Genomic DNA, 57,671 nt, shown 5'->3' on the forward strand with positions numbered 1-57,671 from the left:
TTTGGATATAGAGATTTGATGGTGATCGGGATTTGCCACTTTGGGACAGGTAGTTGTCCGATTCACCGCTAATCGTCGCCGAACACCACGGCGTGTTCCGGTTTGGGCAACCTGCTAGATGACTTAAAGAAGTCTCCAGTGTTTGGATCATCGTTGCGCGATCAGGCCGCACGATGCCGGGCGCTCCAGGTCAGCCAGGTTGAAGCCACGAATGGTATCAATCTGGTTGCAGTTGCTGCCGGTGGTCACGTCACAGCGAGCGATGCCGAACTGAGAGCCGCTGAACTGATCGAGCGTGTCGGTAGACACGATCATCCGGGATGCTTCAGTCTGGGCAAGGATGTTGGCATCACCCGCCGCTGGGTTCAGTGGGGCGCCGGCCGGTACCGCGAATACGGTCAGCAGATCGTTTGCATCGGCGTTAGGCAGAACACTGCCGTCAATCTCAACCAGCGAGCAGGCATCACCGCCAACTTCTTCCTGGAGCAGCGCCTGTGCCAGCGGGTGATTCAGTGCATCGGCAAACCGTTCGCGCTCACCCTCGATAGCAGATTGAGCCGCCACGACCGACCGGGGGATGCCGGCGGCGTCCAGAAACTTCATCGCATCCAGAATGCCGGAGCCTGCCCCGAGATTCGGGCGGAATGAAGCCTCAACCACTGGGTTTCCGGATACGGCAATCATGGCCTCAAGCTGAGCGTTGGTAAGGCCTGGGCGCTCGCTCAGGACGTTCGCAATGACACCAGCCACAATGGGCGTGGAAAAACTGGTGCCACTCACAGTGGTTGGATTGCCGTCGGGCGTAATGGATGTGACTGTCGAGCCTTGTGCGACGGTATCCACGTTCAGACCGGTGTTGGTGAAGTTAGACAAGATGCCGCGAGTGTCGTGGGCGGCCACTGTGATTATGTTGTCGCAGTTGGCGGGAGACTGCTGTTCTGAATCGGCTCGATCATTGCCGGCTGACACCACCACAGTAATTCCTTTGTTAACTGCGTGATTGATGGCCGTTTGAAAGGCGTTTGAACATTCCCCGGGGCTACCAAGCGACATATTGATCACCTTAACTGGCTCGCTGATTGGATCGACGCCGCTTACGGGCTCACCACTAAGCCAATAGATGCCGTCGATAATATCTGGCTCGAGACCTACGTTGCCACAAAACATAGATCTTGCAGCCACAAGCTCTACGTTTGCCGTGACTCCGCTCATCCCCAAGGCGTTATCGACGTTCGCGGCAATCAGGTGCGAAACGTGATGGCCATGTTGCGAGATTTCTACTTCGCCGTTGTACGAACAATCGACATCTTCATTGAAGAATAGGGGCCCTTTGGGGTTTCGGGTTGGCTCCTCGCTGATAAGGTTGACTCCCTCTGCATACTGCAAATCAACGGACGATTCAAAACCTCCATCAATCACACCCACGCGGATAGTCCGATCAAAGCTCAGGCGCTCCAGAGCGGGCTCAAGGCGAAGTCCGTGCTCCTGGGTCGGGTCGAACCACTCCTGATTGGCGTACAGCGGGTCGTTGTACTTCAGGGGGCCGCGGGCTTGAGATTGGGCAAAGGTGTCCATGGCGGATTGCGCAGAGACGTTGCCCTGGTCGCCCGGCTGGGTGATAGGTGGTGTGGTCACGATACCGGCTTTTTCAACCGAAATCGTGGCAGGGTCGGCCAGCAGCTCAGCCATGATGGCATCCGCTTCGCTTGCAGGTACCCGGCGATTCTCTCGCTCGATGGTGTCGTTGATGCCTTCACGCAGGATCATCAGTACCACGGTGTCGGACTGGCCGCCCGGCAACACTGCCGGAGCAACGGCCTTGGCGTTGTCGTCCGAGGCTTGAGGGCTCATCAGGGACATGGCGTGCGTATGACCAGCGGTGCCAAGTGTGGCTGCCAAGATCAGGGAGCCCAAAAGGTGCTTGCTATTAATGTAGTTCATGGTGCTCTCCTGTTTATTGGGCTGATACGGCAACAGCGGTGGCCGGGCGCGCAAAGGTGAATACAGCGTTGAGGAAGTCCAGGTTGCCGTCAAAGGTGAACGTACCGTCCTCATTGGCTTGGCCAAACGCATTGGCACCGAAGCGTGTGTAGCGGTTCAGGTTGTTGTCGAAAACAAGCGGGTAGGTCTCGTTCAGATTCTCAGGGAACACGACGTCCAGGCGGTTCAGGATGCTGCTGAAGCTGTCCAGAATCGCCTCGCCGGCGCTGCCAAGCCCGAGCACCCGACCGTTGATGGTGTTGAGCAGGTTGCGCAGACTGGTTTCGGTAACTTCGCCTCGCTCATAACCGCGCAAGGCCTCCGTGATCTGGGCAATGTCTCCGGCAAGATCGGTTGTCAGCTCCGCCAGCGTGGTGTTGATGGTGTCCCGCATGGCTTGTTGCTCGTTTGCGTCAATGAGGTTGGCCAGGTATTCCAGCTCCAGAACGACATTGGCCAGACGCAGATCGTCCGCCAGCACCGCTTCCGGGCCGCTCAAGGCTTGCAAGCCGCGAATCTCCGCCAGTGTGGGGGCGGCGCTGGTGTTGGTGGCATTCAGGGTGATGATGTTGCGAATGGTTTGGCCGTTGCTCACGGTGGTGATTTCAAACCGACTGTTTTCGTCGTTTTCCAGCTGACCAATGCTGAAGGTCACATCACTGTTACCGGAGGTATTCGCGGTGTCGTCAAACGTCACGGTGACCTGGTTGGAGCCGCGCACCTGCTTGACGTCTGTGACGCTGCCTTCGAGTGATTGGTTAACTGTCATGCCTTCCGCGCTGGACAGCGTAACCACATTGTTTCGCATGTCCGGCTCAGGTGTTCCGCCGTCGCCGCCACCACCGCCACCACAGGCGGTTAGAGACAGTGTTGCGATGGCCGCGAGTATGGTGTTGGCTTTGATTTTGGAACCCTTCATGGCATGAATCCTTTTCAAATAAAACTATCGTATAGAGTTATAGATGTTGACTTTATCGCGATAAGGATACGGTTGTAATCGTTCCAAAGTCGATCCTCAGCGCATCCTGAACGCTTTGTTTTAGATCCTGGCATTGAGGAGATTGACAAGGTCTGAGGTTCATTTGCCAAGGCAGTCGTGATTGAAGCTGACATACCATCATGTATAAGGCATAGTATTCGCTAAATGATAAGTATAAAAGAGGTCTACAATGTTCCGTTTGCCAGTACTCCTGTTTTTTTCGATGTTTTTGGTAGCGTGTGGTGGCGATGGCAGTTCAACGCCTTCTGAGGTTGAGCCCGCGGCACCTGAGTTTGGGTCACCTTCTGACTCTGCGCCGGGTGACACTCAACCGACGTTAGGGCCGTTAGTCGAGGGGCGCTTTTTTGCAACCGACACACGCGACACGGATCGCGATGGTATTGAAGGTCTCGATCCAATAATCTCAGATGCTCCGCCCACTTGCGCCCGCCCGGGTTTTAATTTTGATGCCGGTCCTGATTGCACGGATGTTGGCACCGAAGCCTATTACAGTCTATCGGGTGACACATGGATTGATGCTCAGGTGTTTGTGCCGCCTCATCGGGAAGGCGAAATGCTCCCGGTGATCCTCCACAGTCACGGGTGGGGCGGGAGCAAGAAGTCTGAATTGGATCCAATTCCTGACTGCGAAGACATCCAATCCTACGATTGTCCGATTGGTGGCGGGTCGGGACTCTTGGCCATGTTTGGGCAACTGGATGCGCTGCTGAGTGATCTTTACAGAAAAGGTTATGTCATTGTGTCTTTCAGTCAGCGTGGCTGGGGTGAAAGCGAAGGCGACATCATGGTAATGAACTCCTATCATGAAACCCGTGATGCGCAAGCGGTCATAGACTGGATTGCCAGGCAAGGGCAGCAGGGGCAGCTGCCTATTGCCGTTGACAGTAGCGGCAACTTCACCCTTGGATTGATGGGCGGTTCTTACGGCGGAGGATTTCAGTTGCCCCTTGCTGCGATTGACCCCCGCGTTGATACCATTGTCCCGGTGGGTACTTGGCATTCTTTAGAGCAAGCGATTCTGCCCAATGGGGGAGTAAAGGGCGGTTGGGGCAACTTGCTGTGCCTTCTTTCGACTGGCCGATCAAGGCATCCTTTTCTTGAAAATGCTTGCTTTGCGTTGACAGCACCTTTTATTAGACAAGCGGCTGTGCTGGAGCCGTCAGGTAATTTATTGGAGTTTGTCAGGCAGAACGGCCTCAGCTTACTGGCGGACTTGGAGCTCGCGCAAGCACCGTTTCTTGAGGGTATGGAGCCATTCACTCTTCGTCCGATTGATGCCTTACTGATACAGGGCACTCGAGATGTTCTCTTCAACATGCAGGCATCTGCCGATAATTACCGCTATCTGAAGATGGCAGGTGGGGATGTGAGAATGATGACCAATCAGTCGGGCCATATGAACCCGTTGGCAAACCAGGCTGATGGCTCGACGAGTTGCGGCGCCGTGGATATGTTCAGTTCGATTCGCCGCTGGCTCGATGTGAAGTTGCGAGGTGCCAATGAGTCCGTGCTTGATGAAGTGCCGAAGATATGTCTGTCGTTAGACGATGAGCGAGGTGTCATAGTGGACACCATTCCCGGTGAGTCTGTGGCAGCCGATCAGCTTATATCAGTGGACCAGGTTTGGCGGCCATTTGAGATAAGGATTGGAAATCTTCGAGGTGCTCAGGAGTGTCAAACGGTTTATGAGGTTCCCGCAGATACCACGCAGGTGTTGGCAGGCATCCCGAGGCTCCGAGATTTTAGTGTGCAAGGAGGGATCATTGGTGGAGGAGGGGCTGCATACCTAGGTTTATGCCTTGAACGTGGCGGGCAAACATTTTTGATTGACGATATGTTGACGACCTTTGCACCCCAGTTTCAATCATTCTCGGAGCTCGTTGGGGTAGGCGAGGTTCTGAAGGCCGGGGATCGCGTCGGTGTCATGGCATTCAAGGCGCAAGAGCAGATGAACTTTCTGACAACGGCGACGCTTGGGCAGGTAACCGAGTTATTGGTGGACACGGTCGTACCCGGAACGGGTATTGATGATACGCTGTTGGGAGACTTGCTGAATCCGCTGCAGGGAATTCTGTCCGCGGTTAATACCAATGCCTATACCGTTCGAGGAGAGGTGAAGTTGCCGGTATTCCCCGCGGGCCTGGTGAGCTACCAGATTGGTTCCGAGCCGCCTTTTCTAGAAGCCGAAGGCGCGTTTAATCAGTTTCGATTGCAGTGAAGGCGTACCCAGGACGGCGCGCTGCAGACATCCGTCAGCGGCGCGCAGTCTCGAAGTGATGTGCTCACCGTTGTGTCTCGGGTGCCAACGGTACGGGCTTCTGTTGTGACGTCAACAGCGCTGAAAAAACGAACTCGTATATACCGGGCGAACGGCTTTCGCGTGCTCCGGCAATATTCAGGATGTGGATGTTTTTGGCCGTTATGAATTGATTGATCAGGGTGGCAGCCCGCGCTACCCTGATTTCATTCATGTCGATCAGACAATATGGTTTCTTTAATTTTATACAAAAAGCAAGCGTCGCTTCCGTTCCGCCTTCCGGCACACCCCGAAAAAAAATAACGGTCCCGTCACTGTCAACGACGTTCGTTTTCGTGCGTTGACGATAGCCCCCAGTGATCTCTCTGAGTGGATAACGTGAAGCCAAAGGCCCGTCTTCTGCGAGTCGACCTTTAGGGCAGGCTCCACCGACTGCAATACCGAGGGTCATCCCAGCATCAAGCGCGGCGCGGTCCGCTCCTGTCTGACCTCCCGACACAATCTGATGGAGTAGAGTGGGCATTGCATGGTCCTCTTTGTATGGGCTTGAGGGGGGCCGTCATCCGTTCGGATGCCTTACCTGGGATTCGATTCTCAAGCCTTCTTGCTTTCGTTCCACTCAAAGCGGTTTTGGCACCTCAGATTAACTCTTTTTCGTTGTGAGATTGATTTAAACCACCTCGATTTGACCATTTTTTCCAGAAAGGGGCGGAAAAAACACCCCCTTTCTGTGAAACATCGCCTTTGACATCTGGGAATATTGGTTTTGACAGGATCCAATGATCGATCCAATCCGTCACCAGATGACAATAATTTTTGAGCCCCGTACTCGATAAGTCGCCATTGGCATCCTACTCATAACCGTCAACAAAATGACAATTTTATCACTTCAAAAATGACGTCTATCGCATCATCATCCGGCCTTATTTTATAGAATTTCAAAGTCGACGGAATAATGGTGAAAATAGCAAATGAAACGCGTCATAAAAATGTCAAAGGCATGGATTGCCTCGTTTTTACTAGGAGTTCTTCTCACCGGCTGTGGCGGAGGCGGTTCCGATGCCGGGAGTGATGCAAATACCTCGGGCTCAAATACCTCCGGTAATGTAGGCTCAGGTCCTTCGGGTGAGCAGCCTGAGCCGGTTCGTGCAGCTGTCCTGAGTTGGTCAGCACCCTCTACCCGGGTCAACGGCGACGGTATTGCCATGGGCGAGCTCGACAAGTATGTAATCCGTTATGGTCAGGACGTTGAAAATCTGTCTGGTGAGGTGATCATTGGCGAGGCCGACGTCTACCCGGAGATGAGCTACACGGTGGACAATCTGGATTCCGGTACCTGGTACTTCACGATCCAGGTGCAAGATAAGCAGGGTCTGGTCAGCGAGCCCTCAGCGCCTGTCAGCAAGACCATTCGGTCCTGAGGGGCGTGAGCAAGTCACGGCATCGGGTCGGCAATGGGCAGTTTCAGGATGAAAGTGGTGCCTTCGCCTGCGGTGGATTCAACAGAGATGTCGCCCCGATGTTTTTCAACAACGGTTTTCACGAACGACAGGCCCAGCCCGGTGCCGTGGGTGCCTGCCAGCTCACTGCGTTTCTGCCGGTGGTAGCGATCGAACAGCATCGGCAGTTCTGCCTGATCTATCCCGCTACCCTCATCGGCGATGGCGAGGCATGCCAGGTGGCCAGCGCGGTATACCTGAACCGTGATCGCAGATCCCGGCGGGCTGTATTGAACGGCATTGGTCATCAGGTTGATGACTGCCCGTTCCAGCAATTCCGCATTCCCCTTCAGCCAGAGGTCTTCGGTGCCGATCACCTGCAGGCTGATCTGCTTTTCCTGTGCCTGCTCACACACACTGTCCCGTGCGTTTTCTACGATAGCCAGAAACTCACACTCGTAGAACCGGGTTTCCGTCAGCTGCTCGGCCCGCGCCAGCTGCACAAATTCTTCCGCCAGATGGTAGCTGCGCCGGGCCAGTCTGCCCAGTTGTTCAAGCTGGCGCTCATCAATATGGCTAGGGTCTCGTTTCAGTTGCTCAATCAATGCCAACTGAGACACCAGCGGAGAGCGAACATCGTGAGAAATAAAGTCGATGGCTTCCCGGTGCTGCCGCTGCTGCTCCCGAAGCTCGGAAATGTCTGAGATGTTGGCGATGATTCCGAATTGATTGCTGTCTGGCAATGCGAACGGTGCCAGGTGAATCAGGAAGTCCTTGTTGTGAATTTTGAGGTCAACGGTTCGGCTTTGCCGAAGGGTCAACGTCTCAGACACGGTTTCATACCAGGGCGCCGCGTCCCTTGGGTCATGGCCTTCCAGCAGGCGCGTCAGGGGTAATCCGCTTAGGCTCGGCATGGGCTCCCGGAACCAGGCTTCAATGTGCCGGTTGGCGAAGCGGATAACACCCAGCTCATCCGTTACGATTATGCCGTCTGGCATGCGCTCGAAGCTATGGCTGATGAATGACTGCATCTGGCTGAGTCGCTCGGTGGCGGTTCGGACTTTTTCAATGCGCCGGGACAGGTTCTCCTGGGCGCCCGGCTCAAGGGCGGGCGCGCTTGGGTCTTCCAGTTTAAGGTTCTGCAAGTACAGCTGGATAACTTCCCGGCTCAGGTCATCCGGGAGGGTGAGCCCGAGCAGGTACCCGCTGCCGCCGCGAATAAGGCGTATCCAGCTCTGGTTACCATGATGACTCCATTGCCCGACTTGGATGTTGGTCGGGACATCGGCCAGTGTCATGCCTTTGACTGCCAGCAGGTCTCTGCCTTCCGCCAGCAGCCAACCCTGGGGCTGGAGTAGCGCGCTCAGGTGTTCAAGAAGTTGGTGAGGGTGCCTGTGTGAGGGGTCTGGCAAGGCAAGTTGCGGTGTTCTGGCCAAGTCATCCAGTTGACGGTTCAGGAAGCGGTTGGCCATCGCAAGCCGAAGACCGCTGGCCACCGGCAGAGCAATCATGGGCAACAATAGGGCATTGGCGGCTGACAGGTGGTAATGCAAGCTGCGTAGGACCACAAAGTAGGTGATCAACACCAGGACAAAACCTATGCTACAGGCGAGGACGGTCGCTGCGGGCTTGAGTCTCGGCAGGGAGTTGGCCAGGCCAAGGAGGATCACCAGTGTCAGTGCAATGGAGGCCCAGCCAGGTGCGGAGGAGATCAGTGTGTCTTGGCGACTGGCGGAATAAACGTTGGCGTGGAACTCAACGCCACTCATGGGCCTGCCCAGGCCGGAAAACGGTGTACTAAGAATATCGCCAAAACCGACCGCCGTGGCTCCTATGAAGACGGTCTTGCCAGCGAAGGTCTCCGGGGGCACGGCGCCGTTCAGCACATCGACGTAGGAATGGGCAGGGATTGTATCTGCTCCGCCGGCCAGTGGCACAAAGCGGAATTCGCTGCGGACGTTGGTATAGGCAGGCGCATCCGGTGCGTGGCCACTGGGGTTGACCCGATCCTGTGCCGCCAGTGCCAGCGCGGGCCAGCGATGATTGCCCAGGCTGTTGTAAAGGTACAGGCCGCGGGCCACGCCATCGTCTTCCAGCTCAACATGCACGTGCCCGAGTGCAGAAGCTGTCTTCTCCAGCAGCGGTGCGGGCAGTTGTTCGGCCATCCGTTGTGTTGGTGTTGCCGGTGAGTAGTGTATGGGCAGCACAACCCGGCCATGGCGCTCCAAGGCGTCTGCAAGGGCCTGGTCGCTGGGGGAGGGTTCAGGAAACAGGATGTCCAGCACAATGACTTCCGCGCCGGCATCGGCAAGCTGGTCAATCAGCCGGGCATGGAGGTTTCGGTCCCAGGGCCAGCGCCCGAGCGCGTTCAGGCTGTGTTCATCGATGCCCACCAGAGCCAGGCGGTCATCAACGGGCGCGGACCAGGTGGTGATGGCTTTGTCGTAAAGCCAGAAATTGATGCGCTCTTCCAGGGTGGTTATCTGGAGTAATAGCAGGATGCCTGTGAGCAGCAAGCCCAGAGACCAGGGTGTCGTCTTTAAGGTTAACCAATCCCTTCTCATGGGCCGTGCGGTTCGTTCTTGTTGTGGAGGTATTTAATCCAGGTAAAGCTCCCTCCCCGGGCCCCATCGGCTTGCCAGCGGACCATCAGAAAGAGCTTTGACGCGCACAAAATACCTTCTTCCGGGAATCAGACGCAAGGCCGCTGTGGTATCTGCCACGTTTGCTTCCTTGATAATGTTGTTGAATCCGGGCTCTTCCGCTAGTTGGAGGCGATAGTCTTTTGCGGTATCCACCTTCTCCCAGAACACGCGCACCTGGTTGTCCAGGTAGTTGATGCTGATGATTCGTACCGGCGGCAAAGTGCCGTTCACAACCAGTGACCGGGGCTGGGACGCGGCCACGGAGTTACCACCGGCCTCGCTGACCACTCGCCAGTAGTACTGGCCGGGGCTTAGGGGTCGGGAGGGGAGGGCTCGGTTGTCTGGCGCCCATTCACTGGAGGTAATCAGCCGTCGGAATTCTTCATCTTCTGCGATTTCAACCCGAGCAACTTCGTTGGTACCGTTCAGGCGCCATTGGAACTCTGGCATGTCGTCATTCACGCTCTCACCGGGTTCTGGCGAAAGCAGATCAGGTGTTCGTGCCTGCAGGTCAACTTCGATCGACGTGATGGCCGGCATTCCGGTGATGCCCTGACGATCCAGTGCGGCCAGGTGGAGTTCGTAGCGCCCGTTGTCCAGTTGGCTAATGTCAAAGCGATGGCCAGGCATTTCCCGACTTTGTAGCCAGGTGCCGCCATCCTCTTCGAAGATATCGACGCGATACCGGTTGGCGCCGTCCTGCTGCCAGCTGAGTTCAGCCGGTAGCTGTGTGAGAATCGGGGTGATGGGGTTGAGCACCGGGGCCGGTGGTAGCTGGCGGATGTTCATGGGGGTGGCGCTCGCGGTGGACACGCTGGCGCCATAGCCTGCAGGAATCCGGCGTACCTGGCCCGGGGGGCCGAAATCAACCACGCCCTCGGTTACCTGAACGCTGCTGCCAGAGGCGGATGTCTGCATGGAAAACACGGTACCTCGAACAGCGGCGACCGCTGATGGGGTTTCGATTTCGAACCGGGTACCATCTTCCAGCACCGGCTTTACTCGGATATGCACCTCGCCCCGTTGCAGGCGAACACGGGTATCTGCCATTCCGGCTTTGCCGTATTGGGTGAGGCGGTTGAAAATGAGTCTGGAATTGGGCGCCATACGCAGTTCGGAGCCATCAGCCAGGACGATAGTCGCGGTGCCGGCAGAGGAGATCACTTCATCGCCCACCCGGATGACAGAATTTTCGGTCAGTGACGTTTTCTGGCCGGTGGTGCCCGATACGTGAATAACATTACCGCTGGCGGAGCTAACCCTGGCGGGCTCGGGCTGGCGCTTCAACCAGGCCAGAGGAATGCGAATTTGTTCCCCGGCAGACAGCCTGGCGTTACCGGGCAGGTTATTGTATTGCAGGACCTGGCCAATGGTTACCCGGTCTATCAGCAAGGACTGGCCGATGTCGCTGAGTGTCTCACCGGAGCGGAGCGTATACACCCATTCCTGGGCGCTTTCCGATTGCTGAGCGGGCGAGGCGGAAGAAGAGCCTCGGGCAACCGATATCTCGGCGGCAGCCACGCCGGGCAGCAGGCTGGTTACAATCAACAGGAGCAAACCTGTGACGCTTTGGCGTTTTCGGTCAAGCATTGGTTGCACTGTCTTCCCGGGGCTCGTCAGCTTCAGTGGCTTTGATCGCTTCCAGGCGATAGCCGCGCTGGTAAATGGTCTTGATGCGGAATCCGTTCTCCGGATTTACACCCAGCCGGCGGCGTAATCGGCTCATGTGGGTATCAACGGTCCGGGTGTTGATATCCCGGGCAAGGCCCCACACGCGTTCCAGCAGCATCTCGCGGGTCAGGAGCCGGCCCTGGTTCTGAAACAGGAACAGGGTGAGGTCGAAGTCCTTGTCGGTCAGGGTAAGCGGTTCACCGTGCAGCAGGATGGCTCGTTGCCGGGTGTTGACTTCAAACGGACCGTAAACCAGCACTTCTTTGTCACTGTCAGGGTTGCTGCGGCGGGCCAGGGCATTGATCCTGGCGGTGAGCTCGGCCGCCCGGGCCGGTTTAGACAGGTAGTCGTCGGCGCCGGCATCCAGCGCCCGGACGATGTCGGCCTCGCTGTCCCGCTGGGTCAGGAAAATGGCCGGAATGGGCCAGTCCAGCTGGGCGCGCACATTCTCCAGCACGTCGATACCGGTCATGTCTGGAATTTGCCAGTCCAGGATAATCAGGTCATAACTTCGGTGCAGAACGGCACCGAGAAAGGCCTGGCCGGTGGGGAAGCTGTCACAGTGATGACCTTTCTCGGAGAGAATGGCTTGAATGTGTTGCGCTTGTTCATGTTCGTCTTCCAGCAGAGCAATGCGCATTAAGCTTGGCCCTCAATGGTGTTGCCGATTTCGTGGTCTTGGCACAGAGCGGAGTAGAAATCCCCTGAAATATAGGCCAAGTATCCCAAAAAATGAGGCTGCGTTCAGTAGTGATATGTAGAATTCCGTAACTACAGTTCAGGTTTGCCGTTGGCGTCATTCACTGTTTGTCGGCAGGCCGGGAAATTACTGCAGCCCCAGAACCAGCCTTTTTTGCTTTGGCGCCTCACCAGGGGTGAAAAACAATGGGGGCAGGGCACGGGCTTCTGCCCAGTTCCGTCTGCTGGTGCACTGTCTTCCAGAGGGCGCGTGCCTTTACATTTTGGGTAGCGGGTGCAGGCAAAAAAACGTCCGAATTTTCCTTCCCGCTCGATCATGGGCGCCCGGCACTTTGGGCAATGCACAGACGTTTCGCTGGCAGGAGTTCCGGTCGCATCGGGCGCCCGATGAATGAATTCGCGGATCTCCTGCTTTAGCGACTCCAGAAATGCCCTGGGGTCGTCCTCGCCGCGGCGGATGCTCTCCAGTGTTGCTTCCCAGACCGCTGTACGGTCCGGGGTACGGATAGTGTCCGGCAGCGCCGCAATCAGCGCCTTGCCTTTGTCGGTGGCGCGGATGAATCGCTTTTCCCGGTACAGGTAATCTCGCCGGAACAGTGTGTCGATAATGGCGGCGCGGGTGGCTTCCGTGCCCAGGCCATCGGTCTCCCTCAGGGTTTTACGCAGTTCCGGGGCCGCCACGAAACGAGCGATGTTGGTCATCGCCGACAGCAAGGTGGCATCGGTAAAGTGCTGGGGTGGCTGAGTATTGCGTTCGGTTACCGTGGTGTTGCTGCAGGTGACCGGCTCACGACTCCCCAGCCTTGGCAGCGGTGGTTTTTCCGGCTCGTTGTTGTTCTCCCGAAGTTTCAGCTCCAAGGCTTTCCAGCCGGGGGTGAGTATCGCCGTCTCGGTGGCCCGGAATCTGTGTTCCTGAACCTGCACCGTCAGTTTTCCCTCACGGTGAATTGCATCCTGGGCGAACTGCATCAGATAGTAGCGGCTGATCAGGTTATAGATCTTTTCCTCGGCGGCCGTCAGCTTGCCATTCGGGGTAGGGCGGACGGTTGGAATGATCGCGTGGTGGGCGTCCACCTGTTTGTCGTTCCAGGCCGCAGAGCGCCGGTTGCTGTCCAGTTGCCCTGTGAGCGCTTCCAGCTCGCCGGATACCCGGCTAATAGCGCGAATCACCTGCTCCCGTTGATGAAAATGTTCCTCGGGCAGGTAACGGTTGTCGGACCGGGGGTAGGTGATCAACTGGTGCCGTTCATACAGATTCTGGGCGGTGTCCAGCACGTCTTTGGCACCCATCCGGAACAGTCGCCCGGCTTCTATCTGCAGTGCCGACAGGGACAGCGGCAGGGGCGGTGGCTCGGGCCGGTCTCTGAAGCGGGATTCTGCGATGGTGCCAGGCCGACCGTTCACGTCACGGGCAATTTGCTCGGCCACGTCCCTGCTGAGCAGGCGTTTCTCTTCGTCCAGATGGTCTTCATAGGCTTCATCCGGCAGCCAGCGGGCGGTAAACGGGCGTTGGTCCGCGTCCTCTTCGGAGGCTTGGAATTGACCTTCAATTCGGTACCAGGGCTTGGGCTCGAAGTTCTCGATGGTGTTATCCCGCTCCACAACCAGGCCGAGCACCGGTGTTTGTACTCGGCCAACCGAGTAAACGCCGTCCTGACCCTGTTGCTGGTAGCTCAGGGTGTAGAACCGGGTGAGGTTGATCCCATACAACCAGTCGGCCCTTTGTCGGGCCAGGGCAGAATGGGATAGCCGGCGGAATTCCTTGTTGTCTCTGGGTGCCTGAATGGAGCGCGCAACGGCGCTGGGAGTCAGGTCGTTAATCAGTACCCGTTTTACCGGAACGGTGGTACCAACGTAGCGCAGTACTTCATCCACCAGTAGCTGGCCTTCACGGTCCGGGTCGCCAGCGTGGGTGATCACGTCGGCCTGTCGAATCAGGGATTCGAGCACCTTGAGTTGCTGTTTTACGCTGTCTTTGGGGGTGAGCTGCCATTGTTCGGGGAACATGGGCAGGTCTTCCTGGCGCCACTTTTTCCATGCCGGGTTGTAGCGGGCGGGCTCGGCCGGTTCCAGCAGATGGCCGATGCACCAGCTGACGGTGGCGGCTTCCTGGCCGTTTCCGCAACGGATCCAGCCCTGGCCTTTCTGGTGCGGGCCTGGGAGGGCGGCGGCGATGGCTCTGGCCAGGCTGGGTTTTTCGGCGATGTACAGGTGCATGGTGTTGGTGGTTCGCTAAGTGGCATCGGAATGTGTCTGTTTGGGGCTTTTGTGTCAAGGGCTTCGGGCTTATCGTTTGTTGTGTAGTAGACTGGTTGTGTTGGGGGAGGCGGCTGTGGTGGAAGCTTTCCCAAAAGACGCCGTGAACCCGTCCATGGGGGCTTGGTGTTGCCATCCCTGGCAACACACACTTTTGGGAAAGCTTCCACCACAGCCGCTTGAGACTCCGTGCAATTCGCCCGGTAGAGAGCGCTTTCGGGCGCCCTGCAAGCCGCCGCGATAGTGTGAGTGGTCATTTGAGAAGTTGGAGCAGAAGATTTTTTATGAAAGTTCAGAACGCAATTGAAACCAAGCTCAAAGACGGGTTTGCCGCGCAGCTGCTGGCTGTGGAGAACGAGAGCCACATGCATTCCGTGCCGCCGAATTCGGAAACCCATTTCAAGGTGACGTTGGTGTCGCCGGATTTTGCCGGTCAGATGAAAGTTAAGCGGCATCAGGCCATTTATAAAGTGTTGGCGGAAGAGCTGGCGGGGCCTGTGCATGCTTTGGCGTTGCATTTGTATACGCCGGAGGAGTGGGCGGCCAGTGGTCAGGCGGCGCCGGATTCGCCTGGTTGTATGGGCGGGTCGAAGGGCGATGACGCCATGGCTGCGAAATTAGGACAGGGAGTGAATTCATGAGTCAGTTTTTCCAGATCCATCCTGAGAATCCGCAGAAGCGGTTGATCAACCAGGCGGTTGATATTCTTCGCAAGGGTGGGGTGATTGTGTATCCCACGGATTCCGGGTATGCGCTGGGTTGTCACCTGGGTGACAAGCAGGCAGCGGATCGTATCAAGCGTATCCGGAAGCTGGATGACAAGCATAACTTTACGCTTGTGTGCCGGGATTTGTCGGATATTGGTGTGTACGCCAAGGTGGATAACACGCAGTACCGTTTGCTGAAGACGTTCACACCGGGGCCGTATACGTTCATTCTGCCAGCCACCAGTGAGGTGCCGCGCCGGTTGTTGCATCCCAAGCGTCGGTCTATTGGCGTGCGGGTGCCGGATAACGAGATTGTGCGGGAGCTGCTGGGCGAGTTGGGCGAGCCGATCATGAGCAGTACCCTGATTCTGCCCGATGAAACGGAGCCGATGACCGATCCCTATGAAATCCGGGATGTTCTGGAACACGAGCTGGATTTGATCATTGATGGCGGGTTCTGCGGTATGGAAGCGACTACCGTGGTGAATTTCCTCGGGGATGCCCCGGAGGTTACGCGGGTGGGTAAAGGTGATCCCGCTCCGTTTCAGGTTTAACGGTCAAAGACCCATGCCACCCGGGTATCAGGCCCGGGTGTTCAGGTTGAAGGCGTAGCGTTGTGCGCTGTTACCGAAGTCGAATTGGCCGCTGTTGGCATTGCGTTTCAGGCTGTCGTAACGGTGGATGACATCCTGTAATCCGTTGAACTGCTGGTTGTCGCTGAGCAGTGAATCCAGCAGGGAGTTGTTCACGCCGTAGGCCTGATTGAGCTTCAGGGCGTTATCCATAAAGTGTAGTGTCGGTTCGCTGACGCTCAGCCGACTGAAGGCTTCCCGGAAGCCCCGGTTGTTGTTCAGGTCCATCTCAATTCTTTCGCGAAGCTCTTCTGGCAGCTTCCCCTCAACTACCGCATCGCCGTTCTCGCCTTTTCCCACGCTCAGGGCCGTTGCCGGGTGCAGGTTGTACTCGGCAAGTTTGTGCTGGAGGGTTTCACGAACAAAGGAGAGATCCTGCGCAACGGTCTGTTTGTACTGGCCGAGTGGGAGCTTGCGAGCTTTCAGGCTGCCGGGGTCCAGTTCTGACTGCCCGGACGGGGTAAAGCGGTCATCACCCGGGTTACCGGCGGCTTCGGGTTGCTTCGTGGCAGCGGGTTTCTCGCCATCGGGCTTGGCTGCGGGTGCCTGGCGGCTGTCCATGGCTTGCTGAAAGCGTGTGCTGGCTTGTATCAGAGATGTCAGCAAAGACATGGTGCATTTCCTCCTCGGCGGTAAATAACTGCCGGAAATTCGATTATGGGGTGTGTTTGTGAGTAACAAGCAGGTTTTGGGCCAGGTTGTTCTTGAGGTTTGGCAGTCTGTACTTGCGTGGAAATGTAAAACTTTGCAACGAGTGTCATAGGGATGGCATCGGGCTGATCTGGGTCATATAAAAATTGACGTATGTCTATAAAGTTATGCCCGAAACTGCCGTCATAACAGGTGGTTGTTCAGTTGATCTTCCGCTGCCGGGGTACCATGAAAAAACAACACCCGATCCGCTTTTTGCTGCTGTCGGCCCTGGCCGTGGCGTTTTCCATCATTCTTGCGTTCACCGTTGTTTACAGCGCCCAGTCGCAGCGCGCGCATCTTGAGGAGTTCAGCCACAAATATGTAGACGGGCTGGCAAAATCCTACTTTGACGGGCTCAACACCATGATGGTGACAGGCACCATCAACAATCGGGATGTACTGCGTGATAGGGCCAAGGCATCCGAAGATGTTCTGGACATCCGGGTGGTGCGCAGTGATCAGTTGAACGCGATGTACGGCGCGGGTAATGCGGAGGAGCGGCGTCGCGAACCTGAGGATATGCGGGCACTGCGTGGCGAGCGGGTGGAGCTTTACTCGGCAAATGACCAGGGCCGGGTTTATACCCTGATTGAGCCGGTTATTGCCCAGGCAGACTATCAGGGGGTGAATTGCCTTGGCTGCCACCAGGCTAAGGAGGGCGAGATTCTCGGTGCCATCCGGGTGGATTATTCCCTGGCCCAAAGCGACGCCCGCCTGCAGCAGCAGTTGCTGGTGGGTGGTGGTGTTCAGGTGGTCATTTTTGTGGTGATTTTCTTCCTGACCGCGCTGGTTCTGGGGCGGCTGGTGTTCTCCCGGTTGCGCAGGCTCCATGACCGGATGGATGAAATCTCCAGGAACTCAGACCTCTCCATTGAACTGGAGGTTACACGCAACGATGAAATCGGTTCACTGTCCAGGGCCTTTAACCGAATGGTGGCGAAGATTCGGGAAAGCATGAATACGGTCATGGACAATGCTGCCCAGGTTGAATCAGCGGCACGGACCATTGCCGGCAAGGCGGAAACCACGGAACGCGAGGTTCTCGCTCAACGGGACAACACGGACCAGGTGGCCAGTGCCACCACGGAAATGGCGGCGTCTGCGGTGCAGGTGCGGGAGAACGCGGTCAATACTGCTCGCAAATCTGCAGACACAGCAAAGGCAGCGGAGACCGGTGAACAGCTGGCCCACAACGCCGTGACAGGTATCGAAACCCTCAATACCGAGGTGCAGAACGGTGCTCACCGAATCGAGCAACTGGACCAACGCACCACCGAGATGGCAACCCGGCTGGAGTTGATTTCCGAGATTGCAGATCAAACCAACCTGCTGGCCCTGAACGCCGCCATCGAAGCCGCCCGTGCCGGTGAACAGGGTCGTGGATTTGCGGTGGTGGCTGATGAAGTGCGTGCACTGGCGTCGCGTACCCAGGCGTCCACAGAGGAGATTCGCCACACCATTGACGGCCTGAGGAAAGAGGTGGTGGATTGCGTGGGCACCATGCGCCATGCCTCCGAACTGGCGCAGCATCAGGTGGAATCAATTCTGAAAGTGGAAACAGAATTGCAGACTATCGCTGCGGCGGTGCGCGAAATCACTGGCCTGAATGAAGAAATGGAAAGCGCGGCCAACGAACAGAGCGATGTGTCGGAATCCATCAATCACAACGTGATTGAAATCAGCCGTTCGGCGGAGCAGACCTCCAGCGACGCCCAGGAAACCGCCCGCATTGCCGGTGACCTCCTGGCCATGGCCGAAACCCTGCGTAAGACCATCGAGCAGTTCCGGTTGTCGCAACAATGATTCCGGCCGCGGGCACCGGGGCGCTCAGCCCCGGTGATCGGATACAAACGGATTAGTGGCTCGTTCCTGGCCGAAGGTGGACATGGGGCCGTGGCCGCAGATGAAGTTCACGTCATCCCCCAGGGGGAACAGCTTTTCCCGGATGGAATGAATCAGGGTGTTGTAGTCGCCTTTCGGGAAATCCGTTCGGCCGATAGAGCCATTGAACAGCACGTCACCCACCTGGGCCAGTCTTGAGCCGCGATGGAAGAACACCACATGGCCAGGGGTGTGGCCTGGGGTATGCAGTACTTCCAGGGTTTCATTACCCACCGTTACCGTGTCGCCGTCTTCCAGCCAGCGATCAGGCGTGAACACTTCTGGCGCCGGGAACCCGAACATTTGCGCCTGCATGGCCAGGCCCTGAATCCAGAAGTTGTCGTCCTTATGGGGCCCCTCAATCGGCAACCCGGCCGACTTGGCCAGCTCTGCCGTGCCGCCGGCGTGGTCGATGTGGGCGTGGGTAAGCAGGATCTTCTCCAAAGTGACGCCCTCGGCTTCCACCGCCGCCCGAATGCGATCCAGGTCGCCGCCCGGGTCCACCACCGCTGCCTTGTTGGTTTCGGTACACCAGAGCAGAGTGCAGTTTTGTTCAAAGGGAGTGACGGGAATCACGCGGTACTTCAGGGACATAATCTGCCTCGGGTTGTAAACTTTCCAGCAAGTTTACCAAGGCGGGAACAGGTGGGCCATTGAACGATTACCTCGAGAAAATCCTTAAAGGCCGGGCCATCAACTACGAGGCCTTTTTAAAGAAGCTGCCGGATGCCCTGCGTCGGCGGCATCGGGAGCTGTTCGCAACGGAGAAGGTTAGTGCCAATCGCTGGCAGGTAACCATTCTGGATGAAGCTGCGTTTGCGGTGTTACAGCGACAGGCGGCTGCGCCCGTTAGCAGGGTAGATGCGGCGAAGAAGGGCGATTCCCACCGCCACGGCACCGAGGTGAGTTTACTGCTGGTGTATCATCGCGCCCTGACAGGCAACCGGCCGGATTCGGTGGTGATTACCGGAGATTCGGTGGATATCGGTTTTCGGCCAGCGCCCCGGGTGCTGGTGGTGGAAAATGAGCAGAATTTTTACCATTACCGCCAGATGCTGGCCTATGCCAGTGACTGCCTTGGTAGGCCTATGGAACTCGCAAATTGCGATGTGGTGCTCGGTGGCGGCAATCGGATCACCCGTGCTGCGGATTTGAACTGGCTGGCCGGTTACGATGAGGTGGTCTGCGCCTTTGATTATGATGCCGGCGGCCTGCAGATGTTGGCATCGATGCGATCGGCGTTGGGTGAAAAAGCTTGCTATCTGCAGCCGACTGACTGGCAACCCTGGCTGAGTCGTTTCCGCAAAACCCCGGACGCCACCGAAAGGTTTACAAAGGCCATCATGCTGGCGGAAGATCTTGGGTTTGTGTCGCTGGCGCAGGCCTTTCGAGCCACCGGCAAATTCATGGAACAGGAGATGATTCTGGATGAGTGATTCACAGGCGAGCGCAAGCACCTTTAACTTCGGCATTCGCCGCCTGGTGCTGGTGGATTCCGCCGGCTTCTGTTACGTGGAAATTCCGGTGGATAACCATGGCCTGATTCTTGGGCCGGGCAACCTGGGTAAATCCAGCCTGCTCAATTCCCTGCGTCTGTTCCTGTTGCCGGAAAACAACTTCAAGAACAGCCGCAAGAAATTCGCCTTCCGCAACGCCAGCGCAGGTAGCTTCTATACCAACGAAGAAAGCTACCAGCACTATTTCCCCAGCCAGTTCAGCTTCCTGATCATGGAGGCGGAGAACCCGGCGGGTACCCATTGCCAGATTCTGTATCGCGACAACGCCAGCCAGCTCAGCTATGGCCGTGCCTTTATACCCGTGAGCTACGACCAGCTGCGGCCGCTGTTCTGGAACGGCGACGATGAAGACGGCATTGGCCAGGCGGTGCCGGAGCTGTCGTTCAGCCGGCTATCGGAAGCGCTGAAGAAGCTGTCCAAAGACACCAGGCTGGTGAACGACCCGGCGAAGCTCAAATCCATGCTCTACAGCAGCGAACTGATGAACGCCGATGCGGTGCGTTATTCTGTTCTGCCCCTGGGTGAGTCGGACGAGCGCCGGGTGCAGTCCCTGCGCACCTTGATCCTGCTGCTGTTCGAAATGAAGGCCGACGACCAGGCCATGGCCAATGCGGTGGCCAGCATCATCGAGGCGGACAAGAAGTTTGCCGACGATGCCTTCGACTTCAATATTGATGATTTTCTCAACCGTCACGAACAGTTAAAACAGCAGCAAACCCAGCTCAACAGCATCGAGAAAGAGCGGCCAAGGTTTGAAAAGCTGAACCGGGACTACCAGGCCTACCAGACCCTACTACGCAGCCAGCACGATTTCGCGGCCTTCCGGGACGGCGTGGCCAGTGCCCTGGCGGACATTGGCGCCAAACGGCGGGTGGCGCTGGACGCGTTTAACGAACAGAACGACACTCTGCGCCACGTACTGCAAGCCCTGAAGAAACTGGAGCAGGAAACCAGCGGCCTGAAAGGCGAGATCCGCTCCGCTGACCGGCGCATCAAACAGTCCGAGCAGAACCAGAAAGACGGTGAACTGCTGGTCTCGCAATACGGCGAGATGACCCTGCAGGAAATCGCCGAGATCCAGAAAGAGGAGCTTGAGGGCAAGCGCGGGCACCTGGCCGCCCTGAAAAGTGCCGCTCAGGCGGAGATTCGGTTGGAACAGATTCAGCGCAAGAAGCTGGACCTTGAACGACAGCTAGAAAGTCTGAGAGACCGGGAAAGCAAGCAGCAGTGGCAGTTGCAGAATCAGCTGGACGAAGCAACCGCCGCGCCGCTTCGCGCTGTCGATCCCCGGTTGATGATGGCCAGTCCGGGTCAGGACCTGGATGCGGACAGCAAGTCCACTATTGAAGCCTTCGCCCGATTGTTTATACCCAATGACCGGGGCTTCGACTGGTTTGACACTGAATACCAAAGCCAACCCGCTCGCCAAACCAACTTTGCCGAACAGCGGCATCACATTGAAAGTGAACTGAACAGCCTTGAACGGGAACGTTCAGAGCTCGCAGACACCGCTAATCAGGAGCACGACCGGCCCCGGCTGATTGAGCGCACGGAAAAAGAAATCCGCGCTATTGAGAAAGACCTGGAAACGCTACAGCGCTATCCGGCGGCGGCTACTGCCCTGAAAGACGCTGCTGAAGAAAAGCAGGCGGCGGAAGAAGAACTCGCCAAACTGGACGAGCAAGCCCGGCTGGAACAGGAAAAACAGGACGCGGTGCAACAGAAAGCGGCCAAGGCCAAGGCTGAGAAAGATCGCATCGAAGAACGGGAGCGGGAGCTGGCGGGCCTGAGCCGCAGCGTGGGCACCGTTGAACACCGCTTCCCGCACCTGAAAACGGTGGAAGCGGAACAGCCACTGGCCATTGAGAAAGTCTCGGCTGCTGCCTTTGACGACCTGCAAACCCAGCTGGACGATCTGGAAGAACGGCGCCGCAACATACTTGATCACCTGCGCCAGTTTATTTATCTGGGCATCCACGAAGACACCGAAGGCGAATTGCAGAAAGACAGCCCGGCGTCGTCGGTCATTCGCGACACCTTCAAGAGCCTGGCGGACCTGTTCGCCGGTATGGCGGAGCGCTGGCAGGTGCTGGAGGAGCAGATTGCCATCCACAACGAGACCGTGGCCAGCTACCGTCAGGCGCTGAAATCCAACCACGAACACATTGTGCGCTTTGAAGCCCAACTCAATCGGGAGCTGGACGGCGTTCGCATCAACGACCTGGTGGAAATTCGGGTGGATATCCACACCGATCCGAAATTCCGCAACCTGGTGGAAGAAGCCAACAACATCGACCCCTACGGCAACCAGCTGCAGTCCGATGCTTTCTACGACCGCCTGCGGGTGTTTGTGGCGGACTTTTTCGGGGAGCAGGGCGGCAGCAAGCGCCTGACCATGGACAGGGTGATCACCGGCATTTCCTACCGAACCCGCAAGGAAAACGCCGCCAACCTGGACAAGAAAGGCCAGTCCACCTCCACCACTGCACTGATCAACCTGGAACTGGTGTACCGGCTGTTCAAGCGGGTGCTGTACCCGGGGGTGCAACTGTCGTTCCCCATGGTGCTGGACGAACTGGCCAGTGTGGACATCAGCCAGATGCCGTCACTGCTGGAACGACTTCGCAAGCAGGGCTTCAATCTTTTCTCTGCCGCCACCCACAGTGCCAGTGCCGAAGTCATCTACCTGATTGGTCGGCACCTGGAAGTGGGGCAGATGCGCACCGCGCGGCCATACAGCCCCCAGCGTACGCTGGTGTTCTGGGGCGGCGCAGAGGGGTTTACCGGTGGTGAAGCCTTGAAGCACTGGGCGGACCAGACCCAGAACAGCCTGCTGGAGCCGGTGGATGAGTAAACGCTTCAGCACCCTGGATACCACTCGGCTGCTGTTCGAGCACCCGAAGATCCTGTTCCGGATGATCGAACGCATGGACCGGAATGAGGCCCGCTACATTCGTGAGAGCGACCTGGTGGCCGAGGTGATGGACTATACCGCTAATCTGGGCAAGGCCGACCGGGAGCGGGTCCGGCTGGCCCTGAACACCGAGAACCTGTTCCGTAGCGGCCTGATCATAGACATCATCAAAGCCGACGGCGAGCGCCGGCTGGTGTTCCAGGACGCCCTGATCAACCTGATGCGCGCCTGTAACGCCTCGCTCTACCAGGAGCTGACCGACGCCCGCCTGCGGGGCCACCTGGTGACCCTGAGGGATGTGCGTAATCGTCTGGAAATCAGCAGTTTCAGTGAAGCAGACCCGGATTACACCGAACTGCGGGACGACCTGAACGAACGGGTGAGCCAGCTCATCGGCCTGTTGCGTCAGAACGTGCTGCGTATGCAAACCATCAGTGCCCAGCTGGCGGACTTGTCTGGTGATGCCAGCCGGGCACCGGAAAAGTACCTGGAATTTCGCCAGAACCTGTTTGAGCAGATCGTGACTCTTTACGACCGGCACATCAAACCCACCCTGGTCTTCCTGAATCCGGACACCCGGCTGCCCGATGGCAGCAATTTGTTCGAAACCCTGGAGGCTATGGTGCGGTTGCTGGAGACCAACGACAATCACAGCCTGGCGGACCAGATATTCCGCTCGTCCCTCAGCCTGAATGCGCTCTATAAACCCATTCAGGCAGTGGCCCAGGAGGTGGAGCACTTCCTGCGCAAGACCCGCCGGGGCATGGCCCAGTACAATGCCATGGAGCACTTCTATGGCAAGCTGCGAGCGCTCAAGGGGGATACCGAAACCCTCAGCCTGCGCCGCAAGTGGCTGGAAGGTGGGGAGTTTGCCCGCAGCACCGGGTTCTTGGTGGGCCTGCGGGCACAACAGCGGCCGAAGCATTATGCCTTTGGCCAGTCGTCCAGCTACTACCAGCTGTTGTTCAGCGAACTGGATCTGCGCCTGACGGATTTGCGCCGCAAAGCGGAAGTGCCGGTACTGCAGGAAGTGGATGGCAGCGGTCGCCACAGTCGGATCGATGTTCAGCGCATCAACCAGCTTTACCAGTGGCTCGAAACGCTGGAGCTGCGGCCCACGGCAGACCTTGTGCGGGAGCTGCACGGGCGCCTGGATGGTTTCATTCCCGGCTACCGTTTTCCGGATTTGCTGGCAGCCCTGAACCGGCTGGTGAATTCGCCACCTGAGGGAATGCAGGTGGTCACCACCAACCGCTTCCGTACCCTTGAACAGGCACCGGGCAGCGAGCAATTCGTCTACCGAAAACGCCGGCTTGAACCCGGCGTAACCGATATCAAACAAGAGCCAAGCCATGCCTGATTTTGCTGACATGACCGAGACGGAAAATAGCCTGAGCGCAGCGCCAGTCGGCAGCTTCGAGCAGATCCTGCCCGCCCACAGCACCGCCATTTACCGGGAGTTTCAGGCCGGCCGGGTGGTCGTGCGGGATGTGTGGGACAACAACCGCTCGGAGCTACGGGCCAATCCGCTATACAACCTGTTGTACAACCACTTGTCCCACTTCCGCACCTTTTACGAACATCTGGGTAGTGAACTTGTGTTCAATGAAACCGGCGCATTTTTCTTCCTGAAGGAGAGCAGTGACGACGAAAGTGAAGAGCACGATGAGAATGCGTTCAGGGTGCAGGTGGCGCTGTTGATAATTGGGCGTTACTTTGCCCGCAGCGGGAGGGACCTGGATTATCTGGGGCGTGCAGACGCAGGCCTGAATGAGCAGGACCTTAAAGCCATGGCCGGAGACGACGAGTACCAGGACATTCTCCGGGCGGCCCGGTTCGAGAAGGGCCTCGCTGAAGCTCTGGATTACCTGGAGAAGCGAAATCTGGTGTTCCGGGCCGGTGCCGGGCGGTATTTTCTTAGTTCTGCAGGTCTGTATTTTCTCGGCCAGCTGGTGCAGGAATATGAGCAGGCCTGAGCGGCTTCAGGCGTAGGCCACGGCGTTACGGCCACTGGTTTTAACCCGATACATGGCGGCGTCCGCTTGTTTCAGGAGGTCCTCGGCCGCCATGCCATCATCCGGATAGAGCGCAACGCCCACCGAGGCGCCTATCTGAATGTTGTGCTCCTGAATGTGGAAGGCTTCGTTAAGCACGGCGACGATTTTGTCGGCAATAGGCTTGGCGTCATCATCGCCATGCAGCGGCCCGGTAATCACCACAAACTCGTCGCCGCCTCGCCGGCCCACCACATCGCCACTGCGAATGCAGTGTTTCAGACGCTTGCCAACATTGCGTAGCAGCTCGTCACCCACCTGATGGCCATAGTTATCATTCACTGGCTTGAACTTATCCAGATCCAGGAACATCAGGGCAAAATGGCTGTTATCCCGGCGCGCCTGCTGAATGGCCTGCTCCAGGTGGTTCTCAAGTGCCACCCGGTTAGGCAGGCCGGTCAGTTCATCGTAATGGGCAAGCCGGATCATCTGTTTCTCGGCCTGTACCCGCTCCGTGATATTACTGAATGTCAGCACCAGTTGCCGGATCTGGCCATTTTTGTTTTTGACCGGTGACACCGTCATCAGGTTGGGAATGGTGAGGCCCTGATGGCCCTTCAGCCAGACCTCACCTTGCCAGGCGTTCACCGTGATCAGCTGTTTCCGAATCTCCTCCAGAACAACACCTCTCCCTTTCTGACTGTCCAGAAAGTCTGTCAGTAGCTTGCGATGTAACGCCCTGTTTTCTTCACCGGTAATGTCGGAAAAGGCAGGGTTGGCTCGAACGATCATAAAGTTTGCATCGGTGATCAGAATCGCCTCATGAGTGTGTTCGAACACCTGGTAGGCCAGCCGCAGCTCTTCGGTGGAACGGGCGATCTGAGACGTTTGCTTTACCATCGCGCCGACTATCGGTTTCAGTGACCTCCAGACCAGCAACCCTGCAAGAGCAGAGAGCATAAGGATAGCCAGAATACTGATCATGATATCGACGATGACGTCGGCGAAAACCCGTGAGGTTCGGGAGTACATGTGCAGTTCCCAGCCATAACCCGCCAGTGGCCGGTGGAACGTGAGCACTCTGGAACCATCGTCAAGCCTTGCCCGGAAAGCACCGGAGCGGTCTCGGGTGGACACTCCCTGCCTGACGGCCAGGCAGCCCTCAGGGGCCGTCAGCTCGATCTGATCCGTCTTTGGGTTCAGGATAATGCGCTTTGTTCTCCGGTTGTCGAGCAGACAAAGTGATGAATCCGGCTGACTCTGGAAGACCCGCGTCAGTGAGTCTGGCGAGAACAGAAGCTGGTCATAACCTACCACCCGTCCATCTGCCAGTATTGGGCTTGCCGCCTGCAGCAGCGGGCTGCTGGTTTCGCCGGACACCAGCGCGAAAGTATTGATGTCCAGGGTGTCGGAAAGAGGGATACCCGCAGGTAGATCATTGGCCCAGGGCCCGACCCTGACCAGTTCGTTGCCGGCAGCGTCGTATCGGATTAATACTGCAAGGTCTTCTATGATTTGCGCTGCGTCTTGCAGTTTCGGGCGGGAAAAAGTGTGCACCACACCGGCCGAAACCTCGCCTTTGGCGTATTGGCCCAGCACCTTTGCCAGTTCTGACCGGCTGGCGGTCTGGCGGGCCAGGTCCTGGTGCTGATCAAAAACTGCTCTGACGTTCTCTGCTTTCGCGTCTGCAACGCCCCCAGCTGTCTGTGCCGCCTGGGTGTGAATCTGGTTGATCAGCGGAGCAGAAACCACTGCGGCAATAATGATGCCCGTCATAACCACGGCAACAATGGCGGTGATGATGATGCGGCGTTTCTGCTCAAAAATATCCATCAAGACGGGTCCGGAAAGCACTACCTGAGGCTATGGTATCCGTTTCTTGCAAACCGTAAAGCGGATTGCGGTACTTTTATGTAATTAACTGCTACGGGTCAAATGGCTTGCACTCTCCTGTGTTCCTTGAAGGGACAGCGCCTAGCTGTGCATGACTCCTATGGTGCCGGCGTTCCGTGTAGACTAAAACCTTTCAGATCGCCGGGAGTACTCGATGCAAGAGCCTGTGCTGTTCAGAACCCACCGCCGCCGGAGCGTGCTCTGGCTGGCGCTGATTGCGCTGGTTATTGCCATCCTGGTAGCGGTTCGGTTTCAGCCGCAACCGGTGGAAGAGCGGCTGGTACGCCTGCATGCCCAGGATGTATTCGGCGCCCGTTCGGCCGTGCTTGCCGAGCCACTGCCGGTGCAGGCTCTGCTGCTTGATTATCGGGACGACCGCCTGCTGCTGTTGAAGGCCCAGGCGGCGCTCCAGGTGTATCCGGAACACACCAGGTGGCTGATGGAGTTATTCGGGGAGGAACCCGAGTTCCAGGATGCCCTCAAAGCCCACGGTGAGTATCTGATACCTCCGGTTATCCATTTTTACCAGAACCCGGTCAGATCGATAGAGCTGATGAATCGCGTGGCCGGAACCCGCCAAACCCTCACACCCGAACAGCGCGCCTGGTATGCCGTCAATTTTGCCAACAAGGAAGGGCAGGATTTTACCAGTCAGTTTGTGGTGGGCCCGGACGGGAATATCGAGTGGATCTGGACCGATCGCATCACCGAAGGCGTGACCCAGTTCTTTACCAGCGGCATTCGCACCCTGGAATCCCGTTATCGGACCGATCAGCCCATTCGTGCCAGCGATATGGGCTGGGCCGCCGTGGATGCCATTGTTATCGGCAGTGCAGTGAAGTTTCTGAAAGCAGGCAGGGCGGCAGCTACTACGGCGCGGGCTTCTACCGTCACTGCCCGTTCAGCGGCTTACAGCACCCGCCTTGCCCGGGCCGGGCGCATGGCTTCGGTTATGGTTAGTCACGCCAAATGGCCCGCCGTGGCTGCCCTGGCCTATGTGGCCGTTCGACACCCGCTGGTGCTGAACGACCTGTTCGCCGGCGCTGCCAAGGTGCTCGGTGTGCCACCGTGGATGGTACAGGTACCCGGCTGGTTCCTGATTCTGCTGCCGTTCCTGTTGCTGTTACGCTGGATGACGCGGGTTTGCCTGTGGTTTGTTCCGGCCAGGCGCTCCCGAGTGCTGCAATAAATTTTTTGGGTCAGACCCCAAGACACTTGAAGCGGTCAAATGTTCTGGGGTCTGACCCCAAATTACCAGGCCAGCCAGATGGTGTGGCGTGCGCCTTTGCCGGGGCGCAGGGCGCGCACAACGACTGGCTCGACCGAGAAGCCAGCCCGGCGCAGCCGTTCGGTGAAAGCGTGTTCCGGGCCCGCGGACCAATAGGCCAGAATGCCGTCCCTGCTCAGGGATTTCTGGGCAGCGGCAATGCCTTCGGGTGAGTAGATCCAGTTGTTTTCCTTGCGGGTTAGGCCCTCCGGGCCGTTATCGACATCCAGCAAAATGGCATCCCAGTTGCCATCACCCTGCTTCAGAAGTTCTGCTACGTCGCCTATGTGCACTTGGGCTCGGGCATCGTTCAGCGGATAGCCGGCCGCTGAGCCCAGGGGCTCACGGTTCCATGTTTCAACCTCCGGGACCAGCTCCGCCACGGTCACCCGCGATTTTTCACCGGTTGATGCCAATGCCGCCGCCAGGGTAAAACCCATCCCCAGCCCGCCAATCAGGATCCGCGGCTCTGGCAGATGGCTCAGGCGTTCACAGGCCAGCGTGGCCAGGGCATCTTCAGAACCATGCAACCGGCTGTTCATCAGTTCACCAGGCGCCCCGGCGATCTTGATGGAAAACTCGTCATTGCGCTGCAGCAGGCGCAAGCGGGTGCCATTGCCAGGGATGGTTGCGGTGCCAATTTCGTTAAAGCGGGCCATTCGGTGGATTCCGGTGGTGACAGGGTAGGCGGCATTGTAACCCCAAACTGGACGCAGCAATGCGTGAGCGCTCCAAATTCTCGGTGTCAGAATATTTTGCATGTGAGTAGTGCGCCGTTTTGCTGGTCGTTTGAAAACCCAGTGATACGTGCCATGGTTCGATAATTGCTTTAAATTACCCTGATGGATCATAGGTAAATCGAGGGACTGAACGCGTGAACAATCTACTGACTATTGTGCTTGCCTGTTTGGCGCCGGCCGCAAACGCCGCGCTAATCACCTACAGCTACGACCACCCCATTATGAACCCATACGAGAGTCATAATGCCACCGCGATCATCGAGGTTGATTCGGTGCTGCGTGGCCTGGTTTCTGTTCAGTTTACCAGTGACCCGATCACGTTCAGTTGGACTGGGCTTGTGCCGTTGATGTATGACCAACCAATATCCGATACCGACGCCCTTTACGAGAACGGATTCGAACCCTTTGTGGTGGATAACTTTGAGTTTTTCCTTTTTCTTGACCTGTTTTACCTCGAGGCCGGTAAGGATATTTTCGACAACCTGCACCTAACCGCACCGTTTGAGGGTGCGCACGCTGGCAATCGGGACTCTGGGGACTACTACTGGCTGACAGGTCGCCTTAAAAAGATTGCGCCGGCCAAGGTCCCCGAGCCTTCTAGTCTATTACTGTTGCTTGCGGGTTTGCTGGGGATTGCCGGGTACCGAAGGGTCAAGTCAATCAGGGGCGTTTCCCGGGCACCCTGCTAGGGGCGGTTGACCTTCTCTCTCAGGTTGCAAGAGTGTTCAGTGGACGAGGGTAATAACAACACTTGAATAAGGTTGTTTGGTACCCCCGGCAGGACTCGAACCTGCTACCTTCCCCTTAGGAGGGGGACGCTCTATCCAGATGAGCTACGGGGGCGTTTCAGAAGAGGCGGTATGATAGCCGGCAAGGGCTTGTGGCTCAAGGGGTGTCCGGTTATGGTTGGGACTTGTTCTCTTGGTCTGTCGCTTTTATGGATGCCAATACCCGGATTGCTTTGTCTTTAAGTGTGGTCGTGCCCGTTTGGCGGGAGGCGGCCGGCATTGAAGAATCTTTGCAGAGGCTACAGCCCATCCGCCAGGCCGGCCACGAAGTGATTGTGGTAGACGGCGGCAGCCCCGATAACACGGCTGACCTGGCGCGCCCGTTATGTGACCGGTTGCTGGTATCTGAACCGGGGCGGGCAGTGCAAATGAACGCGGGCGCTGCCGTTGCCCGTGGCGACCTGATTCTATTCCTGCATTCGGATACGCGCCTGCCCCCCGATGCCCTCGAGCAATTCAGTGAAAGCCAGCGCCTTGGTCGCCCCTGGGGGCGATTTGATGTTCGTCTGAGCGGCCGGCACACCATGTTTTCTGTGATTGCCTGGTTTATGAACCGGCGCTCCCGGCTCACCGGCGTTTGCACGGGAGATCAGGGTATTTTCGTGCGTCGGGACGTGTTCGAGGCGTTGGGTGGCTATCGCGCCATGCCATTGATGGAAGACGTGGAGTTGTCCAAACGCCTGAAACTGGTGGCACGCCCTTACTGTATTTCGTCGCCGGTAATTACCGACAGCCGGCGCTGGGAGCAGGGCGGTGTGTGGCCCACAATTGTGCTGATGTGGCGCCTGCGTTGGCGTTATTGGCGGGGTGACAGCCCCGAAACCCTGGCGGCCCTTTGGCGGAGGAACGTGCGCCATGCAAAACACTGATCAATCACCGGCGGTTCTCATGCAGTTTGCCAAGTGGCCGCAGGCGGGCCGGGTGAAAACCCGGTTAATTCCGGCCCTCGGTATTGAGGGCGCGCTACAGGCTCATATCACCCTGAGTCTGGAGGTACTGGATAATCTGTGTGCCACGGGCTATGACGTTAGCTTCTGGTGGGATCGTCCGTTGGATCAGCCGCCTGAAGAAGCTGCTCCCTTGCTGGCCAATATCGAAGCAGCCAAATTGCCCCAGTCTTTTCAGCAAGGTGGCGATCTGGGGGAGCGAATGGCCAGGGCATTGGGCCAGGGTATTGCATCTCATCACCGGGCCGTGGTGATTGGCAGTGATTGTCCTTCGGTCGACCCCGGTTATGTGCGCTCCGCGGTAGCGGCTCTGGAGCATTACGATGTTGTGCTTGGCCCGTCGGATGATGGTGGTTACGTGTTAATCGGTGCTCGCAGGCTGGCGCCCGGTGCGCTGGAAGGTATTGCCTGGGGTACGCCAGAAGTTATGCAGCAAACCCTGCAGAGGATGGAGGCTGCGGGGCTCAGCGTTTACCTGCTGGAACCCCGCTGGGATGTTGATGAGCCGGAAGACTGGCAGCGCTTCCGGCGTATGGTTGGCGAACGTTAACGTTCAACTCGGGCTGGCACGGCATCCCGCTGGCGCAGTTGGTCAAGAACGGACCGGCTGTTCTCGCCATCATCGCCCGTAACCACCAGCAGTGCCCTTTGGCGCTCTATCATGGCGTTGCGGAAGGTCGTTTTCAGCTGATCCCGGGTGACTTTTTGAATGGCGTCCGCCAGGCGCTCCCGGCTGTCGAAGGCGGTGTTCCCCCGGTCGATTTCCCGCCAGTAACGACCCGAAACCTCACCTAACTGCCGGTCTCGCTGAAGCAACTGGCTGATCACCGCTTGTTTCTCCCGAGCCAGTCGCTCGGACGTTAACTCTGCCAATCGGTCTGCGTACCCTTCAGCGAATTCCATCACCGCCTGGTCAATAGCTTCAGCCGTTGCTTCCGGAGATTGCACAACCAGCCCCAGGGCCGGTGTTTCCAGTATCTCGAAAGCGGTGGCATAAACGATGTAGCCCAGCTGGCGGTTGGTACGGATGTCCTCATAGAAGGGACTGCTCAGAATCTGCGCCAGCAGGCGGAACCTTGCCCGCTCCTCATAGGAGGTGTCGCGCCCCTGCAAGTACAGCGTATAGCCAGTATCCGGATGTTCCAGGTTCAGCGTCGCCAGGGTTTGTCCCTGCGGCAGCTGGCGCATCTGCGAGCGGTCGACCGTGGTGCGCTCCCGATTGTTTAATACCATGGCCTGAACCTGCCGTGCCATATTCAGTGTCGTTGCCTCCGTCAGGTTGCCGTGGGCCAGCATTACCGGGTCTGTTTGTGCTACCAGGCGGGCGCCAAAGGCTTCCAGTTCGTCCAGAGTGACTTCACGCGCGGCAGCGAGTTTATCCGGTACCGGAAAGGTGCCATCAATGAGAGCCGTTTGAATGAATTCCGAGGTTTGCTGAACCGGCCGGTCTTTGGCTTTGTTCTCAAGACCATCAATCAGTCTCTGCCGGGCAACGTCGAAACGCTGCTCAGTAAACTTGGGATCTGCAAATTCCAGCAGAATCCGGTTCACCAACTTGTAGAGCTTGTCGTTATAGCCACCCACCCGGATGGTCACACCCCGAAGATGTGGGTAAATACTGTAGTCCAGTCCGGCCAGCCGCGCGGAATAGGCCCAGGCGTTCAGGTTGGTATCGATGGCATCCACCAGCAATTGGGTTAGCACCTCGTTGCGGGCAGAGGATCTCGCCTGCGGAGTGCGCAGGCTGATAAACAGGTTGGCTTTGGGCGTGTTGAACTGGGTGTCCCTGGCGTACCAGACAGCCAGGCCATCCAGTTCGTCCAGCAGCACTGGCTGGGCCATGGTGTTTCCGGGTACCAGCTCCAGGTTTTCCGGAACAAAGGGATTGGCGGCGGGCAGGGCCAGGCGCTCAGCCAGCGTGGACTCTACTTCACTTTCGACGCTGAGCGGCGCTCTCTGCCAGGGTGTCTGATACCACTGCGTAAATTGTGGCGCTTCGAAATTCCGGTTGGGGGCAGACACCCAGACTTTGAGGTTATCGGGTGTCAGGCGTTCCAGAAGCGCTTTGTACTGTTCCGGAGCGTAACGATCCATTAGCCAAGGCGCGCTCAACAGATCTTCCGGTGGATAGTCCCGTAACAGGCTGGATAGGCGCATGGCCTCGCGCATCGGCTCACTACGCTCGCGAAACCGGAAGTCAATCACCGCAAGCTGTTTCATTTCCTCGAAGCGGTCTTCGTTGATTCCGGATTGCCGGACCTTATCGATGTACCGAAACGCCAGCGCGATGATCTCGTCCTGCCGTTCAAGGCCTTCGCGCGTGAGAGACATACGGATATCCAGCGTGGCATGATCCCCGGTATCCATTCCCAGCCCGGCGGACAACGACTCCACGAGACCCGCCTGTTTAAGGGTGTCAAACAGGCTGCCGGGGCCCTCGTGGCCCAGTAGATTGGCCACATAGGATGCCGGTTTGGTCCGGTAATTGTCCCGCTGCGATGGGATCGGGAACGACAGCGTCATGCTGCGGGAATCTCGCAGGCTTTCAGCAGTAATGCGTTCGGGCAATCTGCTCTCAACGTACAGCGGCTGTGGGTGTGTCTTGGCCGTCAGGTCCCGGTTTTCGATGGCGATAAAGCGTTCCCGGACCATCTGTTCTAACTGGTCGAGGGGCTGCGGGCCGTAAACTGCCAGTGTCATGATGTTGGCGGAATACTGGTCCTGCCAGAACTGGATCAGGTCTGGTCTCAGGGGATTCTCTTCAGTGTTTTCCAGGGTTGTCAGGTTACCGACGGCAAACTGATTGAAGGCGTGATCGGGGTTGCCCCCGGCCTTCAGAACAGACAGGAACCGGCGGCCATCTTCCTTGAGCTTGGCGGTGTACTCCGAGTGCACGGCGTTACGTTCCCGGTCGACTAGCTCCGGTGTGAACAGCGGGTGGGAGAACTGCTGGGCGAAGCGGTCTAAGGCCGGCTCAAGGAATTCTGCCTCGACATCAAAAAAATAGTTGGTGTCGGCAAATGCGGTAAAGGCGTTATGACTGCCGCCATGGCTGCGAATGAACTGCTGGTACTCGCCCGGGTCCGGATACTTCTCGGTTCCCAGGAACAGCATATGTTCCAGGAAGTGTGCCAGACCCTCGCGGTCGGCGGGGTCGTTGCCGCTGCCAACGGCGACATTCATTGAGGCGGCAGCTTTGTCGGCTTCGGGGTCTGAGGCCAGAATCACCCGCAGGCCATTGTCCAGTTCCAGAAACCGGTATTCGTTAGGGTCGTTGGGGCTTTTGGTCGGCGATGCGCCGGCAACAGCCAGAGGGCTGAGCAGCACACTGCCAAGTAAAAATAACAAAACAAACTGGAAACGGTACAGGTTCTGGAACACGGGGCGGTCAGCTGTCATGGTGCCTCTTCTGTCCGGTCAAAGTGGGGGTTTTGCTCAGTGCATGATCCCGGATTGGGTGCCAGCGGGTTGCTGGTCCAGGGTTTTGCGGGCAAGGCTGGCGGCTTTGTCGGCGTCCAGTTCGCCCGAAGCGATACGTTCAAGTACGGTCGCCATGATGGCAACGGATTGCCGATACTCGGAAAACTCCGCCTGGAAGGCTTTGTCGATCGCCTGATAGACCGCCTGGATTTTCTCCTCCCGACTACCACTGTTAGCGGCGGTGTCGTTGATGGCCTTCAGGCAGGCGCGGGCGATGGCGATGTAGCGTTCGGTATTCGGGCTGTCGTTTTGCATGCTGGTTTGGTAACTCTCAGGATCGTGGCTAGTTAGTGACGCCGTCAGGCGCGGTAAGTTCCCGATTATCGCATTGCCGGGCGAGCCTTGCATTGCCCATCGGTAATTGTGGTCGCAAGGCTCGCAGCAGGTGGTTACTGTGCTAATCTCAAACTCAGTGTGTCGGCAACAGGGACATTTTCTGCCAGGCGGAAGGCCGGTTTTTAGAGTAAAGGCTCTAACAAAAACAAAGGGTTACAGAGTAAAAGCTCTAAAAAAGTTCGATACATGAAAGTTGCAATTCAGTACAATGCCGGCCAATGGAATGCAGATAAGACTTTAGTCTTACTCGTGCTGGTGTAATGACAACAACAGAGCAACAGGCAGGATGGAGTACCTATGAATTATTTCCTGACAGGCGGTACCGGGTTTATCGGCCGCTTTCTGGTTGAAAAGCTGCTCGCCCGAGGCGGTACCGTGTATGTCCTAGTACGTGAACAGTCTCAGGGCAAACTCGAAAAACTGCGCGAGCGGTGGGGTGTGGATGAGTCCCGGGTAAAGGCGGTCATTGGTGATCTGACCAGCAAGAACCTCGGAATCGATGCCAAGACCCTGAAATCCCTCAAGGGAAATGTCGATCACTTTTTTCATCTGGCGGCGGTCTATGACATGGGCGCCGATGAAGAGTCCCAGGCGGCCACCAACATCGAGGGCACCCGGGCGGCGGTCCAGGCGGCTGAGGCCATGGCGGCCAAGCATTTCCACCATGTGTCATCCATAGCGGCTGCAGGCCTGTTCAAGGGCACCTTCCGGGAAGACATGTTTGAGGAAGCCGAGAAGCTGGATCACCCCTATCTGCGCACCAAGCATGAGTCCGAAAAAGTGGTGCGCGATGAATGCAAGGTGCCGTTCCGTATCTATCGCCCCGGCATGGTGATTGGCCATTCCGAAACCGGCGAGATGGACAAGGTTGACGGCCCTTACTACTTCTTCAAAATGATCCAGAAGATTCGCCACGCCTTGCCACAATGGGTACCGACCATTGGTATCGAGGGCGGCCGCCTGAACATCGTGCCGGTCGATTTCGTGGTGAACGCCATGGATCACATTGCCCATCTTGAAGGGGAAGACGGCAAGTGTTTCCACCTGGTGGACTCTGATCCCTACAAAGTGGGTGAAATCCTAAATATCTTCAGCGAGGCGGGCCACGCTCCCAAGATGGGGATGCGTATTGATTCCCGGATGTTTGGTTTTATTCCTCCGTTCATTCGCCAGAGCATCAAGAATCTGCCGCCTGTTAAGCGCATTGCCAGTGCCGTTCTGGATGATATGGGCATTCCGCCGTCGGTAATGTCGTTCATCAACTATCCGACCCGTTTTGATGCCCGTGAAACTGAAAGGGCTCTGAAAGGCACCGGCATCGACGTGCCGCGCCTGCCAAGCTATGCGCCTGTGATCTGGGACTACTGGGAGCGTAACCTGGACCCGGATCTGTTCAAGGACCGCACCCTGAAGGGAACAGTGGAAGGCAAGGTGTGTGTTGTCACCGGTGCCACTTCCGGTATTGGTCTGGCAACTGCCCAGAAGCTGGCGGAAGCCGGTGCAATCCTGGTGATTGGCGCCCGCACCAAGGAAACCCTGGACGAAGTGGCAGCCGATCTGGAAGCCCGTGGCGGTAATATCCACGCCTACCAGTGCGATTTTTCCGACATGGAAGACTGTGATCGCTTTGTGAAGACGGTTCTGGATAATCACGGCCATGTAGACGTACTGGTGAATAATGCCGGCCGGTCTATCCGACGCTCGCTGTCTTTGTCGTTTGACCGTTTCCACGATTTCGAGCGCACCATGCAGCTGAACTACTTCGGCTCAGTGCGTCTGATCATGGGCTTTGCGCCTGCTATGCTGGAGCGCCGCCGTGGCCATGTGGTGAATATCTCGTCCATTGGGGTACTGACCAACGCACCACGTTTCTCGGCCTATGTGGCGTCCAAGTCAGCGCTGGATGCCTTCAGCCGGTGTGCGGCGGCGGAGTGGTCTGACCGCAACGTCACGTTCACCACCATCAACATGCCGTTGGTGAAAACGCCGATGATTGCGCCGACCAAGATTTACGATTCGGTACCCACGCTGTCACCGGATGAAGCGGCGCAGATGGTGGCGGATGCCATCGTTTACCGGCCGAAGCGTATTGCGACTCGCCTGGGTGTCTTTGCCCAGGTTCTGCATGCCCTGGCGCCGAAGATGGGTGAGATTATCATGAACACCGGTTACCGGATGTTCCCGGATTCTCCGTCTGCCGCTGGTAGCAAGTCTGGTGAGAAACCCAAGGTATCGACCGAGCAGGTGGCGTTCGCGGCCATTATGCGAGGCATCTACTGGTAAGCTGTCTCCAGGCAAGAAAAAACCCGCTTCGGCGGGTTTTTTTGGTTCTGGCAGTTAGCTTGTCGCTTCTTCCTCTGGCTCAATGAGTGGCGGCGGAAAACCGCCCAGCTCTTTCCAGCGGTTCACAATGCCGCAGAACAGGTCTGCGGTTTTTTCTGCATCGTAGGCTGCGGAGTGGGCTTCCTTGTTACTGAAAGGGATGCCCGCCAGTTTACAAGCCTGTGCCAGCACCGTATGGCCATAGGCCAGGCCAGCCAGAGTTGCTGTATCAAAGGTGGAGAAGGGGTGGAACGGGTTGCGTTTGATGTCGGCCCGCAAGGCAGCCGCAAACACAAAGTTGTGGTCAAAGGTGGCGTTGTGGCCGACCAGTACCGCTCGCTTGCAGTCGTGGGCTTTCACCGCTTTGCGGATCGGGGAGAAGATTTCGCTCAGGCCTTCCCGCTCAGGAACTGCCTCACGTTCCGGGTTCCAGGGGTCGATGCCGGTGAAGTCCAGGGCAGACTGCTCCAGGTTGGCGCCTTCGAAGGGGTCAATCTGCTGTACGTGGGTTTCCCCCCGGCGCAGCAAGCCATCGTCGTCCATGGTCAGTATGACGGCGGCAATTTCCAGCAGGGCGTCCCGCTCCGGATTGAAACCGGCGGTTTCAACATCGACAACCACAGGCAGGAAGCCACGGAAGCGTTGGGACATAGGATGTGGCGGCTTGTTTTCTTCTGACACTCGAACTCCGATGTTCGCGTTGTGAATGGATAGTGACTTACGCCATGCGCCAGTGAACGGTTTCACCGGCCTTCAAGGGTACGATGGTGCCGTCAGCCAGGGGCAGTTGCTCTGGCATGGTCCAGGGCTCCCGCACCAGGGTAATGGTATCGGTGTTTCGTGGCAGCCCATAGAAGTCCGCGCCGTTGAAACTGGCAAAGGCCTCGAACTTGTCCAGAATGCCCAGTTCCTCGAAGACGTCGGCGTACAGGCCAATGGCGCCGTAGGCCGAATAGCAGCCGGCACAGCCGCAGGCGGCTTCCTTTTTGTCGCGGGCGTGGGGTGCGGAATCTGTGCCTAGGAAGAAGCGAGGATCGCCGCTGGCAACCGCTTCGCGCAGCGCCAGCTGATGCTTGTTCCGTTTCAGGATCGGCAGGCAATACAGATGGGGGCGGATACCTCCCACCAGCATATGGTTCCGGTTGTACATCAGGTGCTGTGGCGTCACGGTGGCGGCCAGGTTGCCGCCGGTATGGGCGCGCACAAACTCGGCGGAATCCGCCGTGGTGATGTGCTCCAGCACCACTTTCAGGGTTGGGAAGGCCTCGATGGTTGGGCTCAGGACCCGATCAAGAAACACTTTTTCCCGGTCGAAGATATCAATGTCGGCGTCCGTCACTTCGCCGTGAACCAGAAGCAGCATGCCGCACTCAGCCATGGCTTGAAGAACCGGGTAAATATTGCGGATATCGGTAACACCGGACTCGGAATTGGTGGTGGCGCCCGCCGGGTAGAGTTTGGCAGCGACAACGCCGGCGGCCTTGGCTTCCCGAATGGTTTCGGGGGTCATACTTTCGGTCAGGTACAGCGTCATCAGCGGTTCAAAGCCGGTGCTGCCCGCAGCTGCCCGGATACGCTCACGATAAGCCATGGCTGCGGCCGCATCGGTTACCGGTGGCACCAGATTCGGCATGATGATCGCTCGGCCAAAGCAGGCGGCGGTGGCCGGCACCACGCTGTTCAGTACAGCACCGTCGCGCACGTGCAGGTGCCAGTCGTCGGGGCGGGTGATGGTGAGTGTTTTGGTCATGATGGTATCCGCAAAGCAGCCAAAAAAATTTTGTGGATTATATCAGAAGGCGGATGGGAATGTTTTTGCTAATCCAGCCCCTTTGTGGCTCAAGTAATCATTTTGAACGCCGTTAAACAGTCATGTTGGAAACAGACCCGGTTTTCGAGGCGCTCTCACAATGACTTATTCGCTTCGCCATTTACTTCATCAAAAGCTGGCAGCTGCAGGCGTGTCGGCTTTGCTTGCTGTGGCAGCTACGCCTGTTTTGGCGACAAGCTACGGTGCCGGCATTGAGAACAGCCAGTGGTACCTGTCGGAATCTGTGTTTGAGTGTTCCCTGGTACACGAGGTACCGGGATACGGCAGGGCTGTTTTCCGCCATCGGGCCGGCGAAGCGTTGAGTTTCTATCTGGAATCCGAGATCCCGGTGATGCGCCCCGGTCGCGGCCAGCTAGTGGTGGAAGCGCCAGCCTGGCGTCCTGGCGTGGCGCCCCGGGCCATCGGCTCGGTAACGGTCTCTGACCAGCCCAGGGCGGTCACGGTCAGCAGTCGTGAGGCAACGCTGATGACTCAGGGCTTGTTGCAGGGGATGCGCCCGACCGTCACACGAGCTGCCCGTTATGATGACCGGCCCGTGCGGGTCCAACTTTCCAACGTTAATTTCTCAGGCCCGTACTCGGGCTACCGGGAGTGCGTATCCAGCCTGCTGCCGGTGAACTACGACCAGATTCGTCGTTCCCGAGTGCCGTTTGTCAGCGGCAGTACCAGCCTGTCTGATACCGACAGGCAGCTGCTGGATAACATCGTGACCTACGTAATGGCGGATTCCACCGTTGAGCGGATATTTGTGGACGGCCATTCAGACAGTGTTGGCAGCCGCATCGATAACCGGGCGCTGTCCGAAGAGCGGGCGAATGTGGTGGCGGACTATCTGCGATCCCGCGGTATCGATGATGACCTTCTGATTGTGCGTGGGCACGGTGACCAGTTCCCGGTTTCCCGCCGGCACGCGGATAATCGCCGTACCACTATTCGCTTGCAACGGCAGGGCGAGCGCCCCGAGTTACAGCAGGCGAACGGCCCGGGTATGGATTTCTCAGGCTGAATGGAGCGGGACTTCTCAGTAAACCGTGCTGAGCAGGTCAAGGTGGGCGGTGACGCTCTCGGCCAGCGCTTTCAGGTGATATCCCCCCTCCAGAGTTGACACAATCCGGTCGTTTGCGTGGTCATGGGCCACGCTGATCAGCATTTCCGTCAACCAGCGATAGTCGTCCACTTCCAGATTCAGTTCTGCCATCGGGTCGAGTTTATGGCCGTCAAAACCGGCGGAAATCAGTACCAGCTGCGGGCGGAAATCCTGCAATTTCTTAAGCCACGCTGCTTCCACCGCTTTACGGTAGTCCAGAGCCGAGCAGTTGGCCTCGATCGGCGCATTGATAATGTTGTCCGCCTGGCGATGCACATGGGAGTGTGGATAGAAAGGGTGCTGGAAGCTGGAGCACATCAGGATGCGTTCGTCTCCGCCAACGATGTCCACGGTGCCGTTGCCCTGATGCACATCGAAATCAACGATCGCAACCCGTTCCAGGTGGTGGAAGGTGAGGGCGCGCATGGCTGCCAGTGCCACGTTGTTATAGAAGCAGAACCCCATGGATTTGGAGCGCTCGGCATGGTGCCCGGGTGGGCGGGCGCAGACAAACGCGTTGGTCACCTGACTACTCATTACCATATCGACCGCCTGGATATTGCCGCCGGCGGCCAGTCGGGCGGCGCGCAGGGTATCCGGCATCATGGCGGTGTCCGGATCGGTAAACACCCGGCCCCGGGTAGGCTGCATCATATCTAGCTGTTGAAGGTAAGTCTCGGGGTGCACCGTTAACAGCTGGTCACGGGTAATTTCTTCCGGTCGAACCCAGTCCAGATCCCGTTCCAGGTGAGTGTCTGCCAGATACGCGAGGATGGTGGAGATTCGCTCAGGGCATTCCGGGTGCTCCGGGCCCATATTGTGCTTCATGCAGTCATCGTGGGAGAAAAATGCCGTGGTCATACGTCTAGCCTGAACCTGAATATGCTTATTTTTCAGGCCATGTTATCAGGGAAAACCGAAGTTTGTCGTATTTCTTTGGTCTAATGGTTGTGATACCGGATTTACATCAGGAAATACCCATCTAAGATAAGTTATACATTGATAAGTATCCTGTTTTATTGAGATTCTTATCCATATCTTCGTCGCCCATGGTCAGGGAGAGTCACCTTGAGTACCCGCTATCTGGAAAGCTTGTTCAATCCTGAATCCATTGCTGTGATTGGTGCTTCCGAACGGGCCGAGAACCTCGGTGGTATGGTACTCCGGAACCTGCTGGGTGGCGGCTATCCGGGCCGCCTGGTGGTGGTCAACCAGACCGACTACGACAACGTGCACGGGGTTCCTTGCGTCAAGAAGGTCTCGAAACTGGATTTTAGCCCGGATCTGGCCATTATCTGTACGCCACCGGATACTGTGCCGAAAATGATTCGAAAGCTCGGCGAATGTGGTGTGCGTACTGCCATTGTGATGACCGGCGGTATGTCACGTACCCACAGTAAAACCGGGCAGCCGTTGATGTATTCGGTGCGGGACGCGGCCCGGGAAACCGGCATTCGGGTATTGGGGCCCAATACCATCGGCCTGATGGTGCCGGCACGTCATCTTAACGCCACCTATGCACACATGGGCGCCATTCCCGGACGGGTGGCGTTTGTGGGGCAGTCCGGCACCATTGCCAGTTCGGTGATTGACTGGGCTTTTGCCCGGGGTGTCGGGTTTTCTTACTTCCTGACACTGGGCGATGGCATGGACATTGATCACGACGACCTGATCGATTACCTGGCCCAGGATACCCAGACCCGAGCCATCCTCCTGCACATTGAGAACATTCCCAACCCCCGCCGGTTCATGTCTGCCGTGCGGGTGGCCTCCCGGACCAAACCAGTGATTGCCGTGAAATCCGGCCGGGTGCCGGAGTCGGAGTGGTTCGCCCATGAGTTACCGGCCGGCATCAAACGCAGTGACCCGATTTACGATGCCATGCTGCAGAGAGCCGGTGTGTTGCGGGTGGACGGCCTGGGCCAGATGTTTGATGCCCTGGAAACCCTGACCCGAATGCGCTCTCTGCGGCGCGAATCGTTGGCGATCATGGCTAACGGGGTTGGCCCCGGTGTGCTGGCGGTGGACCGGTTGGCCGACCTGGGCGGCGAGCTGGCGGAACTGTCGGAGCAGTCCGTTGATGCCCTGGCGGAGTTGCTGCCGGCCTACTGGACCCGGAAAAACCCGATCGACCTCAACTACGACGCCACGCCAGAACTCTATGGCAAGGCGATCAAGATTCTCGCCAAAGACCCGAACGTGGCCAACGTGCTGGTGATGTATGCGCCAACCCTGATCGAGGACAGCCTGCAGATTGCCGATGCGGTGGTGCAGGCCTCCAAGGGCACACGGCTGAATATTTTCACCTGCTGGCTGGGGCAGAGCACGGTGATGGATTCCCGTGAAGAATTTTATCGTGCCGGCCTGCCGTCGTTCTTCAATCCAGAGAAGGCGGTCATGGCCTTTATGCAGCACGTCCGTCACCAGCGGGTGCAGAGGCTGCTGACAGAAACACCGGAATCCTTCACCGACCATTTTGCCGACCGTGCCAATACCCGGAAACTCGTGGCCCGGGCACTGAGCGATGGCCGGAGGCATCTGTCCAACCGCGAAGCCCGGCGGGTGATCTGTGATTATGGCATCAACACCATCGACACCGTTTACTGTGACGATGTGGAAGAGGTGCTCGAAGTGTTTGCGGTGGAGCGCCGGCCTATTGATATTACGGTGGTGCATGAACAGGGCTGCTTTCCGTTTTTGGACCCGAGTCCCACGCAGCGCCGCTATAAAGGCACGGTTAAAACGCTCAACAGTGAGCCGGCCATTATTGATAGCTGTCGCTTTCTGATGGACGAGTACCGGGAGCATTTTCCGCGCAGCGGCTTTCTCGGCTTTGCGGTGCAGCGCTCTTATCAGCATGTGGGCGGTATTGAATTCAGCGTGGGAATTACCCGTGACGAATTGTTCGGCCCGCTGGTGGTGTGCGGTGCTGCGGGTGCACAGATCAACATCATGACCGACCGGCAGATTGCCTTGCCGCCACTGAACATGGTGCTGGCCCGCGAACTGCTGCGCCGCACCTACATGTACAAACTGTTGAAAGAGCACAGCCTCAAGCCTGAGGAAGACATTCGTGCCGTCTCGGAGACATTGGTGACCCTGTCACAGATTGTCATCGACATTCCGGAAATCCGGGGCCTGGAGATCTCACCCTTGCTGTTCAATGAGCAGGGTGCGGTAGCGGTAAACATCGCCATAGATCTTAATGATCGGCCAGTCAGACCCATCATTCAGCCCTACCCAAGAGAGCTCGAAGAGTGGATTGTGCTGCCTAAGTCCGGCCGCCGTGTGATTATTCGTCCGGTGCTGGCTGAGGATGAGCCGGCACACCGTCAGTTCCATGAGCACCAGTCGCCGGAGTCTATTCGTTATCGGTTCTTTCAGTATCGAAAGCATTTCTCGCGGGAAGACGTCGCCCAGATGGTGCAGATCGATTACGACCGTGAAATGGTGTTTATCGCCAATGCACCGCGGCTGGACGGTGAGGGAGAGGAAACCCTGGGCACTGTTCGCACCTGGACAGACGCAGACAACCTGCGCTGTGAGTTTGCCGTGATGGTGGACGACCGGATGAAAGGCGAGGGGCTGGGCGTGGCACTGATGCAGAAAATGATCGACTACTGCCGTGCCCGGGGCACCATGGAAATGATCGGCAACGTGTTGCCGGACAATCGCCCCATGCTGAAGTTGGCCGAGCATCTGGGCTTTGAAACCAAATACAACCCGGAAGAAGAAGTGACGGATCTGCGGTTGGTGCTGAATGAACCAGTGAAAGACTGGCAGAAGGAGCGGCTGGGGAAAGGGGGCCACTTGTAAGGCCCCCGTCCGTTTTATTCCTCGACGATGGCGGAGCGGTCTTCGCCACCGAGTGCTTCCAGCAGCCCTGGAATCATCCGCGAGAGTTCCAGGGTCATCAGCGAAAAGGCGGCGTCGAACTTGGCCATGGCGTCGTCCATATCCACATCATCCAGCTGGTCCTGCAGGGTTTCACCGAACTTCAGCCGGCGAATGCCCAGTTCTTCATCCAGAATAAACGAGACGTTGTCATCCCAGGTAAGCGCCAGCTTGGTCACCTGCATGCCGGTTTCGAGGTGGTTGCGAATCTCGTCGGCTTTCAGGTCCAGGCCCTTGCAACGCACCACGCCGCCGTCTTCGGACGGGTCTTTGAGTTCGCATTCGCTGCCCAGCACGACATTGGCAGGGTGGTCGATGGTTTCCGTCAGCCAGCCGGTGAAGGTAAAGGCAGGTGCCTGTTCTACCGCCGGCGGCCGCACTGGCAGAGAACCCAGGCTCTTGCGCAGGGTTGAGGCCAGGTCTTCCGCCTGCTTGGCAGAGCCGGCATCCACCACCAGTACACCGTCCTGCGGTGCCAGGTAGGCATAACAGCGACGGTTGCGGGAAAACGCCTGGGGCAGCATTTCGAGCATCACCTGCTCTTTGATTTCCTCTTTTTCCTTCTTGCGCACTTTTCGGCCCTGGTCCAGCTCGATGGCCTCGGCCCGCTCTTCCACCGCTTCCTTGACCACCGGGCCCGGCAGAATCTTTTCTTCTTTGCGCAGGGCAATCAGGTGGTAACCGTTGGCACTATGAACCAATTGCTCACCGTGCTTGCCGAGCGGCGGTACCCAGCCCTGGCGGGTGGTTTCCTGTGGGCCGCAGGGCTTGAACGCGTCTGCCTGTAGCTTTTCTTCAAGGGCTTCGGCGGTGATATCAAAAGGCTTGGTGAAACGGAAAATCCGGGCGTTACGAAACCACATGGGGGCTGAATCCTTGCTGTCTGTTCGGAGCGTTGCAAAAGGGCAGGGATGATACGGCCACACGGCGGTGGCCGTAAAGTGACGGTTATCCCGGCAGATCAGATATGCATGATCTCAACGAGTACCGTCTTGACGATAAAACCGACGACACCTGCGCCCAATACGGTAAATAAAGCGATCGTGCCGAACTTGCCGGCCTGGGATTTCTTGGCCAGATCCCAGACGATGAAACCCATCCAGACAATAAGGCCCGTCAGAAACACCAGCATGGCGATCTGGGAGAAGACTGCTTCGTTCATGGTTACTCCGATATCAACAAGTACGGTTACTGTTCATCCCGCAGGAAAACCCAATTGTTGTTATCGGATTGGTCTTCACTGAAGTAATAGCCTTCAAGGTTGAATCCCTTGAGGTCGTCGGCCTGGGTGATCTGATTCTGGATGGCGTAGCGGCACATCAGGCCGCGGGCCTTCTTGGCGTAGAAACTGATCATCTTGTACTGGCCGTTTTTCCAGTCCTTGAACTGGGGGGTAATCAGCCGGCCGTCGAGCTGCTTCTTCTGCACGCTCTTGAAGTACTCGTTGGAGGCAAGGTTAACCAGAACCTGATCGTCTTTCGCCAGCAACTCGTTCAGGGCTTCAGTAATCTTGCTGCCCCAGAAAGCGTAAAGATCTTTGCCGCGCTGATTCTCGAATTTGGTGCCCATCTCCAGGCGGTACGGTTGCATCAAGTCCAGTGGTTTGAGCAGGCCGTAGAGGCCGGACAGCATGCGCAGATGTTTCTGGGCGAAGGCGAAATCCTGTTCAGAGAAACTTTCCGCGTCCAGCCCGGTATAGACGTCGCCCTTGAAGGCCAGGATCGCCTGGCGGGCATTGTCTGGTGTAAAGGGGGTATGCCAGGTGCGGAACCTTTCGGCGTTAAGCTGGCCGAGTTTGTCGCTGATGCTCATCAGGTTGCTGACCTGATGCGGCTCCAGTGCTTTGAGCTGGTCGATCAGCTCGCAGGCGTCGTCCAGAAAATCCGGTTGTGTATAGGTTTCCGTCGCCAACGGACTGTCGTAGTCCAGGGTCTTGGCAGGGGAGATGATCATCAACATGTCAGCGGATCCTCATTGCAGAAACGTGAGTAACTGGTCCCTGGTGAACGGCCAGTCCAGCTCCGCGCCGGTGTCGTTACGGCGTAGCACCGGAATGCGTGTGCCGTAGCGCTCAACCAGTTCTTCAGACTGGGCTATGTCTACCACGTCCACCGGGATTGGCTCCGGCATGGGCGTGCTGACCAAAAGCGCTTCCGCCAGCTCGCACAAATGGCACTGGGAGGTGGTGTAAAACAGGAGTTCCATTATTTCTTCGGCTGCGCGTCGATTTGCTGGCCGTTGATATCCTGGCTGTCTTTGCCCATCAGGTACAGGTACACCGGCATCAGTTCTTCCGGCGCCGGGTTCTGGTTCGGGTTTTCTGCCGGATAAGCCAGCACTCTCATATTGGTACGGGTGGCACCGGGGTTCAGACTGTTTACCCGGATGTTGTGGCGGTTGTCATCCAGTTCATCCGCTAGCAGCTGGCTCAGGCCTTCGACGGCAAATTTCGATACCGCATAGGCACCCCAGTAGGCCCGGGCCTGGCGGCCAACGCCCGACGAGGTAAAGATCATCGAGGCATCATCGGATTTGCGCAGCAGGGGAATCATTGCCCGGCTGAGTAAAAACGGGGCCGTGGCATTCACCTGCATCACCTTGTTCCAAATTTCCGGATCATACAGCTCGACCGGGCTGCGGGAGCCCAGAATGCCGGCGTTATGCAGCAAACCATCAAGCCGGCCAAAGTTCTCTTCCAGGGTCATGGCCAGTTCTTCGTATTCCTTGACCGCCGCACCCTCAAAGTTCATCGGTACAATTGCCGGTTGCGGGTGCCCGGCGGCTTCAATTTCATCGTATACCTCTTCCAGCTTGCCTACGGTGCGGCCAACCAGAATGACGGTGGCGCCATGGGCAGCGTAGGCTTTGGCGGCGGCGCGGCCGATGCCGCTACCGGCTCCGGTTACCATGACAATGCGGTCTTTCAGAAGATCGGCGGGTGCCTGGTAATCTTGCATAACCTGTCTCCGTGTTCAGGCGGTTGCTGGCCAGCTTGGGGCCGGTGATGAAATCGAATCGGCGGCTATTGTAACAGCTTTGCCAGGTCGCTGACGGTATCGACAATGATATCGGCTTGCCACAGGTCAACCGACTCCGGCTGCTCGATGTAGCCATAGCGAACGGCGATGGTGTGCATGCCCGCATTCCGGCCTGCTTCAATGTCCCTTTCATGGTCGCCCACGTAGATGGCCTGTTGCGGCTCTGCGCCTATCTCCCTGCAGGCCAGGAACAGCGGCTCAGGGTGTGGTTTGCGCTCGGTCACATGGTCCGGGCAAATCAGCGTGGCGCATCGTTGCGCAAGCCCGAGAGCTTCTATCAGTGGGATAGCAAACCGGGCGGGCTTGTTGGTGACTATGCCCCAGGGAATCGACCGGTTTTCCAGGTTCAGCAGCAACTCGTCCATGCCCTCAAACAGGGTGGTTTCGACGGCAACGCCCGCTCCATACAGGTCCAGAAACGCCGTGTGTTTCTCGAGGTAATCCGGGTGTTCCGGCTCAAGTTCAAAACCGACCCGGATCATTGCCCTGGCGCCGTTGGACACCGACCGCCGGATATACTCTGGCGGCAGCGGTTCCAGGTTATGCTGTTGTCGCAGCAGGTTCAGGCAGCGGATGAAATCCGGGGCGGTATCAATCAGTGTACCGTCCAGGTCAAACAGGACTGCCGAGGGGGGAGTGTCAGTCTTCACGAATATCCCGCGCGTGCATCAGGTAGTTGACGTCGACATCCCGGCCCAGTTTGTACACCTTGGTCAGCGGGTTGTAGGTCATGCCGGTGAGTTCCTGAACTTCCAGGCCGGCCTGGCGCAGGTAATCGGACATTTCCGAAGGCCGGATGAACTTTTTCCACTCATGAGTGCCCTTGGGCAGCATGTTGAGCACGTATTCCGCACCGACAATGGCAAACAGGAACGACTTGGGGTTTCGGTTAATGGTGGAGACAAACATGTGGCCACCCGGGCGCAACATGGCGGCGCAGGCACGAATCACCGAAGCCGGGTCGGGCACATGCTCAAGCATTTCCAGACAGGTGACCGCGTCGTATTGGCCGGCATGTTCCGGGTCTCGCGCCAGCTCTTCAACGGTGGTTTGCCGGTAATCCACTGTCACGCCCGATTCCAGGCCATGCAGTTTGGCCACCGACAGCGGGGCTTCGCCCATATCGATTCCCGTTACATGGGCGCCGCGCAAAGCCATACCCTCAGACAGCAAACCACCGCCACATCCAACATCCAGAACCTTTTTGCCGGCCAGGGCCACCCGCTCGTCGATGTAATTCAGGCGCAGGGGGTTGATGTCGTGCAGGGGTTTGAATTCGCTGGTCGGGTCCCACCAGCGACTGGCCAGCGCCTCAAATTTGGCAATCTCGTTCTGGTCTACGTTCTGGTTGCTCATGGTGCTCTACCTGGATGTAAAGGTTAACTGAGAATCTGTTTGCGCCATTCACTGACCCGAAGCATCAGATCAGGTACGTCGATACGGGTCAGGCGACCGTCCTGTAATTGTGGTACGCCGTGAATCCAGCTGTGGCTTACTGCCCGGCCATGGTTACTGTAAACCAGGTGGGATGCCGGGTCGTAGACCGGCTGCAGGAAGGGGTCGCTCAGGTCAACGGCGATCAGGTCTGCCAGCTTGCCGGGCACCAGGGAACCCAATTCCTGATCCCGTCCAAGCGCCCGTGCACCGTTCAGGGTGGCCATTTCCAGCGCCCGGTGGGCGGACAATGCCGAGGCATCCCCGGCCACCACCTTGGCGACCATGGCGGCGGTTTTCAGCTCACCGAACAGGTCCAGGTCGTTGTTGCTGGCGGCGCCATCGGCGCCGATGGTGACATTGATGCCGTGGTCCATCAGTTTCTGTACCGGGCACAGGCCGCTGGCCAGCTTCAGGTTGGATTCCGGGCAATGCACGATGTGGGCGCCGGAACGCACCAGCTGTTCCAGGTCTGAATCGTCTATCTGGGTCATGTGCACACACTGGGTATTGCTGCCAAGCACCCCCAGTTCTGCCATGCGGGTAACAGGCCGTGTGCCGGTTGTTTTCAGGGCTTCATCGACTTCAAAGGCGGTTTCATGCAGGTGTAGCTGGATAGCAGCGCCTGTTCGCTCCGCGAGGGCGACGGCCTCTTTCAACGGCTGGTCAGAAACCGTGTAGGGGGCATGAGGGCCAATCGCTGGCGTAATGTATTCATCGTTTTGCCATTGTTCGATCAGGGCAGCCCCCTTGCACAGATATTCTTCCGGGCCGGAGCCCCAGACCGTGGGCATATCCATCAGCGGAAAACACACCTGGGCACGCATACCGGCATCGTGGGCCGCCTGGGCTGTCACCTCCGGAAAGAAGTACATGTCGGAGAAGGTTGTCGTACCGGTGCGCAGCATTTCAGCCATCGCCAGCCGTGTACCGTCCAGTACAAACTGCTCACTGACGAACTTGCCTTCGGCGGGCCAGATATGGTCGTTCAGCCAGGTCATCAGAGGCAGATCATCAGCCAGCCCCCGGAACAGGGACATGGCGGTGTGGCCGTGCAGGTTGATTAGCCCCGGCATGACCACATGACGGTCAAGGTTAACCGTTTCGCGGGTGCGGTATTTCCGGTCTGCCTCTGATTGTGGCAGCACGTCTGCAATGCGGCTGCCCTGCAGGATCACCGCCTGGTGCTCCAGCACAACGCCGAAGGGTTCTACGGGAATCAGCCAGCGGGCGTTGATTCGACTATCGGCTGCAGTAATGGTGTCTGCCGTCATTAACCTGCCTTTGTGTTGTGGGGCTTGGCCAAGCCCTGACATTCAGCTGCAAAGTATAACCAGCTGCCGATGGCAGAACTACCCCGGCGGCAAGGTCATGCCTTGCCGGAAGGGCATTGATGCTCAAACCGGGCAGGCAAACGGGCGCCTTGGCGTTATACTGGCGGTTTTCAGTCACCGGAATGGAGTTGACTATGGCAAAACACACTGCCAATCGATCGATGGGCACCGTGGCCCTGCGCTGGCAGGGCGATAGCCTCGAGTTGCTGGACCAACGCCTGCTGCCCGCAGAAGAGCATTGGATTAAAGCTGAAGGCGCTTCCGGTGTCGCCCAGTGCATTACCGATATGGTGGTGCGTGGAGCCCCTGCGATCGGCATCAGTGCCGCCTATGGTGTTGCCCTGGCCGCCAGGCACGCGGGCGCAGGCGATTGGCGGGCAGAGGTGCACAAGGCCATTGACGAGCTGGCGCAATCCAGGCCAACGGCGGTTAACCTGTTCTGGGCTCTTGAGCGCATGAAAGGCCTGTTCGAACGTTGTGAATCCCTGGCTGAAGCCACCCGTCAGCTGGCCGCTGAGGCAGTGCACATTCATGAGGAAGATCTGGCGGCGAACCTTGCTATGGCGGACCATGCGCTGGAAGTCATGGCGCCTGAAAAGGCCATGTCGGTGCTGACGCACTGCAATACCGGTGCCCTGGCAACCGGCGGCTATGGCACGGCCCTCGGTGTGATACGCCGGTTGCACGAGGAAAAGCTGCTGAGCCGTGTGTACGCGGACGAAACCCGGCCCTGGTTGCAGGGCAGCCGGCTGACGGCGTGGGAGCTCACCCGCGACAATATTCCGGTCACCCTGAACGCCGATGGCGCTGCGGCGGCCATCATGGCGTCGGGAAAGGTGAAGTGGGTGGTGGTCGGTGCCGATCGAATTACCGCCAATGGCGATGTGGCGAACAAGATTGGTACTTACAATCTGGCGGTTCTGGCCCGCCATCACAAGGTCGGTTTCATGGTGGTGGCACCCTCCAGCACGGTGGATATGGCGTTGGCGTCTGGCCAGGATATTCCCATTGAAGAGCGTGATGGCACCGAGGTTCGGGAAATCCGGGGAATTCCGCTGGCACCGGCTGGCGTTGAGGTGTTCAACCCGGTGTTTGATGTGACGCCAGCCAGCCTGATTGATGCGATTGTTACGGAAAAAGGTGCGGTCAGGAATCCGAACATCACCGGTATGCGTGCATTATTTGCCTGAGGGCGCTTTTTTCTCGGTAGGCCCGGAGGGCTGAAGGCTTGCCTTCAGTTCCTCCATCTCGGCTTCCTGCTGTTCGATAAAGTGCATCGACATCTCGAAGCTATGGCGTGTGAACTCCAATACCTTGCGGAACCCTTCGTCCGAGAGATTGCGGGCGTCATCATGGCGCCGGAAGATATTGATAAATTCCCGCTCCCGCTCGAACTGCAGGGGAATGCGGCCGATGCCCCAGTCGTTCAGAATCTGCCACACCTCCGGATTGTAGTTTCGGGTGGTGCGCATGATGAACGGAATAGGATCGTTCCTGGCGATCAGTGCCGCCAGGCGGAGAATCAGTTCAAAAGACAGGGTAGACGTGCCGTTTTCAATGGCCTCAAGCAGGGATTTATCCTTAAGGTTCAGCGCCTCGCTCATCTCAGACAGGGTGAGGCCGGCAACCTCCCGGATGTCTCTCAAGGACTGACCGGCAGCGAGCATGGCCCGCAGCTGATCCTGGGAGTTGATCAGTGCCCGGCCAACCCGCAACGAGGTATCGGTGGCCCGGGCACCCAGCCGGAGCGCCGAACCGGTAAAGCCTGCAATACGGTCGAGTATGCCATCTGATGTTTTATGGCGAACGCCCGGATGTTCAATGCTTTCAACCTGCTCCATGGAGCGCATGGCATGGAGAGCGTCCAGCAGCATATCCTGCAGGACGCGGGCCCGTTGGCTGTTTTCCGGTTGATCCTTCGTTGCCCGGTCAGCCATGGCGGTTATCTGGCTGCGGCCTTGGCGGCAAATTGCGCTGGGCTCAGAATCGACGCGGTCCGCTGATCAAGCTCGAGCAGGTCTGCCATGATATGACCACCTTCCCGTATCACAAAGTCCAGCTCTTCATCGGTGGTGTCGAGATCAGCGGCCTGTTCGTCCTGCCATTGTTCCAGCTCGTCCAGGTTCTTGAACGGTTTCTCACCACGCAGTTCCCGACGTGCATTGGCAATAGTCAGCCGAGTCCGTTCGATCTGTTCATGATGCGCTTTGCGTTCATCCATGTTCAGGCTGACGTAGGTCATTTCGCGCTGTTTGGTCAGGAATTCAATTTCCTCTTCGAGCAGGCTGAATTCAGGACTCGCCGAGAATCGGCCTTCATGGCGTTTGCGCAGCTCATCAATCACACCGGTGAAATCAAAGTAACGGGTGTGGGGCACCGCTTCGATCTGATCCCAGGGCAGGGCGTGATCCAGTGCATCTTCACCGATTCGTGAGGTATCGACCCGTGACGGAATCTCGATATCCGGAATGACGCCCTTGTGCTGGGTAGAGCCACCCGACACCCGGTAAAACTTGGACTGGGTGATTTTTAGCTGACCGTGGTTCAGGGGCCGCACCGCCTGCACCGTACCCTTACCGAACGTCTGCGAGCCAACCACAAGGCCGCGGCCGTAATCCTGAATGGCGCCGGCGAAAATTTCGGACGCCGAGGCGCTCATCCGATTCACCAGAACCACCAGCGGGCCATCGTAGGTAACCGAGGGGTCTTCGTCGTTGAGGATCTGCACGTCGTTATTGGCGTTGCGAATCTGTACGGTCGGGCCCTTGTCGATAAATAGGCCAACCAGGTCATTGGCTTCATGCAGAGCACCGCCGCCGTTGTTGCGCAGGTCCATCACCACGCCGTCAACACCCTGTTCTTTGAGTTCGTCCAGCAGTCTGCGAACGTCCCGCGTGGTGCTCTTGTAGTTGGGATCGCCGGCCTGCATGGCCTGGAAATCGGCGTAGAAGGTCGGGATGGTGATCACGCCAACGCGGTAGGTTTCACCGGACCGGTCCAGCTCAATGATGTCCTTACTGGCGCTTTGCTCTTCCAGTTTGACTTCATCCCGGCTGATGGCAATGGTGCGGGTTACGCTTTCGTCAGTGGCATTGGCCGGAATGACTTCTAGGGTGACGGTCGAGTCACGGGGGCCCCGTATCAGGTCGACCACCTCGTCCAGGCGCCAGCCAATGACGTTAACCGGTTTTTCACCTTCCTGGGCCACGGAGATAATACGGTCTGCCGTTTGCAGCTGGCCCTGTTTGGCGGCTGGTCCGCCCGGCACCAGGCGTACCACCTTGGTGTACTCGTTATCGGATTGCAGCACCGCACCAATGCCTTCCAGCGACAGGCTCATGTTGATGTTAAAGTTTTCAGACGTACGCGGTGAGAAATAGGACGTGTGTGGGTCCCACATGCCGGCGAAGGCATTCATGTACGCCTGAAACGCATCTTCGCTGCGGGCCTGATAGGCGCGCTTGAGCTGCCCCTCATATCGACGGCGCAGATTATCTTTGATGGTGTCGTCGTCAGCGCCGTTCAGGCGCTGGGCCAGAACGGCATTCTTGATCCGTTTGATCCACAGGGCATCCAGTGCGTCCTGGTCTGGCTCCCAGTCGGCCTTGGAGCGATCCACCCGAATGCGTTCATCGGTGTTGAAATCGAGCTCATCAAGGCCGTTATCAATAATGTTCAGGGCAAACTGAAGTCGCTCGATAATGCGCTGCTGAACCAGATTATAGATCTCGAACCCTGGCTGAAGCTGGCCCGTTTTCAGGGCAGAACCGAGCCGGGATTTCGCCTTGGCCAGCAGGTCGATATCCTGCTGTGACAGATAGATGCGCTGGCCATCGAGATATTTCAGATACGCATCGAACACATCACCAGACAGTTCATCACTGATGCCGAGATTACGGAAATGGGTGAATTGCAGTTGGCGGGCAATCAGGATGTTGGCCCGGGCCTGGTCAATGGTGGGTGCTACGGGCTGATAGACCGCCGTATCATCAATTTTTGCCTGCGCGACGGACATGCCCGACATCAGCAAAGAGAGTGTCAGTGCCGTGCAAGCACCCACCCTCCTGGCTCTGGATGGCTTGGCGTTACGCTGCATGAGTTTTTCTGCAATGGCCATAAATGTATACCTGACGATACTGGACGGCTGATCAATCGGGTGTCAGCCTAACATGTTCAGACACCGATGACTGCGACGACGGCTATGATCCGTAATGAATTTATTGTAGGCAACCGCTACACCTGTTGCCATAGGCCGGGGGTATCGGTTCGTGACAATATGTCCATATACGTTGCTGCCTATCTTCTTAGATTGGGTCAGGTTGCAGGAAGTAAAGGGAGAGGGGTAAGGGACCGGAGGGGAATCCCCTCCGGTCAGTCGGGTCAGGCGAAGTTTTCGTTGTTTTCTGCCTTTTGCAGCAGCAGTGCCGGCGGCGTGAACCGCTCTCCATACTGGTCCGCCAGTTGCTGAGCCCGCTCCGCGAAGGCGCGAACCCCGTACTGGTTGACGAACTGGATGGCTCCGCCGGTCCAGGGCGCGTAGCCGATACCGAAGATGCTGCCAATGTTGGCGTCTTCCACGGTTCTCAGCACACCTTCCTCAAGACAGCGGATGGTCTCGATGGCCTGCATGAACAGGATGCGATCTTTCAGATCCTGAAGCTGCACACTGCGAGCCTTGGCCTGGTCCACGAACAGGTTTTCCAGTTCCGGCCACAGGTATTTTTTGCCCTTCTGCGGATACTCGTAGAAACCGGCGCCTGCGGCTTTGCCCTTGCGGCCGTGGGTGTCCACCATGGCATCGATGATGGCCTCGGCCGGGTGTGGCTGCCAGGTGCCGCCGGCGGCTTCGGTGTCTTTCTTGCTCTGCGCACGGATGTGCTGCATCAGGGTCATGCTGACTTCGTCGGAGATAGCCAGCGGCCCTACCGGCATACCGGCTAGCAGCCCGGCATTCTCGATACTGGAGGGGTGAATGCCCTCGGCCAGCATGCTGATACCTTCGTTGACAAAGGTGCCGAACACCCGGGAAGTGAAGAAGCCCCGGCTGTCGTTCACCACAATGGGTATCTTGCCGATTTGCTGTACGTAGTCGAACGCCCGCGCCAGGGTGTCATCAGAGGTTTTCTCGCCCACGATGATTTCCACCAGCTGCATCTTGTCGACCGGGGAGAAGAAGTGCAGACCGATGAAGTTGTCCGGCTTGGCGGAGGCGTGGGCCAGTTGGGTAATGGGGATGGTGGAGGTGTTTGAGGCAAAGATGCCGTTGGCGGCCATTTTCGGCTCAGATTCCTGAGTCACTTTGGCTTTCAGGTCGCTGTCTTCGAAGACCGCTTCAATGATCAGGTCGCAACCTTCCAGGTCGTCGGCGGAGGCCGTGGCCTTGATGCGGGCCAGCACTTCGTCTTTCTGGGCTTCGGTCATGCGGCCGCGGCTGACTTTTTTGGCCAGCAGGTTCTCGGAATAGCTTTTGCCTTTCTCCGCATTTTCCACGGAGATGTCCTTCAGTACCACTTCAATACCGCGGCTGGCGGTGGAGTAGGTAATGCCAGCACCCATCATGCCAGCACCCAGTACGCCCACTTTCTTGAAGGTTTCTTTCTCAACACCGTCCGGGCGGCTGCCGCCGGCCTTGATGGCGTTCAGCTGGAACCAGAAGGTGCCGGTCATGTTCTTGGCCACCCGGCCGGTGGCCAGCTCGGCAAAGTAACGGGTTTCAATCAGGCTGCCGTTGTCGAAGTCCACCTGCGCGCCTTCCACGGCGGCGGCCAGAATCCGCTCAGGGGCAGGGTAGCAGCCCTTGGTTTTCTGCTTCAGCATCGCAGGCGCTATGGCCAGTTTCTGGGCCATCGCTGGATGGTGCGGAGCGCCGCCGGGGAACCGGAAGCCTTTCTGGTCCCACGGCTGCTGGCACTTGGGGTTGGCTTCGATGAAGGCCCGGGCCTTGGCGATCATGTCTTCCGGTGAGCTGGCCAGCTCATCCACGATACCGGCCTTCAGGGCGGCTTTCGGGTTTACCTTCTTGCCTTCCATCAGAAACGGAAACGCGGCCTCCAGGCCAATCATCCGCGGCAGGCGTTGGGTGCCGCCACCGCCGGGCAGCAGGCCCAGGGTGACTTCCGGCAGGCCCAGTTGGGTGCGGTCGTCGTCGAGGGCGACCCGGTGATGACAGGCCAGGGCGAGTTCCAGTCCGCCACCCAGGGCCGTACCGTTGATAGCGGCGACTACCGGTTTGCCACAGGTTTCCAGTACGCGCATGTCCGCTTTCAGGCCGTTGACCATGTCTTCGAATTCTTTGGCCTGCTCGCGGGTGACTTTGTAGAGTTCGTTCAGGTCGCCGCCGGCGAAGAAGGTTTTCTTGGCGGAGGCGAGAATAATGCCCTTGATGTTGTCCAGGTCACCTTTGACCTTATTGACGGTTTCGGTCAGGGCGGTCCGAAATTCGCCGTTCATGGTGTTGGCGGACTGGCCTGGCATGTCGATGGTCAGGGTCAGAATCTGGTCTGAACCCAGGTCGTATTTGATGGCACTCATGGTCGGTTCCTTTTAGTTGAAAGTGGCGTTCATACGCGCTCGATGATGGTGGCAATGCCCATGCCGCCGCCCACACACAGGGTGGCCAGGCCGTAGCGCAGTTCGCGGCGTTCCAGTTCATCCAGCAGGGTGCCGAGGATGATGGCGCCGGTGGCACCCAGCGGGTGGCCCATGGCGATGGCGCCGCCGTTGACGTTCACTTTCTCGTCCGGAACGGACAGTTCTTTCTGGAAACGCATGACCACCGAGGCGAAGGCTTCGTTCACTTCAAACAGGTCGATCTGGTCCGCGGTCATGCCGGCTTTCTCCAGCGCCTTGCGGGCCGCAGGGGCCGGGCCGGTGAGCATGATGGTGGGGTCGGTACTGGTAACCGCCGTGGCTACGATGCGGGCGCGGGGTTTCAGGCCCAGCTCCTTGCCCTTGGCTTCGCTGCCGATCAGCATGGCCGTGGCGCCATCCACAATACCGGAGGAGTTGCCGGCGTGGTGCACGTGGTTGATCTTCTCCACGTAGTGGTATTTTTCCCGGGCCACGCCATCAAAACCCATCTCGCCCATCATCTGGAATGAGGGCTTAAGCCCGGCCAGAGACTCCACCGTGGTGTTGCCGCGCACGTGCTCGTCGCGGTCCAGGATCACCACGCCGTTCTGGTCGATGACTGGCACAATGGATTTCGCAAAGTAGCCCTTTTCCCAGGCGCTGGCCGCTTTTTGCTGGGATTTTACGGCAAAGCCATCGACATCTTCGCGACTGAAGCCTTCAAGAGTGGCGATCAGATCGGCACCGATGCCCTGGGGCATGAAACCGGTGTGCAGGTTGGTTTCCGGGTCGGTTGCCCAGGCGCCGCCATCGGAGCCCATCGGAACGCGAGACATCGCCTCTACACCACCGGCAACTACCATGTCTTCCCAGCCGGAACGTACTTTCATGGCGGCCAGATTCACGGCTTCCAGGCCGGAGGCACAAAAGCGGTTCAGGGTGACGCCGGCCACTTTTTCGTCCCAGTCGGCTGCGAGTGCGGCAGTTTTGGCGATATCCGCGCCCTGATCGCCCACGGCGGTGACACAACCCATCACGATGTCGTCTACCTGGGCGGTATCGAGCTGGTTACGCTCCTGCAGGGCCTTGAGCACGGTGGTCAGCAGGGAGATAGGTTTGACGCTGTGCAAAGATCCGTCTTTCTTTCCGCGGCCGCGTGGCGTGCGGACGGCATCGAAGATATACGCCTCGGTTGTCATGGTTGTTCCTCTGTTGATTGTTTTCCGGGCATGTTGATTCAGAGCAGTAACCATAGCGGTTACTCGCCGGGCTGGGTAATGACAGGCGCTGCCAATCCCATTGGCTAAATTGCTCAGGCACAGTGACAGCGGGGTGTTCGCCCTCTATGTTGAAGAGTAAATCATCAGCAACCCGGCATAGGTGTGGTCATGTCACTGAGAGACGCTATCGACAATTTCTACGAACGGTTGGTGCTGGACGCCATTGATGCCACACGGCAGGAAACGGACACGGCGGATTACCTGACAGACGTGATGTGTGTGGCGTTGAACCGCTTACCCGCCCGTTACTATCGGCACACCATCGATATGATGTTCTACCTGGCGGATGAAGAGTTGAAAGAGATGAAACAAAAATCCCTGGCCGCGGTGAAGCAGGCCAGGGATTTTGTCAGTGAGCACCAGCGGGATTGAGTTCAGTCCGACGCAAGCATGGCGTCCAACGCCCGGTTCAGACGGTCGGCATTTTCCGGCGTTACATCATCGCCGCCAGGCTGGCTGCACCATAGGGCCACCAGTCTTTCCAGTTCTTTGAGGGGCGTTTCGGTCTCGCCATTACCGAGCCCCTCGGCCAGCCTCTGAACCTGAATTTCCATCCGGCGCTGCTGGTCCTGTTCCGGAGTGGGTGCGCCCGCCAGAATTTCGGCCCGTATGGCCAGATCTTTGCCAGCTAATCGGTCGGTTCCGTTGCTCAATTTGGCCCAATGGGGCGGCAGGGCATCGTCGGCCAGGCGCCCTTGGGCCTTGTCGGTGATCAGCGTTTTCCAGGACTCGAGAGTATTGGCCATTGCTCTAGCCTGGGTAATCCTGTCCAGCCGTTGCCGCAGCTGCTGAACCCGTTCTCTAACCTCACCCGAAAGCGCGCCGCCGGCAACCTGCTTTACCGCAGCCCGGGCTTCACTCAGCATGGCTTCATCGGCTTCTGCGTCCAGATGTTGGTATTGAGCCAGCACGACCTGTGCGGCCTGGTCCGCCTCTTCTGTCGCCTGCTGACGTGCTGAACGCTGGGCATCACGGCGCGCGAAAATCTGGTCACAGGCTTTGCGGAATGCCTGCCACATTTTGCGATCTTCCCGGTGGCGGGTAATGCCGATGGCTTTCCATTCGGTTTGCAGGGCCTTCGCCTGCTCCATGGCTTCCTGTAGGGGTTCGTGCTCAATCAGTGCCCTGGCGCGGTCAACAATGGC

At 57.9% G+C, this 57,671-nt stretch carries 47 protein-coding genes and 1 tRNA gene (1 of these 48 running past the window's edge); 18 read left to right on the plus strand and 30 right to left on the minus strand.

Annotation, left to right across the window (positions count from 1 at the left end):
- Positions 1-147: 147 nt before the first annotated feature.
- Complete coding sequence (locus ACTZWX_RS16445; RefSeq protein WP_444714830.1) at positions 148-1,941, minus strand: S8 family peptidase; 1,794 nt, start codon at positions 1,939-1,941, stop codon at positions 148-150.
- A 13-nt stretch (positions 1,942-1,954) separates the two neighbouring features.
- Positions 1,955-2,899 carry a hypothetical protein gene (locus tag ACTZWX_RS16450; protein ID WP_444714831.1) on the minus strand — a complete coding sequence of 315 codons (945 nt, stop codon included), beginning with the start codon at positions 2,897-2,899 and terminating at the stop codon, positions 1,955-1,957.
- Between the two features lie 250 nt (positions 2,900-3,149).
- Here ACTZWX_RS16450 and ACTZWX_RS16455 point away from each other — a divergent pair, with 250 nt between their 5' ends.
- Positions 3,150-5,198, plus strand: a complete 2,049-nt coding sequence (locus ACTZWX_RS16455) for a CocE/NonD family hydrolase (RefSeq protein ID WP_444714832.1) — start codon at positions 3,150-3,152, stop codon at positions 5,196-5,198.
- Between the two features lie 64 nt (positions 5,199-5,262).
- Here ACTZWX_RS16455 and ACTZWX_RS16460 read toward each other — a convergent pair whose 3' ends face one another.
- The gene (locus tag ACTZWX_RS16460) at positions 5,263-5,760 is read right to left on the minus strand and encodes a putative molybdenum carrier protein (RefSeq protein ID WP_444714833.1); all 498 of its coding nucleotides are present in this window, start codon (positions 5,758-5,760) and stop codon (positions 5,263-5,265) included.
- A gap of 448 nt (positions 5,761-6,208) precedes the next feature.
- Between ACTZWX_RS16460 and ACTZWX_RS16465 the strand changes: the two genes are divergently transcribed.
- On the plus strand, positions 6,209-6,658 hold the full coding sequence (locus tag ACTZWX_RS16465) for a fibronectin type III domain-containing protein (protein WP_444714834.1): 450 nt from the start codon (positions 6,209-6,211) through the stop codon (positions 6,656-6,658).
- 14 nt (positions 6,659-6,672) lie between these two features.
- Here the strand turns inward: ACTZWX_RS16465 and ACTZWX_RS16470 are convergent, their stop codons facing one another.
- From ACTZWX_RS16470 to ACTZWX_RS16485, 4 genes are all read right to left on the minus strand, one after another.
- Positions 6,673-9,240, minus strand: coding sequence for a CHASE2 domain-containing protein (locus ACTZWX_RS16470; RefSeq protein WP_444714835.1), 2,568 nt, complete (start codon positions 9,238-9,240; stop codon positions 6,673-6,675).
- A gap of 33 nt (positions 9,241-9,273) precedes the next feature.
- Positions 9,274-10,911 carry a FecR domain-containing protein gene (locus tag ACTZWX_RS16475; protein ID WP_444714836.1) on the minus strand — a complete coding sequence of 546 codons (1,638 nt, stop codon included), beginning with the start codon at positions 10,909-10,911 and terminating at the stop codon, positions 9,274-9,276.
- On the minus strand, positions 10,904-11,632 hold the full coding sequence (locus ACTZWX_RS16480; protein WP_444714837.1) for a response regulator transcription factor: 729 nt from the start codon (positions 11,630-11,632) through the stop codon (positions 10,904-10,906). The genes ACTZWX_RS16475 and ACTZWX_RS16480 overlap by 8 nt, the downstream gene beginning before the upstream one ends.
- A gap of 131 nt (positions 11,633-11,763) precedes the next feature.
- Complete coding sequence (locus ACTZWX_RS16485; RefSeq protein WP_444714838.1) at positions 11,764-13,908, minus strand: DNA topoisomerase III; 2,145 nt, start codon at positions 13,906-13,908, stop codon at positions 11,764-11,766.
- A gap of 323 nt (positions 13,909-14,231) precedes the next feature.
- Between ACTZWX_RS16485 and ACTZWX_RS16490 the strand changes: the two genes are divergently transcribed.
- Together ACTZWX_RS16490 and ACTZWX_RS16495 are read left to right on the plus strand one after the other, a co-directional pair.
- Positions 14,232-14,588: a BolA family protein gene (locus ACTZWX_RS16490; RefSeq protein WP_072676968.1), complete on the plus strand. Its 357-nt coding sequence runs from the start codon at positions 14,232-14,234 to the stop codon at positions 14,586-14,588.
- On the plus strand, positions 14,585-15,208 hold the full coding sequence (locus ACTZWX_RS16495; RefSeq protein WP_061333110.1) for an L-threonylcarbamoyladenylate synthase: 624 nt from the start codon (positions 14,585-14,587) through the stop codon (positions 15,206-15,208). Before ACTZWX_RS16490 ends, ACTZWX_RS16495 begins: the two co-directional genes overlap by 4 nt.
- A gap of 27 nt (positions 15,209-15,235) precedes the next feature.
- Here the strand turns inward: ACTZWX_RS16495 and ACTZWX_RS16500 are convergent, their stop codons facing one another.
- Positions 15,236-15,898 carry a hypothetical protein gene (locus ACTZWX_RS16500; protein ID WP_444714839.1) on the minus strand — a complete coding sequence of 221 codons (663 nt, stop codon included), beginning with the start codon at positions 15,896-15,898 and terminating at the stop codon, positions 15,236-15,238.
- A 267-nt stretch (positions 15,899-16,165) separates the two neighbouring features.
- Here ACTZWX_RS16500 and ACTZWX_RS16505 point away from each other — a divergent pair, with 267 nt between their 5' ends.
- Positions 16,166-17,782 (plus strand): methyl-accepting chemotaxis protein, encoded by a 1,617-nt coding sequence (locus ACTZWX_RS16505; RefSeq protein ID WP_444714840.1) that lies wholly within the window; start codon positions 16,166-16,168, stop codon positions 17,780-17,782.
- Positions 17,783-17,806: 24 nt separating this feature from the next.
- Here ACTZWX_RS16505 and ACTZWX_RS16510 read toward each other — a convergent pair whose 3' ends face one another.
- Complete coding sequence (locus ACTZWX_RS16510) at positions 17,807-18,454, minus strand: MBL fold metallo-hydrolase (RefSeq protein ID WP_152438518.1); 648 nt, start codon at positions 18,452-18,454, stop codon at positions 17,807-17,809.
- 59 nt (positions 18,455-18,513) lie between these two features.
- Here ACTZWX_RS16510 and ACTZWX_RS16515 point away from each other — a divergent pair, with 59 nt between their 5' ends.
- Genes ACTZWX_RS16515 through ACTZWX_RS16530 form a run of 4 tightly spaced genes read left to right on the plus strand, consistent with a single transcriptional unit; the run spans position 18,514 to position 24,267 of the window.
- A complete protein-coding gene (locus tag ACTZWX_RS16515; protein WP_444714841.1) occupies positions 18,514-19,296 on the plus strand; it encodes a Wadjet anti-phage system protein JetD domain-containing protein in 783 nt (260 codons plus the stop codon).
- A complete protein-coding gene (locus tag ACTZWX_RS16520) occupies positions 19,289-22,231 on the plus strand; it encodes a hypothetical protein (RefSeq protein WP_444714842.1) in 2,943 nt (980 codons plus the stop codon). Before ACTZWX_RS16515 ends, ACTZWX_RS16520 begins: the two co-directional genes overlap by 8 nt.
- On the plus strand, positions 22,224-23,651 hold the full coding sequence (locus ACTZWX_RS16525; protein WP_444714843.1) for a hypothetical protein: 1,428 nt from the start codon (positions 22,224-22,226) through the stop codon (positions 23,649-23,651). The genes ACTZWX_RS16520 and ACTZWX_RS16525 overlap by 8 nt, the downstream gene beginning before the upstream one ends.
- Positions 23,644-24,267 carry a condensin complex protein MksE gene (locus ACTZWX_RS16530; RefSeq protein ID WP_444714844.1) on the plus strand — a complete coding sequence of 208 codons (624 nt, stop codon included), beginning with the start codon at positions 23,644-23,646 and terminating at the stop codon, positions 24,265-24,267. Before ACTZWX_RS16525 ends, ACTZWX_RS16530 begins: the two co-directional genes overlap by 8 nt.
- Before the next feature lie 6 nt (positions 24,268-24,273).
- Here ACTZWX_RS16530 and ACTZWX_RS16535 read toward each other — a convergent pair whose 3' ends face one another.
- Positions 24,274-26,118: a diguanylate cyclase domain-containing protein gene (locus ACTZWX_RS16535; protein WP_444714845.1), complete on the minus strand. Its 1,845-nt coding sequence runs from the start codon at positions 26,116-26,118 to the stop codon at positions 24,274-24,276.
- Positions 26,119-26,332: 214 nt separating this feature from the next.
- Between ACTZWX_RS16535 and ACTZWX_RS16540 the strand changes: the two genes are divergently transcribed.
- On the plus strand, positions 26,333-27,367 hold the full coding sequence (locus ACTZWX_RS16540) for a hypothetical protein (RefSeq protein WP_444714846.1): 1,035 nt from the start codon (positions 26,333-26,335) through the stop codon (positions 27,365-27,367).
- 62 nt (positions 27,368-27,429) lie between these two features.
- Here ACTZWX_RS16540 and ACTZWX_RS16545 read toward each other — a convergent pair whose 3' ends face one another.
- Positions 27,430-28,104 (minus strand): spermidine synthase, encoded by a 675-nt coding sequence (locus tag ACTZWX_RS16545; RefSeq protein WP_444714847.1) that lies wholly within the window; start codon positions 28,102-28,104, stop codon positions 27,430-27,432.
- A 215-nt stretch (positions 28,105-28,319) separates the two neighbouring features.
- Here ACTZWX_RS16545 and ACTZWX_RS16550 point away from each other — a divergent pair, with 215 nt between their 5' ends.
- The gene (locus tag ACTZWX_RS16550) at positions 28,320-28,874 is read left to right on the plus strand and encodes a PEP-CTERM sorting domain-containing protein (RefSeq protein ID WP_444714848.1); all 555 of its coding nucleotides are present in this window, start codon (positions 28,320-28,322) and stop codon (positions 28,872-28,874) included.
- A gap of 77 nt (positions 28,875-28,951) precedes the next feature.
- On the opposite strand, the gene ACTZWX_RS16555 is transcribed toward ACTZWX_RS16550, so the two are convergent.
- Positions 28,952-29,028 (minus strand) — tRNA-Arg (locus ACTZWX_RS16555).
- A gap of 70 nt (positions 29,029-29,098) precedes the next feature.
- Between ACTZWX_RS16555 and ACTZWX_RS16560 the strand changes: the two genes are divergently transcribed.
- Together ACTZWX_RS16560 and ACTZWX_RS16565 are read left to right on the plus strand one after the other, a co-directional pair.
- On the plus strand, positions 29,099-29,842 hold the full coding sequence (locus ACTZWX_RS16560; RefSeq protein ID WP_444714849.1) for a TIGR04283 family arsenosugar biosynthesis glycosyltransferase: 744 nt from the start codon (positions 29,099-29,101) through the stop codon (positions 29,840-29,842).
- A complete protein-coding gene (locus tag ACTZWX_RS16565; protein WP_444714850.1) occupies positions 29,829-30,470 on the plus strand; it encodes a TIGR04282 family arsenosugar biosynthesis glycosyltransferase in 642 nt (213 codons plus the stop codon). The genes ACTZWX_RS16560 and ACTZWX_RS16565 overlap by 14 nt, the downstream gene beginning before the upstream one ends.
- On the opposite strand, the gene ACTZWX_RS16570 is transcribed toward ACTZWX_RS16565, so the two are convergent.
- Together ACTZWX_RS16570 and ACTZWX_RS16575 are read right to left on the minus strand one after the other, a co-directional pair.
- Positions 30,467-33,319, minus strand: coding sequence for an insulinase family protein (locus tag ACTZWX_RS16570; protein WP_444714851.1), 2,853 nt, complete (start codon positions 33,317-33,319; stop codon positions 30,467-30,469). The genes ACTZWX_RS16565 and ACTZWX_RS16570 overlap by 4 nt on opposite strands.
- A 36-nt stretch (positions 33,320-33,355) precedes the next feature.
- On the minus strand, positions 33,356-33,655 hold the full coding sequence (locus ACTZWX_RS16575) for a hypothetical protein (protein ID WP_061333122.1): 300 nt from the start codon (positions 33,653-33,655) through the stop codon (positions 33,356-33,358).
- Positions 33,656-34,033: 378 nt separating this feature from the next.
- Here ACTZWX_RS16575 and ACTZWX_RS16580 point away from each other — a divergent pair, with 378 nt between their 5' ends.
- Positions 34,034-36,019 (plus strand): SDR family oxidoreductase, encoded by a 1,986-nt coding sequence (locus ACTZWX_RS16580; RefSeq protein ID WP_286921694.1) that lies wholly within the window; start codon positions 34,034-34,036, stop codon positions 36,017-36,019.
- A 54-nt stretch (positions 36,020-36,073) separates the two neighbouring features.
- Here ACTZWX_RS16580 and rnt read toward each other — a convergent pair whose 3' ends face one another.
- On the minus strand, positions 36,074-36,739 hold the full coding sequence (rnt, locus tag ACTZWX_RS16585; protein WP_072676981.1) for a ribonuclease T: 666 nt from the start codon (positions 36,737-36,739) through the stop codon (positions 36,074-36,076).
- A 37-nt stretch (positions 36,740-36,776) separates the two neighbouring features.
- A complete protein-coding gene (gene pyrC / locus ACTZWX_RS16590; protein WP_444714852.1) occupies positions 36,777-37,808 on the minus strand; it encodes a dihydroorotase in 1,032 nt (343 codons plus the stop codon).
- 160 nt (positions 37,809-37,968) lie between these two features.
- Between pyrC and ACTZWX_RS16595 the strand changes: the two genes are divergently transcribed.
- Positions 37,969-38,895, plus strand: coding sequence for a flagellar protein MotY (locus ACTZWX_RS16595; protein WP_058090225.1), 927 nt, complete (start codon positions 37,969-37,971; stop codon positions 38,893-38,895).
- 15 nt (positions 38,896-38,910) lie between these two features.
- Here the strand turns inward: ACTZWX_RS16595 and ACTZWX_RS16600 are convergent, their stop codons facing one another.
- Positions 38,911-39,837: a histone deacetylase family protein gene (locus ACTZWX_RS16600; protein ID WP_444714853.1), complete on the minus strand. Its 927-nt coding sequence runs from the start codon at positions 39,835-39,837 to the stop codon at positions 38,911-38,913.
- 207 nt (positions 39,838-40,044) lie between these two features.
- Between ACTZWX_RS16600 and ACTZWX_RS16605 the strand changes: the two genes are divergently transcribed.
- Positions 40,045-42,792: a bifunctional acetate--CoA ligase family protein/GNAT family N-acetyltransferase gene (locus ACTZWX_RS16605; protein WP_444714854.1), complete on the plus strand. Its 2,748-nt coding sequence runs from the start codon at positions 40,045-40,047 to the stop codon at positions 42,790-42,792.
- A 14-nt stretch (positions 42,793-42,806) separates the two neighbouring features.
- Here the strand turns inward: ACTZWX_RS16605 and rdgC are convergent, their stop codons facing one another.
- From rdgC to ACTZWX_RS16645, 8 genes are all read right to left on the minus strand, one after another.
- Positions 42,807-43,733 (minus strand): recombination-associated protein RdgC, encoded by a 927-nt coding sequence (gene rdgC / locus ACTZWX_RS16610; protein ID WP_444714855.1) that lies wholly within the window; start codon positions 43,731-43,733, stop codon positions 42,807-42,809.
- A gap of 98 nt (positions 43,734-43,831) precedes the next feature.
- Positions 43,832-44,032, minus strand: a complete 201-nt coding sequence (locus tag ACTZWX_RS16615) for a DUF2788 domain-containing protein (protein ID WP_444714856.1) — start codon at positions 44,030-44,032, stop codon at positions 43,832-43,834.
- Positions 44,033-44,058: 26 nt separating this feature from the next.
- Positions 44,059-44,829: a peroxide stress protein YaaA gene (yaaA, locus tag ACTZWX_RS16620; protein WP_444714857.1), complete on the minus strand. Its 771-nt coding sequence runs from the start codon at positions 44,827-44,829 to the stop codon at positions 44,059-44,061.
- Between the two features lie 12 nt (positions 44,830-44,841).
- On the minus strand, positions 44,842-45,075 hold the full coding sequence (locus ACTZWX_RS16625; protein WP_058090219.1) for a glutaredoxin family protein: 234 nt from the start codon (positions 45,073-45,075) through the stop codon (positions 44,842-44,844).
- A complete protein-coding gene (locus ACTZWX_RS16630) occupies positions 45,075-45,827 on the minus strand; it encodes a YciK family oxidoreductase (RefSeq protein ID WP_444714858.1) in 753 nt (250 codons plus the stop codon). The genes ACTZWX_RS16625 and ACTZWX_RS16630 overlap by 1 nt, the downstream gene beginning before the upstream one ends.
- 65 nt (positions 45,828-45,892) lie before the next feature.
- Complete coding sequence (locus tag ACTZWX_RS16635; protein ID WP_444714859.1) at positions 45,893-46,558, minus strand: HAD family hydrolase; 666 nt, start codon at positions 46,556-46,558, stop codon at positions 45,893-45,895.
- Positions 46,548-47,264 carry a bifunctional 2-polyprenyl-6-hydroxyphenol methylase/3-demethylubiquinol 3-O-methyltransferase UbiG gene (gene ubiG, locus ACTZWX_RS16640; RefSeq protein ID WP_444714860.1) on the minus strand — a complete coding sequence of 239 codons (717 nt, stop codon included), beginning with the start codon at positions 47,262-47,264 and terminating at the stop codon, positions 46,548-46,550. The genes ACTZWX_RS16635 and ubiG overlap by 11 nt, the downstream gene beginning before the upstream one ends.
- Positions 47,265-47,287: 23 nt before the next feature.
- Entirely contained in the window at positions 47,288-48,616 is a 1,329-nt protein-coding gene (locus ACTZWX_RS16645; RefSeq protein ID WP_444714861.1) for a TRZ/ATZ family hydrolase, read from the minus strand.
- A 194-nt stretch (positions 48,617-48,810) separates the two neighbouring features.
- On the opposite strand from ACTZWX_RS16645, the gene mtnA reads away from it, so the two are divergent.
- Positions 48,811-49,866 carry an S-methyl-5-thioribose-1-phosphate isomerase gene (gene mtnA, locus ACTZWX_RS16650; protein ID WP_444714862.1) on the plus strand — a complete coding sequence of 352 codons (1,056 nt, stop codon included), beginning with the start codon at positions 48,811-48,813 and terminating at the stop codon, positions 49,864-49,866.
- Here the strand turns inward: mtnA and ACTZWX_RS16655 are convergent.
- From ACTZWX_RS16655 to ACTZWX_RS16670, 4 genes are all read right to left on the minus strand, one after another.
- Positions 49,855-50,613 (minus strand): helix-turn-helix domain-containing protein, encoded by a 759-nt coding sequence (locus tag ACTZWX_RS16655; protein WP_444714863.1) that lies wholly within the window; start codon positions 50,611-50,613, stop codon positions 49,855-49,857. The two genes, mtnA and ACTZWX_RS16655, sit on opposite strands and share 12 nt — an antisense overlap.
- A 5-nt stretch (positions 50,614-50,618) precedes the next feature.
- Positions 50,619-52,793, minus strand: a complete 2,175-nt coding sequence (locus ACTZWX_RS16660; protein ID WP_444714864.1) for a carboxy terminal-processing peptidase — start codon at positions 52,791-52,793, stop codon at positions 50,619-50,621.
- Positions 52,794-53,056: 263 nt separating this feature from the next.
- Positions 53,057-55,207 (minus strand): 3-hydroxyacyl-CoA dehydrogenase NAD-binding domain-containing protein, encoded by a 2,151-nt coding sequence (locus ACTZWX_RS16665; RefSeq protein ID WP_444714865.1) that lies wholly within the window; start codon positions 55,205-55,207, stop codon positions 53,057-53,059.
- Between the two features lie 29 nt (positions 55,208-55,236).
- Positions 55,237-56,445, minus strand: coding sequence for an acetyl-CoA C-acetyltransferase (locus ACTZWX_RS16670; RefSeq protein ID WP_444714866.1), 1,209 nt, complete (start codon positions 56,443-56,445; stop codon positions 55,237-55,239).
- 189 nt (positions 56,446-56,634) lie between these two features.
- Here ACTZWX_RS16670 and ACTZWX_RS16675 point away from each other — a divergent pair, with 189 nt between their 5' ends.
- The gene (locus ACTZWX_RS16675; protein WP_058090209.1) at positions 56,635-56,898 is read left to right on the plus strand and encodes a late competence development ComFB family protein; all 264 of its coding nucleotides are present in this window, start codon (positions 56,635-56,637) and stop codon (positions 56,896-56,898) included.
- 2 nt (positions 56,899-56,900) lie between these two features.
- Here ACTZWX_RS16675 and ACTZWX_RS16680 read toward each other — a convergent pair whose 3' ends face one another.
- Positions 56,901-57,671: the 3' end of a DUF349 domain-containing protein gene (locus ACTZWX_RS16680; protein ID WP_444714867.1), read on the minus strand. Its footprint extends 1,695 nt past the window's final position; the window shows 771 of its 2,466 coding nt (coding positions 1,696-2,466); its start codon lies beyond the right edge, outside the window; its stop codon occupies positions 56,901-56,903.

The organism is Marinobacter sp. NSM, from assembly GCF_052380025.1.
Taxonomy (GTDB): Bacteria; Pseudomonadota; Gammaproteobacteria; order Pseudomonadales; family Oleiphilaceae; genus Marinobacter.

Bases quoted from the DNA above. Each gene is read 5' to 3' on its own strand.
- ACTZWX_RS16660 (WP_444714864.1), bottom strand. From the start codon at position 52,793: ATGGCCATTGCAGAAAAACTCATGCAGCGTAACGCCAAGCCATCCAGA.
- rdgC (WP_444714855.1), bottom strand. From the start codon at position 43,733: ATGTGGTTTCGTAACGCCCGGATTTTCCGTTTCACCAAGCCTTTTGAT.
- ACTZWX_RS16665 (WP_444714865.1), bottom strand. From the start codon at position 55,207: ATGAGTGCCATCAAATACGACCTGGGTTCAGACCAGATTCTGACCCTG.
- ACTZWX_RS16595 (WP_058090225.1), top strand. From the start codon at position 37,969: ATGACTTATTCGCTTCGCCATTTACTTCATCAAAAGCTGGCAGCTGCA.
- ACTZWX_RS16480 (WP_444714837.1), bottom strand. From the start codon at position 11,632: ATGCGCATTGCTCTGCTGGAAGACGAACATGAACAAGCGCAACACATT.
- ACTZWX_RS16535 (WP_444714845.1), bottom strand. From the start codon at position 26,118: ATGGATATTTTTGAGCAGAAACGCCGCATCATCATCACCGCCATTGTT.
- ACTZWX_RS16615 (WP_444714856.1), bottom strand. From the start codon at position 44,032: ATGAACGAAGCAGTCTTCTCCCAGATCGCCATGCTGGTGTTTCTGACG.
- ACTZWX_RS16580 (WP_286921694.1), top strand. From the start codon at position 34,034: ATGAATTATTTCCTGACAGGCGGTACCGGGTTTATCGGCCGCTTTCTG.
- ACTZWX_RS16455 (WP_444714832.1), top strand. From the start codon at position 3,150: ATGTTCCGTTTGCCAGTACTCCTGTTTTTTTCGATGTTTTTGGTAGCG.
- ubiG (WP_444714860.1), bottom strand. From the start codon at position 47,264: ATGAGCAACCAGAACGTAGACCAGAACGAGATTGCCAAATTTGAGGCG.
- ACTZWX_RS16490 (WP_072676968.1), top strand. From the start codon at position 14,232: ATGAAAGTTCAGAACGCAATTGAAACCAAGCTCAAAGACGGGTTTGCC.
- mtnA (WP_444714862.1), top strand. From the start codon at position 48,811: ATGGCAAAACACACTGCCAATCGATCGATGGGCACCGTGGCCCTGCGC.
- ACTZWX_RS16460 (WP_444714833.1), bottom strand. From the start codon at position 5,760: ATGCCCACTCTACTCCATCAGATTGTGTCGGGAGGTCAGACAGGAGCG.
- ACTZWX_RS16520 (WP_444714842.1), top strand. From the start codon at position 19,289: ATGAGTGATTCACAGGCGAGCGCAAGCACCTTTAACTTCGGCATTCGC.
- ACTZWX_RS16655 (WP_444714863.1), bottom strand. From the start codon at position 50,613: ATGGCTGACCGGGCAACGAAGGATCAACCGGAAAACAGCCAACGGGCC.
- ACTZWX_RS16495 (WP_061333110.1), top strand. From the start codon at position 14,585: ATGAGTCAGTTTTTCCAGATCCATCCTGAGAATCCGCAGAAGCGGTTG.
- ACTZWX_RS16485 (WP_444714838.1), bottom strand. From the start codon at position 13,908: ATGCACCTGTACATCGCCGAAAAACCCAGCCTGGCCAGAGCCATCGCC.
- ACTZWX_RS16565 (WP_444714850.1), top strand. From the start codon at position 29,829: ATGCAAAACACTGATCAATCACCGGCGGTTCTCATGCAGTTTGCCAAG.
- ACTZWX_RS16540 (WP_444714846.1), top strand. From the start codon at position 26,333: ATGCAAGAGCCTGTGCTGTTCAGAACCCACCGCCGCCGGAGCGTGCTC.
- ACTZWX_RS16465 (WP_444714834.1), top strand. From the start codon at position 6,209: ATGAAACGCGTCATAAAAATGTCAAAGGCATGGATTGCCTCGTTTTTA.
- ACTZWX_RS16625 (WP_058090219.1), bottom strand. From the start codon at position 45,075: ATGGAACTCCTGTTTTACACCACCTCCCAGTGCCATTTGTGCGAGCTG.
- ACTZWX_RS16445 (WP_444714830.1), bottom strand. From the start codon at position 1,941: ATGAACTACATTAATAGCAAGCACCTTTTGGGCTCCCTGATCTTGGCA.
- ACTZWX_RS16600 (WP_444714853.1), bottom strand. From the start codon at position 39,837: ATGACCACGGCATTTTTCTCCCACGATGACTGCATGAAGCACAATATG.
- ACTZWX_RS16510 (WP_152438518.1), bottom strand. From the start codon at position 18,454: ATGTCCCTGAAGTACCGCGTGATTCCCGTCACTCCCTTTGAACAAAAC.
- ACTZWX_RS16500 (WP_444714839.1), bottom strand. From the start codon at position 15,898: ATGTCTTTGCTGACATCTCTGATACAAGCCAGCACACGCTTTCAGCAA.
- ACTZWX_RS16675 (WP_058090209.1), top strand. From the start codon at position 56,635: ATGTCACTGAGAGACGCTATCGACAATTTCTACGAACGGTTGGTGCTG.
- ACTZWX_RS16645 (WP_444714861.1), bottom strand. From the start codon at position 48,616: ATGACGGCAGACACCATTACTGCAGCCGATAGTCGAATCAACGCCCGC.
- ACTZWX_RS16505 (WP_444714840.1), top strand. From the start codon at position 16,166: ATGAAAAAACAACACCCGATCCGCTTTTTGCTGCTGTCGGCCCTGGCC.
- ACTZWX_RS16475 (WP_444714836.1), bottom strand. From the start codon at position 10,911: ATGCTTGACCGAAAACGCCAAAGCGTCACAGGTTTGCTCCTGTTGATT.
- ACTZWX_RS16545 (WP_444714847.1), bottom strand. From the start codon at position 28,104: ATGGCCCGCTTTAACGAAATTGGCACCGCAACCATCCCTGGCAATGGC.
- ACTZWX_RS16530 (WP_444714844.1), top strand. From the start codon at position 23,644: ATGCCTGATTTTGCTGACATGACCGAGACGGAAAATAGCCTGAGCGCA.
- ACTZWX_RS16670 (WP_444714866.1), bottom strand. From the start codon at position 56,445: ATGACAACCGAGGCGTATATCTTCGATGCCGTCCGCACGCCACGCGGC.
- ACTZWX_RS16450 (WP_444714831.1), bottom strand. From the start codon at position 2,899: ATGAAGGGTTCCAAAATCAAAGCCAACACCATACTCGCGGCCATCGCA.
- ACTZWX_RS16575 (WP_061333122.1), bottom strand. From the start codon at position 33,655: ATGCAAAACGACAGCCCGAATACCGAACGCTACATCGCCATCGCCCGC.
- ACTZWX_RS16470 (WP_444714835.1), bottom strand. From the start codon at position 9,240: ATGAGAAGGGATTGGTTAACCTTAAAGACGACACCCTGGTCTCTGGGC.
- ACTZWX_RS16630 (WP_444714858.1), bottom strand. From the start codon at position 45,827: ATGCAAGATTACCAGGCACCCGCCGATCTTCTGAAAGACCGCATTGTC.
- ACTZWX_RS16570 (WP_444714851.1), bottom strand. From the start codon at position 33,319: ATGACAGCTGACCGCCCCGTGTTCCAGAACCTGTACCGTTTCCAGTTT.
- pyrC (WP_444714852.1), bottom strand. From the start codon at position 37,808: ATGACCAAAACACTCACCATCACCCGCCCCGACGACTGGCACCTGCAC.
- ACTZWX_RS16525 (WP_444714843.1), top strand. From the start codon at position 22,224: ATGAGTAAACGCTTCAGCACCCTGGATACCACTCGGCTGCTGTTCGAG.
- yaaA (WP_444714857.1), bottom strand. From the start codon at position 44,829: ATGTTGATGATCATCTCCCCTGCCAAGACCCTGGACTACGACAGTCCG.